Below are 57,671 nucleotides of genomic sequence, written 5' to 3' on the forward strand. Positions count from 1 at the left end.
AGGCGAGGTGTGGAAGCGCAGTAATGCGTGAAGCTAACTCGTACTAATTGGCTGATTGTCTTGACCATATAACCTGAATTGCTTTGAGGTTATAGGCAATAATGAAAGACGAATACGTTTGTGTTACCTCACATTCTTTACCGGCCTGCTGGCTATCGCAGTTAACCCTGCTTTAACCAGAACAGGCAAACCAGTTTTCCTGGCGACCATAGCGGTTTGGAACCACCTGACTCCATCTCGAACTCAGAAGTGAAACAAACCCGCGCCGATGATAGTGTGGAGTTTCTCCATGCGAAAGTAGGTCATCGCCAGGGCTTTTTTACTAAGCGGCTTAATAGCCGCTTTTTTTTTGCCAGATTACAAAATTCTGTGTTAATTTTGACATAGCCATCCAAATTAAATTTTTTTTAGTAGTTAGTTATTTAATTTGTACATTTCATCGACAATAAATAATGATTTCTCAGTAGAGTTCATGTTAATCTATCTGCGCTCGAGATAATGTTTCAGCATTTTATGAACTGAGAGTTAGCTAGATATAAATGTTGTAGTATTAATTACCATTTTACGGGGAAGTAGAGTAGCATGTTAGTCGGCCGCGTTCAGGAATTTATTAATGCTCTAGAAAGTATTAAAGATAAACTAAGTGAGGATGATAAGGCTCTTCTTAAAGATTTCCAAGAAAAATATTCTGGACGGATTGACCCTAAAGCCGAAGAAGGCACCAGTGATCCACTGTTTCCCCTGGAGCCAGATAGCCTTTTAAGTGAGGATGATCTTGCCTGGATTAGGGGTTGTTTTGCCAGACGTTGGAAAAATATAGCTGATAAGGAAGATGATTATACGTTTTACCCTGGAGGGGTGAACACAGCCTGGATCTCGCTTGCTAAAGATTTAGCGGCTGAATTGAAGATACCTTATTTGTTATTATTAATTCCAACGCTTAAAAATCAAGTAGATCCCGATAAACTGTCGCGCCTAGAGCAAGCTCCTGATACTCGTGCAATTTTTCTTAGTGATGATGGTGTTTGGCATAGAGTTTTGGGGCTCTTAGAGCATTTGCAACACGGCAAAGGGCAATTGGCTACCTACGACATGGCCAAACAGTTTAGACCCCGAGCGTTGACTCTCAATGAATTGTATCGAATTCGTTCTAAGAGAGGCGAAGATTTAGCTTTTCAACTTAAAAACGAACATTATACCAGCTTTTGGAATTACGTACTCCGTCTGATAGCCCCTAATTGGCAACGCCGTGGCGATTGCCCTACTCATCTACTACCCAGTCTCCTTGATATTATTGAAAGTTATTATGACGCTGCTGGTAGGGAGCCGAAAGATTTTACAGAATTTCAAAAATGTCTAAAAAATTTTTCGATAGCCCTTAGTGCTTGTTCCTTAGAGGATATTAATCATTTTTATGGAATACCAATAGATTTGGGGGATAAAAAGCGGAGTTACTTAATTGAAATTCTGCTTGATTGCATGGAGAACACCGAGGATTTACATGATAAGCTGGCTGCCGTGGCGAAGTCGCTTTGTCAATTTGACCCCACACTGGTCGGCAAGCATGAGAAACTGCAACCGCTTTATCAGTCTTTGAAAATTGGAAACTACTTTGAGGTGGCTCAATTATGTGAATTAGTTCAAGCGTTAGAGCTAAATGACACTGATCCACTGAAACCGGAGATAGATCAGCTAGTTCAGCGACTTCGTGGTGAAGATGAGATTAAATCTGAGATAATTGAGCAGATAAAACAAATTTATGCTTTGCGCTGGAAAAGTATCATCGATACACCAAATGATTATACCCGTAGGCAAGATAGACCCAATCGCAGTTGGATATATTTAGCCCGCCATTTAGCAAGCGCAGGGTACATTCACCCTAACTACTATCGGTTGCTAATCCCAACGCTGCAGATGGATAAGGATCTGGTTACTCAAGAGCTATTTACAATTTATCCCTTATCTCATCTTATTCTTTCTGATAATGGAACGAAGTTAATTCTTGCTCAGCATCTTATTGAGCATCATAAAGCGAACGGAACTTTTTATCAGTGTAGTGAGCATCCTCCATGCCCATTAACCCAAAAGGAATTAGCGCGCTTAGGTTTTGCAGCCCCTCGCTACCCAGATTATTTTATTCGCGTGGTGGAGACAGAACCAGAGCCCGGTATCAGCGTTAAAACTGTCGAGGCAGTCAGAGAGTTAGTTAATGGTACTTTAAATCCAGTGGGATTATTGCTTGGTTATGATATTAGTGCAACTCAACTCGATACAGCTGATAAAGCGTATGCAAAATTTCTTGAGTTTATCGCAGGATTAGAACAGACCGAGTTAGATAGATTATTTAAGCAACGAATTTCCTTTCGTACAAAACGGCTTTCCGTTGCAACCATTCTGCAAAAAATTCAGCATAAATTCGATGATGATGATCGGGGCTGTATTGCAGTTTATGGACAATATTTCCTGCAATTGGTTTTAGATTATAATCCGCAAGCTGAGTTTCGCAAAGAGATAGAAAAAGACGATAGGATTGAAATCGATTCTTTACGCCGTGTTTCAGCAAAAAAAGTTTATCGGGAGTATGATGAGATAGATGAGCAAGAAGCGAATCGAAGAGCGTTAATTATTTTTGTGTCATTAATGACGCATGGCTTTAGCTATTTACCTTTTACAAGTACTTCTCTACGTATCTGGGATAAATCTAACAATGTCCCTGATTCTAATTGCATCGATTTATTTAATACCCTTTCTTCTTTCGTTGAAAAGGGAGATGTAAAACAGAGTCGTTTTACGTATGCCTCGGTCATGGAGAATATTGTCAAGAAAGCGGCTGCGGCAAATGATTTTCTTACCTCATGGACGCGATATAATGACACATTGGAATGGTGGAAGAGCATAGAGAATCAATCAATCTTTGCCAAAGAGAATAACACCTGCTTTGAGCCAGAGCAGTTGTTTACGGTACTCTGGTCGTTATTATCAAAAAGACAATTTAAGTCAAGGATGTTAATTGAGAATTTCCTTGAGCAAATCGTGCAAACTTCCTTACAGCCCAAAAATCCTCAGTTAAAATGGGCTCGTATTAACATTGAATTCAATAAGCTATTAGGTAGTGTACCCGTTGAAGATAGGGCAAAGATGTTGGAAGAGTTAAGAAAGGAATCTGCCCCCGTTAGTTCTGAACAATTTTTAAAAGCAAATCGGGAGTTTTTGATACACCGTCTGGCTAGCTGTGGAGCGCGAGAAGGCTGTAAAAGGAGAATTGGATTATTTGGTGCTAATCCAGGGGCTTTTAAATTGTTCTACCAGGAGCTAACTGAAAAACTTAAAGAAGAAATGTTTATAGGTAGTATAAAAAGCCTGATGGGCACTTTACAGAAAAAAATTGAAAAGTTAGCTGTCAGTAAATTGCAATCCGATAGTATGTTGGAGTATTTGCAGAAATTAAGTACGACTATAACTGCTCAACCCTCTCCAGAGAAAGGAGTAACGATAGAAGATGAGCATGTGGCTATGGAGCTGGCTTTAGCTTAAGGGCCTAACATTTCTATCAAGGCTTACTCTCCCAGCTGGAGAAATAGAAACAGCACCTGATCGATTAGCCCATTGCCAGCCTAAGTTATTTGGCAAATTGAACAGTAATTTTAACAAAGCTGTCATAGCGTTTTTGTGTTATTTTTCCTGCATCAAGTGCAGCTTTGATTGCACAGCCGGGTGTATCTTTGTGATTACAATTGCGGAATTTGCATTGGGCAATAAGAGGCTGGAACTCGCGATAACCCTGAGTAATCTCACTAATGGGCATATGCCAAAGGCCAAACTCACGTACACCCGGAGAGTCAATTAAGGCGCCGCCGCTAGGTAAATGATAGAGACGTGAATTGCTTGTTGTGTGACAACCCAATTCTGAACTAGCTGAAATTTCCGCCGTTTGAATGTTATTTTCGTGTGGTAAAAGCCCGGCAATAAGCGAAGATTTACCTACACCCGACTGTCCAACAAAGACACTGGTATGATGTTGAAGAGTTTTCTTCAATAACTCATAACCCTGAGTATCAAATTGACTAGTAAATAAGAGGGGATAGCCAAGTGGTTTATAGCACGTTAATAGTTCTTGCTGAATCGTTTCGCAGGGGAGATCTGTTTTGTTTAAAACAATACAAACTTCTAAGGCTAAATGTTCAGCCATAACCAGGTAACTATCCAATAAAGGCCATGTGAGCTCGGGTTTTGCTGCGGTAACAACAATGACTTGACTGATGTTAGCAGCAACGGGTTTGAATAGTCCTCGCTTGTCCGGGCGACCCAGTGTGGATTGACGTGGATAACGACTTACAACCACACCTTGAGCATGGCCTTCGACTTGCCAGATGACACGATCACCGGCAACTAAAGAGTCTAAATTAGGACGAATAGAGCAATGAATACGATTTCCCTGACTATCTTCGATTTCAGCATGGCGGCCAAAACGGGACAGGACTAAACCTTCTTTGCCTGGCATATCAGTGTTTTGACGATACTCGGCTTGCATTTTTTCAATGCGCGCAGCTTGTTGTTTGTTAATTCGTCTTTTACTCATGCTTTAAACATAGTCTATAATTGTCAGGATCTTAAACTTGTACAGTATGAAGGCAAACAGATATTAATGAAAGTTTATTTAGTGGGAGGGGCTGTTCGTGACCAATTATTGGGATATCCCGTTAAAGAGCGTGATTGGGTTATTGTTGGAGCGACTCCAGAACAGTTGAAGCAACAAGGTTATCAGCAAGTAGGAAAAGATTTTCCAGTTTTTCTCCATCCTACAACCCGTGAAGAATATGCTTTGGCTCGAACAGAACGAAAATCGGCTCCTGGCTATTATGGTTTCGAGTGTAATTTTTCACAGACTGTTACTTTGGAAGAGGATTTGCAGCGACGAGATTTGACAATTAATGCTATGGCACAAGATAAAAGCGGCCAACTAATTGATCCTTATCATGGCCAAGCTGATTTACAAGAAAAGCTTTTAAGACATGTTTCACCCGCTTTCGCTGAAGATCCAGTTAGGGTTTTGAGAGTAGCTCGTTTTGCGGCTCGTTACTATCATTTAGGCTTTAAAGTGGCGAATGATACGCGTGTTCTGATGTATGCAATGGTAAAGCGTGGTGAACTGGGTCATTTGGTTGCCGAGCGTGTTTGGCAAGAGTGGTCACGTAGTTTGACGGAAAAAAATCCAGAAATATTTATTACAACCTTAAGGGCATGTGCTGCATTAAAAATAGTATTACCCGAGATAGATGCTCTTTTTGGTGTACCTAACAGGAGGGATTACCATCCTGAGGTCGATAGCGGTGTACATACCTTGATGGTATTAAGTGCTGCGGTTGAACTATCGAGTGAGCCGATGGTGCGTTTTGCAGCTGTTATGCACGATTTAGGGAAAGCCATTACTCCAATGGCCGAATGGCCAAAACACCATCGACATGAGGAGCGGGGGATTCCAATTATTGAAGCCTTATGCGAACGTTTGCGAATTCCTGCGGATTACCGTAAATTTGCGGTCATGGTATCGCGCTTTCATTTAACGATTCATCGTCTTTTTGAGTTGAACGCGAAAACAATCGTTAAAGTTTTTGAGCAGACGGATGCTTTTCGCCGCCCACAACTTTTTGAAAAATTATTGCTTGTCTGTCAAGCTGATGCTCAGGGTTGTGGCCGAAAAATTGATTATAAGCAAGGGAAAAACTGGCGTTACTTATTACAAGAGTGTAGTAAAATTTCTGCTCAAAATTTAATTGAGAAGGGATATCAGGGCGAGGCCATTAAAGAGGCGTTACATCAACGGCGAGTTGCCTGCGCCGATTTAATTTTGAATTCTTGGAAACCACATGAAAAACAATAATAATCTGATTTGGATAGACTTGGAAATGACTGGCCTTGACCCAGAGAAGGATCGCATCATTGAAATAGCTACTATTGTCACTGATGCAAATCTTACTATTCTGGCTGAAGGCCCTGTTCTCGCTGTTCATCAGGCTCCTTCCTTAATTGCAGGGATGGACGAATGGAATACTAAACAACATAACCAATCAGGATTGGTTAAACGGGTACAGGAGACTACAACGACAGAAGCTGAGGCAGAAGCACAAACAATCGCTTTCCTTAAACAATACTTGGATAAAGGTAAGTCCCCTATGTGCGGCAACAGCATTTGCCAAGATAGACGGTTTTTATATAAATACATGCCTGCGCTGGCGGCTTTTTTTCATTACCGCAATCTTGATGTGAGTACATTAAAAGAGTTGGTTAAGCGTTGGCGGCCGCAATTATTAAGTGGTGTTGTGAAAGAATCAAAGCATTTGGCGCTTGATGACATTAAGGATTCAATTGCTGAGCTTGTCTATTATCGCGAGCATTTTATTAATTTATCGAGTAGTAATCATGATCAATCGTGAACAATTAGTTCTTCCTAATGGTGCTGACAAATTATTATTGCACTCCTGCTGTGCGCCCTGTTCGGGTGAAGTGATGGAAGCTTTGTTATTTTCAAAAATTAATTTTTCTATTTTTTTCTATAATCCCAATATTCATCCTGTGCAGGAATATGAAATTAGAAAAGAAGAGAATATTCAGTTTGCAAAGAAACATAATATTCCTTTTATTGATGCGGATTATGATAAGGACAATTGGTTTGCAAGGATTAAGGGGCTGGAATGGGAGCCTGAGCGTGGGAAACGCTGTACCGCTTGTTTTGATATGCGTTTCGAACGGACTGCACTTTATGCTCATGAACATGGGTTTCCGGTGATCAGCAGTTCGCTTGGTATTTCTCGTTGGAAGGATATGGAGCAAATTAATGGCTCAGGAACTCGCGCTGCTAGCCGTTATCCTCATCTCGAATACTGGACTTATAATTGGCGAAAAAATGGCGGCTCGGAAAGAATGTATGAAATAGCCAAGCGCGAAAATTTTTATAAACAAGAATATTGTGGCTGCGTATACTCGTTACGAGATACAAATGCCTGGCGTAAGCAAAATAGCCGTGAGCGCATTAAAATTGGAATAAGTTATTATAGTAATCAAGACGATAATTCCTCAGCAGAACCGGCAGAAAATTAAAGGAGCAGCTATGATTTTTCATCAGCATGACGATGAGGAAGAGGGGCATTCGCATGAGCACTCGCATGGCCATCATCATGGTGTTCCCCATTTTAATCGCGCTTTTTTGATTGCTATTATTGCCAATGGATTATTTGTTATTTTCCAGATTATTTTTTCTTATATCGCTAATTCGACTAGCTTATTGGCTGATGCCATTCACAATCTTGGTGATGTGCTAAGTTTAATTTTAGCTTGGATAGCCCACGGATTATTGAAGCGTATGCCGACGGCCTATACAACATATGGTATGAAGAAAACATCAATATTAGCCGCACTGGCCAATGGCGTACTATTAGTTTTTACCTGTGGAATCATTGCTACGGAAGCGATGTATAAGTTGTTTTCACCCACTGAAATACAGGCACTCTCAGTAATGATTGTGGCTGGCATAGGTATCGTCGTTAACGGAGCAACGGCGTTACTATTTTTACGTGGGGCTGATGATTTAAACATTCGTGCGGCTTTCTTGCATTTATTCTACGATGCTTTAATTTCTGTGGGCGTAGTGGTGTCAGCAGCCCTTCTTTATTGGACCAATTGGTTATGGATAGATCCGATTGTAGGCCTGTTGATTGCTCTATTTATTATCAAGGGTACATGGTCCCTTTTCAGCGATAGTTTTCGTCTGATTATTGATGGGGTTCCGCGAGGGATCTCTTGGTCGAGTGTTCGCGAATCCTTGCAGGCGGAGGCCGGCGTCGTTGAGGTACATGATCTACATATCTGGGCAATAAGCACACAAGAAAATGCCTTGTCTGTGCATCTTTTTATGCCTGAATTACCATTAAGTGATGAAGCACGGCAAAAATTAGTGAACATGCTGAAAGAAAAACACAACATTCACCATGCAACTATTCAGGTTGAACGTAGCTTGCGTTTTTGTGAAGATGCCTGTACTCCAATGTTGCGTTAATGGTTTTATGGCCATTTAAGGAAAGCATTGTTATGGACAGTACTTATGTTAAGACAACGGAAGTAGGTCTTGTTTTCACCAAACAGTTTTTTCAATTTTGTTTGCGGAAACAGCTCAATGATCCGACTTTAATGATTCATGAAGCAGAATATGCACCTTCTGCCAGTGAAAAAATGGCGCTTGCACTAAAACATCCTAAAAGTGGATCTCATCCCATTGGCGTACAACGCTATAATCTCTTATTCGAAAGCCAGGGTAAGCAGCAGCAAATTGTTGTTATCGTAAAATCGAAGATCAGCGAAGAAGATTATTTAAAAGCAATAAGCACTGCTTTTTTCCAATGTGGGATTCGTACTACTCATCCGGTCTATGATTATTTGTCCCAATTGGAATTTGCCTATGTTAATCGTAAAGAGGCAGCTATCTATGCGATGCAACAGGCTTATCCCGCTTTTCAACAGTACTTACCGTTCTCTTACGGAAGCTATGTCAGTGGAAGTGGTGATGCCTGCGTGCTTGTTTTGCAGTATCTTGACGAGGAATGGTTATCGTTAGATCCCTTTAATGTTGCCAAGTGGAATCAGCGGGCTATTGAAAACCTCTGTGCAGCACTCGCCAAGATGCATGCAGTTTGGTATCAAAAAGAAGCAGAATTGATGAAAATCCCTGGTTTTGGAAATAGGCTTGATGCGGTAAAGATGCAGCAGCTTATGCCTTATTGGTTAGCTTTGGCCGATGCTGTAAAACTAGCTCAATTACCCTTTTTACAGGTTGAGGATTATGCTTTTCACTCTCGGCTAATACAAGATATTCCGATTTGGCGCGCGCAAATTGATACTATGAAAAAAACCTTGGTACAAAATGACTGCGTTCCTAAAAATGTAGCCTTTAGTGAAAATGAGAGACAAATTTATGTCTATGATTGGGAAATTGCAACGATTCATTTACCACAGAGAGATGCCGTAGAGTTTTTATCTTATGTTTTACCTACCGATTTTGATGCTAAATTATTGCTACATTATCTTGACCAACATCGCTTGCAATTAGCTGAAGCAACTAAGACCAGGATTGCTGAAGAAGAATGGCAACTTGGTTTTAAATATTGCCTGTACGATTTTTTAATTCAACGTGTATTACCTCAATTGGTTTTTGAAAAATTAGAGGCACGTAATATAGCAAACGTTTACGCGAATGTTAGGAAAATGATAACGCTATTATCTTAATCACAGGGAGAGAATAATGACGCAGGTACATGTGATTCTACCCGGTTATAATACGCAAGTATTAAGCGAGGAGGTGTTGAAGCCTTATCAGAGTAGTGAATTGCAATTGAGTATTCGCTATGTCGACATTGAGGTCGATGCTATACGCCATGAATTTGATATGGCGCTGATCGCTCCTGGGTTGATTGCTGAGGTTCTTGCAGCAGAAAAAGAGAAAGCCGATGCAATTGTTATCGATCTTATGGCTGATATTGCCTTGCGCGCCCTACGCGAAGCGGTTTCTATTCCTGTCGTTAGTCTTCCTCAAACAACCATGCATGTTGCTGCAATGATGGGCAATAAATTTGCCATCATAAACACTACAGAGGAGTTAACACCTATCCAAGAAAATTTAGCCAGAGTCTATGGGCTGTATGATAGGCTAGCCTGTGTACAAGGTATACAGCTCGATCCGACTGCTGATTATCGCTCAGAGGCTACCATGAGTGCGTTAGTAGAGCAGTGTTATGATGCGGTCACTAGCAAGCAAGCCGATGTACTGATTTTGGGCTCTGGACGGCTTATTGCTTATCGTGATGCGATTAATGAACGTTTAGAGCGCGAAGGGATTAACATCCCTATTATTGAGCCTTTACCTACAGGGATATATTTCGCTAAATTTCTTGCTGATGCCAGAATAGCTCAAAGTAAGCGTGTTTATAACTCGCCTGCTGAAAATAGTTTAAAAAGATATGGCAACGTTTTAGCTGCCTACACCAAAGGTTGCTAAATTTTTTGATAGTGTGCTATCTACGAGATTCCAATCGACGATGCCAAAAAGCAGGAGTAGGCAGTGAGTCAAAATCGTTAATTTCTAGCGAGCTCTTGCGGTACTTTCACCATCCTAAAACGAGTGCTTAGGACGTTGATGCAAAGCCCGGTAATCACTACTAATCCTGCAGTTAGTTTCCAGAGTTGGAAGGGTTCCCCTAAAATTAAGACAGAACTTAATATGCCTACGACTGGCACTAACAAAGTGAATGGGACAATAGCGCCAATAGCATAACGACTTAATAACCAGTTCCATACACCATAACCGACCCAGGTTGAGATATAGACAATGTAGAACAATGAGCTAAGGCCCAACCCGGTTAAATGTTGATAGCTATAAACAAGTTTGTCCTGTCCTTCAACAACGAGAGCGAGGATTAGCATAGGGACAAAGGCAACAAAACTTCCCCAAATAACAAGAGCCATCATATTAATATCTTTGATTTTTTTGGTAATGAGATTGCCTAATCCCCAAGTTGCAGCTGCAGCAAGAATAAACATAAAGCCTAAGAGGGAGATATTTTTATCGACATGCATTGCAACTAAACCGATACCGATAAACGAAACTAAAGCGCCTCCAACTTGCCACAGACTGGGTTGCTCACCCAATAAAACTGCTGCAAAGAACATGCTAAAAAATACTTGTACTTGAATAATTAACGAAGCCATACCAGGTGTCATACCCGCATTCATCCCTATAAAAAGTAAGGCAAATTGTAAAGCAAACATAATTAAGCCGTATAAAGCAACTAGTCTGAAAGGTATGGCAGGTGGTTTTATCAAGAAAATGGCTGGAACACTGGCTAATAGGAATCGCAGTGCGCAAAGAAAAAGTGGTGAAATTTCGTCAAGAGCTAATTTCACGAAAAGAAAATTAACGCCCCAAATTATAGCAACTAAAAGGGCCAGTAGCAGATGGGCAATAGGCATTTAAATTCACATCAATTTTTAATAATACGTTAGTTTAGTTGAAAAATTTTTAATTGGGTCGAGAAGAAACCTCTTATTTCTTAAAAGTGATACGGTATTTTTCTGAAAATAGAGTAAGAAAAAACTTTTCTGCATAAAAGTTTACAGTTAGTTTTTATTTTGTCAAAAAATTTCAAAAATAGCTTATAAAAGCCATTCACCCAATTAACTGGTTCTTGCTGTTAACTCCCCATCCGCTTTTCTGTTGATTGCCAGTGCTAATCCTTGTCGATACGATGAGCAAGCGCCACTCTGGTCATTCAATTTTTCCAATAGTTTACCCAATTCAGCGTAAGCTTCCGCTGTTGGACTAAGTTCGAGACTTTTTTCAAAATAATTCTTTGCTTTTCCCCATAAATGATTGTTGAGACTTAGACGCCCAAGACAAAGATAGAGCGCTGCAGAATGGGGTGCTTTTTTGAGTAAAGATTCAGCAAAAGCTAATTGTTGATCATCCCCTTTCACCTGCCCATAAAGAGAAATAAGTCCTTCATGATATTCTTTCCGCAAACTGCGGCGTAAAATTGACTCTGCTTGCATCTGGTCATTCTGCATTAATAAAAACTTGCAATATTCGGCCATTAATAAAGGGTCATTGGCTAGTGCTTTGGGCAGTGATGCTATCATTTTTGTCAGAGCTTCAACTTGCGAATACTTGGCAAGTTCAGAGATAGACTGCAAATAAGTTTGTTTTCTTAGGATTTCAAAGGCTTGGCCTGTAATAACCTGATTTTTCTTTAATTCAGGTAAAAGTGCAATTAATTGCGGCCAGTCCTTAACTTCTTGATAGAGATGCATTAACAATTTAAGCACATAGGGGTGGTGTGGCGCCATATCTTGTAAATGGCGTAGTGTCGCCAAGGCTTGTTCCCATTGTTTGTTCGCAAGCTGTAATTGAGCTTGGGTCAATTCGACTGCTATTTTAGCCTCAGGCATCGATTGTTGGGCTTCCCGAAGATAATCATCGCGCAATTGATTATCTCCCATCTCCTGTGCGGCACGAGCTGCGGTGAGATAATTAAGCAATGGGGAGTCAGTATCCGGTAAGGCTTTGATTAAGTGATTTTTGGCTTGCGCCCAATAGCCCTCGCTGAACTCGATTAATCCTTGTCTTGTTTTAGCCTGTGCTTTTTGTACACGACGTTTTGTTTGCCAATGACGGAAAGCTGCAGGACCTTTACCCAGTTTAGCCATTACCAACAGGATGGTATGAAATAAAACAAAGCTAACAATCAAAGCGAAAATGGCAACTAAAAGGGTCGTTTCAACTGTCCAATGATTAATGGCAATAAGCAGGTAGCCAGGATCGCGACTAAGCTGAATACCGAGGTATACGGACGCGAGTAAGAGCAGGAAAATCATTAACACGCGAATCATTGTATGGTTTCTCCTTCCGATACAGCAGCCTTGGTGGTTTGAGAATTGGATTCAATCAGCTGATTTAGCAAAGGCAGCGATTCTTTAATGACGGGTTTAGCTGGGGCAAGGTTTTCTTGGGATAAGTCTTGCAATTTTTTGATTAAGGCTTGTGTACTCTCAGCACTTTCATCAAAGGTACGTTTCACATCTTTTATGGCTTGAGTTAACGCCAATTGATATACTTGGGGATTGTTTTGCAATATCGCCCATTGCGCTTCTTGTAAATTGAGGCGAATACTTTCGCGTAATACTGCCTGATGTACAGGTGAGAGCAAAGAATTAATCTCTTCATCGTGATGACGAACAACCACCAGCTTTTCAAGTAAACTCATACTGTCATGAACTCTGTCTCGCCAGGTAGTGGGGGACGGGGTGTCGATATTTTTTGTAGGCACCGTAGCAACTTGATTAAATGCTTGTTTGATTGGCAAATCGGAAATGATGCTCTGTGCGGCGTCGAGTTGACTTAAGAGGCCTGCTGTATCAATTTTGGGAAGAGCTTGTAACTGGGTAATTTCTCGTGCAATCGCTTGCCGGACGGTAAATAGTTGGTGATTGGATACAGTTGCTAACAGGGTATCTGCCTGTTGCAGTAGTGCAATAGTAGCCTGTTGGTCATCGCTCCAGTGACCATTAATCTGTGCAAGCTCTAAATAATAACGCGCCTTCAATAAAACCCAATCCTGTTTTTGGTAAAGGCGTTGCTGCATGGCAATATGCAAATTTTTGCTTAATTCTTGCACCTGTGTTTCTATTTTTTCTTGTGTTTGACTACTTGTTTGTGCTGCTTCAGCAAAATGAGTTTTTGCCTCTAATTGACTTCGTTTTAACTCATTGATTTCACTATTCAGCATTTGAGTTTGTTGACTGGCCGTTTGATGTAGTTGTTGGCTGGTATAAGCAGCATATAAACCACTAACGAGAGCAATGCTTGCCATGATCAAACTCAAAACTGGGACAAAGGAAGTGGTTGTTTTAGCCGGTTTCTCTTCGATTTTATTACTTGGCGGCTGAATGGGGTGGTTTATATCATGATTGGTGGTGGTTGTTTTAGGCGCTGTTTTTGAGGCTTTGTTCTGCGCTTCATTGCTGTTGGCCATGAATTAATCCTTGATTGTATTGGTGCAATGTTTTTAAGATTGTTTCCGGGCTGCTTATCAGAATAGTTTTTATTCCTAATAATGATGCTGATTTTGCCAAGCGTTCACTGATAACCAGGCAAGGTTTGCTGCAAAGCCAAGCATGGGCGCCCTCACCAAACAAAGCAAAAATATTATGCATCGCTTGCTGGCTTGTAAACAGTATAATATCGACAACGTCATTGTGCCACAATGAATATAAATGTTGCTGATTAATCTCGGGTTTTACTCGTTTATAAACATCAAAACTATAGACATCTGCCCCGCGGCTCTTTAGGGTTTCGGCAATTAATGGCCTGCCTCCTTCTCCTTTGAATAACAGAATCTTTTTTTTACTGACCGTTTGTAGTTCAGCAAGTGCCAATAGATGTTCGCTGTCTGCATGAGAAGGGATTAGATGAATAGGAAAACCATATTTCTTTAAAGCAGAAGCAGTTCCTTGTCCGACAGCGATTAACTTCACTGTAGCAGGCCAGGCAATTTTTTGTTGTTCCAGAGTGGTGAAGCAATGTTCGACAGCATTAGCACTAATGAAGATGGCATACTCAGTTGCCGCTAAATTGGGCAAAGAGGATAGCCACTGCTGGTTATTTGCTTCAATTTTTAAAGCGGGGCATTCAATGGCTATCCCTCCCGCATCAATAATAGCGCGACTCAATTCTTTTGCTTGCCCAAGAGGCCGCGTATTGAGAACATGTAAATTATGCAGAGAATAAGTCATGATGAGAGAGAAAGAAGTTTATCTGCTCCCTTCGCCAATAAGGTTTTTGCACAGGCATCAGCTATCGCTGTTGCTTTTGATTGTGGGCCTGATTGACTGTCTTGAATGACTGTTTGGCCATCTAGAGTGAAGACTTTGGCACGTAAAAGCAGTTGTTGATTAGGTTGCACAGTACAAAAAACAGCCAAAGGTACGTGGCAATTACCACCTAGTAAGGCATTGACGTGGCGTTCGCTGTGTACGCAAAGTGCTGAAAGTGGATCATTAAGCGGCGTCAAAAGCTTTTTTATGTCGCTATCTTCAGCACGGCATTCTATTCCCAGAGCGCCTTGCCCACAGGCTGGCAACATAAGCTCATCACTTAAAATCTCGGTAATTATCGTTTGCATCTCCATGCGCTCAAGACCTGCTACTGCCAGGATGATGGCGTCATATTCTCCCTCTTCCAATTTATTTAAACGGGTATTGATATTGCCTCGTAATACCTTTATTTCCAAATCAGAACGGAGCGCTAAGAGCTGTGACTGGCGACGTAGACTGGATGTACCAATGACGCTGCCTGCGGGTAATTCTTGTAGTCTCTTATGTCGTTTTGCAATAAAAGCATCTAGAGGGTTATGCCGTTTACAAATGGTTGCAAGAGCGAGCCCTTCAGGGAATGTTGCCGGCACATCCTTCATCGAGTGGACGGCAATATCAGCTTCCCCAGCTAAGAGTGCTTCTTCAAGCTCTTTCACAAAGAGGCCCTTACCGCCGGTAACCAGTAATTTGTCTTTCAAAAATTTATCACCCGACGTTACCATTGGGACGAGCTCTATCTCAAGTAGCGGCCAATACTGCTTAAGTAGACCAGCAATATGATTGGCCTGCCATAAGGCCAAGGGACTCTTTCTTGTCGCAATACGTAAAGTTTCAATAGCCATACTGAGTTACAAATTAAGAATAATGAAGAAAGCATAATATCATTCTTCCCAAAAGATTAATGTAGGTGTTATTTACATTTGATGGTGATGGCTTGATTTTCGAGCCATAATCACTCAAGTTAGCGATAGGTAAACAGCTCCTGGTATCTTGACATTGGTCCACTCGTGTTCAATTCTGAATTTATTTGAAGAGCAATGCATGCAGTGATGAAAAATTTGAAAAAAATAGTGAACTATCTTGATCAATCGATGCAGCGCAGTTTATTTAATGCTGCACACCAGTTGATCGCCGTCGGAGCAATTGCTTTTTTTGGGTTCCCATTGTTTTACTGGATTTGGACAGTATGGTTTCCACAGCCCTATGAAACCTTGGGATTACGTCTAGTAGGCAGTTTACTAGGCTTGGGTTTAATGTTAACTCCCTATTGGCCTGCAGCAAGCAAACCTTATATGCCTTGGTATTGGTTTTTGACAATTCTTTATACGCTATCCTTTTTCTTTGCTTATTCATTTTTAATGAATCATGCGAATGCCATCTCGGCGATGTCTTTATTATGCAGCGTATTTTTGCTGGTCTTGCTAGTGGATTTATTCAGTCTTTCAGTGCTGTTGGTTTTGGGATGGGGGCTTGCCTTGGTTTGTTATTATTTTATGTCGCCGGAGCTCTATTTTGGTGAAGAACATATTGAAATGACCTTGGTATTATTCTTTGTAATTATTGCTGGTTCAACCGTAAATTATAAAACCGCTATGTTACAACAGCAGCGATTGGCTGGTATGGCGGCGGCTGCTGGTATGATAGCTCATGAATTACGAACGCCTTTGTTAGGCATTAAAAGTGGTGCAAAAGCCCTGACCTATTATATGCCTCAATTATTTCAAGCGTATCATGTTGCCAAAGAACAAGAGTTGTTGACTTCTACGATCCGGGAAATGAGATTACAACAATTAGAGGATGTGGGTGAGCGTATAATTAACGAGATTGATTATGCCAATACAATTATAGATATGTTGCTGGTTAAAGCCGGCCGAGAAAACTCATTACAGAATTGTACATTAGAGCCTTGCTCAATGGCTGATTGCCTAACCGAAGCGATGGCAAGATATCCTTTTAAATCAAATCATGAGCGTTCACTAATAACTTGGCGGGGGGACTTTGTTTTTACCGGTTCAAAGTTATTGATGCAACATGTACTTTTTAATCTCCTCAAAAATGCCCTGTATGCCATTGCAACTACGCAAAAAGGAGATATTTTTATATGGACTGAGACTGGCGATAAAGTGAACACCCTTTTTTTTAAGGACTCTGCCAAGGGGATGTCTTCACAACAACTGGCTCGTTTGTTTAACCATTTTTATACAACGACTTTTATGGGTACAGGAATAGGGTTATCTTTTTGCAAGTTGGTTATGAATCGTTTTGGTGGTGATATTCGCTGTGAGGCACAAGAAGGGAAATATACACAATTTGCTTTAACTTTCCCTACACTGCCATAAGGGGATGGTGTGGCTAAGATTGACCATAATGGATAATTTAATATCTAATTTTTGTTTTGGGAAAACAAGACAATTGTGTTAGCTTATATGCAAGTTGTAATTCTCATTCTTGTTCCACCAGAATGGTTAAGGGTTTTGCCGGCACTGAAAAACAGGATGATTTAAGACTTACAGTGTACTAAGAGCGTTTGCTCAGGAGGAGCTATGCCACCGTTCTCGATCCCCACCTGCTATTTTCCAAGCACCGCATTATTTATTGATGATAGTCGCGATTTTTTACTGAATTTTGTGTTGCAGTTGGATGAAGGCCTAGCCTATCGAGTGTTTGATTCTCCCTTTGACGCTCTGGACTGTATTTACAAAAAAAGGTGTGAACTGGATTTGTTAAGTCAGCGTTGTTTGAGTGAATATACAGAGGCTAAAAATTGCCCTCTGACAAATCATACCGTGAATTTGGATTTAGCAGCTATTCATGCCGAAATATACAATTCTCGTCGTTTCTCGGAAATTTCAGTAGTAGTCGTTGATTATGCGATGCCCGAAATGGACGGAGTGGAATTCTGTCGCCGTATTGAGAATACTAATATTAAGAAAATTCTTTTAACGGGACAGGCTGATGAGAAGCTTGCGATAGAGGCCTTCAATGAAGGTTTAATCGATCGTTATATTCAAAAAAGTGATCCAAATGTTGCAGAGTTAATCACTAAAAGTATTTATGATTTACAGTTGCACTATTTTCAAGCCATGTCGGATATAGTCGTGAGGATGCTATCAGTTACTTCACCCAGTTGTTTACATGATAAAAAATTTGCCGAATTTTTTCGCCAGCTTCGTCAGGAAAAAGGCGCTATTGAATATTATCTAGCTGATAATTCAGGCAGTTTTTTGTTGCTTGATGATGATGCGAATATAAGCTTTCTCATTGTTAAAAATGAATCAGACATGCGGTTACACTATGATTTAGCATTGGATAATGGGGCCAGTGAGGAAGTCTTGGATCAACTGGCAGCAGGTGAAAAGATCCCTTGTTTTTGGCAAGCAAATACTCAAGCACCTCAATGGGATGATTGGTCGACTTGTTTGGTGCCAGCCCAGCGCTTTGTTTCAAATGAAGTTTATTTTTATGCTTATGTACAAGGTCCGGTATTGTTTGATGTACGACAGGAGAAAATTTTATCTTATCACGCTCATTTAGAAGAACTTGATGCTGAAGAGTTACTATCCGTATAGAAATTTTAAATTAAATCCTGGAAGCCTGTAAAAAGTGGTAAGTCTCGCTCTTCTCTATTTAGTTGCAGTAAGCAATCGACCACTTTAGCTAGCTGTTCTGGTGGATGATTAGTGCTGACTGATAAGCGAATTAATGCCTTATTTTTTGGGGTTGCTGGAGCACAAAAGACTGCTCCGTGAATATCCGCTTCTTCAAGTTTATTACGCAGCCAAATGGTATTTGCTTCGCTGCCAGTAATCAGTGGAATAATTTGTGAATTACTGCCACCTAAATCAAATCCATGTTGTAGCAAGGCGTTACGTAAAAATGCTGCGTTATCATGCAGCTTCGTTCTCCGCCACTCTTCTTTAGCGATAATGGCAAGTGAGGCGTTAAAACCTGCCAAATCGTGTGGGGCCAGTGCGGAACTAAAAATAGTGGGTAAGGCAGTGTAGCGGACTAGTTCGATCAAATTCCGATTTGCAACGATAACACCTCCACGTCCTGATATTGCTTTGGCAAGACTTGCAGTAATTACATCAACCTGGTTAGAAAGACCCAGTTCTGCAACCAGGCCACTGCCATTGAGACCATTTACCCCTAAAGAGTGAGACTCATCAACAACTAATAAGCAATCAAATTCTTTAGCGAGTTTTACATAGTCACCTAAGGGACTGAGCGTACCTAAGGTGCTATAAATAGAGTCTACAGCAATGATTCCTGATCCATAACGTTCCAGGCGTTTACGCAGTGATTGTACTGAATTATGCTTAAAAGGGATTGGCCTTGCGTTTGCTGCCTTGGCGCCCTCCCAAAAGGACATATGGGTATAAAAATCGAGATAAACCGGGAGATTACGAGAGGCCAGTGCTTGAATCAAACCCATATTAGCGCACCAACCTGATTGAGAGAGCAGGGCGGCGGGATAATTAGTTAAGGTCGCAAATTGTTGCTCGGAAGCAGTAAGCAAGCTGTCATCGCTTAAAAAAACGGGTGATTGCATGGAACCATTACCATGTTGTTGCATAGCTTGGATTTGAGCATTAATGAGTTGGGGATGATGACTAATACTTAAATAATCATTACTGGCAAGGCGCAAGGCGTTCGCTGTGGGTATTTTGCCTTTTAGAATGTGAGTGCCTTTCCAGGATTGCTGCACCCGTATTTTAAAATAGCGCTGCAGGACCGTATTGATAAACCCAGGGAATCTATCCTGTGTTTTTGATAAAGCCGCTTTTTCGATCTTAGCTGATGCGTCTTGAGTATCGTATTTAGCCATCGACTATCGATCCCAATTATGTATTTGATTCTTAGCGCAACATAACCGGATAAAGATTATGAGTATCCCCAGTAAGTTATAACAAGGTGTTAGGGTACCGTCAATTTTGCCGGAGCTCGTTTGCTGTGACGATAGCATCTTATCAGTTTTGCCACTCGGCAATTTTTCTAATAACCAGTCCAGAGCCATATAGAACTACTCCTGTAAGCATAAGGCATAAAATACGAATAATTGTTGGTGTTGCCGAGGCATCGTAAATAAGCGCTTTTCCGGCGGCAAACCCTAAAACAAAGAGAGCTGATTTAGCCATGATTTTATCTTTCCGAAAATAAGCGATACTCATCACACAAATAGCATAGAAAAGCCAGGAAGCGGACACCGCAAGTGAATTATAATCAGTGGTTAATTGATAAAGCCCTGAGATCGCGAGCAAATGGGCCAAGCCTAACAACAGATAGCCATATTCTTCTTTGCGAGTAATACTGGCGTGGTGTTTTATCAGCAATACCCAAATGCTACAAAAGGATGCTGTAGCAACAATGAACCAGGCAAGATTAAAATCAGCCATCAAATGAGCAAGCATTCTAAGGTACTCCATGGCTAAAATAATCAGCACTGCAATGGTAGGTATCAGAGAATAATGTGGTTTTTTCGTTGTTAAATAGCTCACAGGGAGCAAGGCGCTGCCAAGTATTATTACTACAAAGAGCCAAGGACGCAGTTCTAGAGGTAAGAGTTCAAGATAGATTGAGTGAAAACAAACGAGCGTAGTAAAAGCAACAATGACTGACTCGCTGTTAAGGCTGGAAACCCATTTTTTGGCATAAAGGTACAACCCTATAAGCAGACCGGCAAAACCTAATGAGATCCAAGGTGCAAGCCCGGGTTCAATTCGATCAATAAAATAATATTCCATGGCGTAGAATATAATCAGCACGGGAAAGAAACTCCAGGCTTCTTTTTCTGAGAGTTGCTGACTAGTTAGACGAGTGTAAAAATAAGTTCCTACTGAGAAAATAATGAAATGCAGAGCAAGTATAAACGCAATCAATAGATCGTTATTGAGATGGAATCCAACTAGTGCGGTAACAAGAATGGATAAATAGGCTGCAATCATCGTTAGAAGGCGTGATTGTACCCAGATTGAAATGGTTGCAAAGGTTAGTGAGCAGACGATGAAATAGTAAAGAGAAAAAACAGTTGTTACATGCAGGCCTAGAATACCTGGTGTTGTATAAGCACCAATGGCTGCGATAATTGCATAAATATCATGCTTAACCTTTATGTAAAGCCAAATACAGATTGATGAAATAAGAATTGTCATTGCCAGAGCTGTTTGAAAGGAGGCTAGTGAATAAAGTCCGTAGGCAGCAAAAACAGTGCAATAAAGAATAATAATACCTGCAGCGGGTAGCAAACTGGCATATTTACGATCGGATTCCAAGAGTTGATAACCTGCACCAATCAAAGCAAAACCAAATAAGGCGGCAAGGCCAATCTGTTTTTCTGCAGTTAACCAACCCGATTCAAGGGAGAGTTTCAAAATAAACCCTGCTGCCAATACGAAACACACTACGGCAATAAGGCCAAGCCAATTTCCTGGTTTAGCTGCCGGCAGCGATTCTTTGGGCTGTATAGGCAGTAGTATTGGTGTTATAGATGTTGCCTCGACCCAAGGAGATTCTGTGGTGTTACTTAAATGATTCTCAATAAGGCTCAGGCGCATTTCGATAGCGCATAATCGTTCTTCAAGTTTACTTAAATCGATCATCACGTCTTCCCTGGACTGGCATTAATAAACAGAGCATATTATTTCCTGCTTCTTTTTGCTAACCCCCTAATCTATTTATTTTTATTTAATCGGTTCAAGCAACGAAAGGGAGACTATTTTTAATATGAAAAATCTATCTTTGGCCGTCTTTAAAATCGCGTTTACAATTGCGCAAGCGTCAGGGTGATAAACCTTATTAGTGGGTTTTTCTGCCTGGTGAAGGTTCAAATTTAACAGTCAATGACAGGAGAGTTTTTCTCCAAATGGTCAGCTGCACTTGTCGAAGCAATAACTGCATTAGATAAGGTCATCTTAGTCGCACATTCAATAGGCGGAATGTATGCATTGGCTACCGAAAAATTGGAGAGTTTACAGATTGGATTAATATTGATGGATGGTTCAGTGAGACGTAAGTATTCCAACGTCCTAACATTTTGCTCAGAACCATTAAAAATGCCGGTCATTACCCGTGGATAGAAAATTCGGAAGAGGTTATTGCTGATATAAAGAGTATTATTAAAAACAAGATTAAGATACTGCTAAACAAATACCTTGTATCAAAGAGAGTAATTCAACCCAGGAAATGAATTGATTTCCTGGGTTGACCTCAGGTAATGGCAACTGCTTAACCAGTTATTATCTAATTTCAGAATCTTCCAGTATTTTTTTTGCCTGGTTGGCGCGATATTGTTGTATGAGAGTTCGGTATTGAGGGTATTTGTTACCGAGGATTGTGGTAGCCAACACAGCAGAATTAATGGCACCAGCTTTTCCGACAGCAAGCGTGCCAACAGGAATTCCAGCAGGCATTTGGACAATAGATAAAAGAGCATCCAGACCATTGGTAAATGTTGATGAAGGCATGGGAACGCCCAAGACTGGTAATAGGGTTTTGGCTGCAATAACCCCTGGTAAATGCGCAGCTCCACCAGCAGCGGCAATAATCACTTCGATCCCATTTTGTTCAGCGGATTGAATGTAAGTAAATAAAGCATCAGGAGTACGATGTGCTGAAAGTACTCGCACTTCGTGAGGAACATCAAATTTTTCAAGCATGAGACTGGCTTCTTCCATAATGGACCAATCTGATTTTGATCCCATTAAAATAGATACTAGTGTTTTTGACATAATCATTCCTGGCTAGTTGTTATTCAATACGCGCAATACTAATACTATAACGTCAATCCATTAAACATCTCATGCTTCTCGCGAGAAGGGGGGATGTTTGCAAAAGAGTTTATAGTAGAATGAACTAGAGTCAATCGATAACTTCGAACGGTGGTTATGAAAAATCTATGAGAACAACCGGGCTGCGGGTTAGATTTTCAGAGTAATGATTCTAAAAGGAGTCGATGTTCGCTTTATTTTTTGCAAGTCGACGAGTACTATTATAGCCAAATATCACAAGATCAGAGATATACGATTTGATGATGGACTTCAATAACCACCTAATACCCGAGCCAACCCCAACTGGTCAATTAGGAAAAGAAAAAGTTGTTATAATAATTCCGACCTATAATGAAATGTTCGTTATTAAGAACACCATTATGCAAGTATTTGCTGCTGTGGAAGCGATTGAGGATTTTGATGTTCATATCTTAATTTTTGATAGCAACTCAACAGATAAGACTCAAGATATTGTAAGCTCTCTACAAGATGATTATCCAAAATTGCATCTAAAAAGGGAGCAGGAAAAATCTGGTCTGGGATCCGCTTATTTACAAGCAATGAGATATGCTTTAACTGTGATGAATGCTGATATTGTCTTTGAGTTCGATGCAGATCTTTCTCATCAACCTAAATACATCAAGCCAATGCTGGAAAAAATAAAGGATTTTGATGTGGTGGTTGGTAGTCGTTATGTGCCTGGGGGGAGTATTCCAAAAAACTGGGAATGGCATCGTAAGGTATTTTCTGTACTGGGTAACTATGTTGCAAGAACAGTACTAACACCCAAATATAAAGACTTCACGAGCGGCTTTCGGGCAACGCGCCGACGAAGTTTGATTAACGTACTTCCTCAACGTTTTCTTTCTAATCATTATGCTTATAAACTACAACTACTTTGGTTGTTGCACAAAAGTAAAGCCAAAATTTGTGAATATCCTATAGAATTTATTGATAGAGAAGATGGAGAAAGTAAATTACCTAAGAACAGCATTATTGATGCTTTACAGGTTGTTTTTACTTTACGTTATTATGAGCTCAAACGTTATTTAAAAATGTGTTTAGTTGGTTTGATGGGTATGACAGTTCAATTTGTCGCGTATAATTTATTTCGCAAATACCTGCCGGCTTTTAATGCCTCACAACTCGCTGTATTAGCGGCGATTATTCATAATTTTATTTTAAATCGTAACTTTACTTTTAAGAGCAGTTTGAAGCTTAGCAAATTTTTTGAAATGAAGCGCCTGCTTTGGTTTGGTCTTTATTCGGTGGTTATGATTTATCTGCAGAGCTATTGGCTTAAATTTGGAATCACTTATTTAGGCAGTGGCTTTCTGCAAGAGAATCTGATTATTGGGGTTGGTATTGGTTTGGCTTCTCTTCTAAATTATTTTGCCTATTCTCGTCATGTATGGCCTGAGCCTAAAGTACTTAATCGTGACGTGCCAGATGATAGTAAGACAACGGCAACTTGATTAGGTGATAATTCTCAGGAACAGGTTCAGTCTTCAAGGTAAGATACAATGCTTTGCCAGCTTGTGGGGTTACACTAATCATTGAGTTACGTGCAAGGTAGGCGCCGGTATACCATTTATAATACAGGGCAGGGCTTACTGATATGATTTCATCATTTTTGCAGTAGTTGATTAGATAATTGAGATCTTCCAGCATGGCTTTATGACGGTTAAAGCCTGAAGCAAGATTTAAAACTATAGCAATACAAGCGACAAAAATCAGGCAACTCAAGCTTGTAAGTGTCTTAAAAAACCAAGGTTTACTCTTACAATAATCAGCAATTGTTTTAACAGATTCAAAACAAAAATACATCATTGCCAAGGTAAAAAAGGGTGCTGATTGCATAATATAGTTCAGTGCTTGTCGATGGCTGATGCCAACTGGCAAGGATGAAACCAATGCCAAGGCGAAAAAGAACCACGCTCTTTTTTCCTGTAAACTGGATTTAAATTTTTTAACAAGACTTTGCCCTTCAATTTTTGCGGAAATAGCCAAAGATAAAAGAGCAAAAACAGTCACCAAGCGGTAAGGTTTGTAAAAAAGGACAACGATATGTAAGTGGTTTAAGCCAACATAATTTAATTCACGTGTACCAGTAATTGAGGCCAGGAGTTGTTGGGAAAAATATTTTTGTGTATTAACCAGTGCTGCAGGCACCAATAAATAAAAACCACTCAGTAACAGGACCACAAGAGCGATTAAAAACAGGGTTTCTTTAATACCTTTAACAAGGGCTTGTTGTTCCAGGATAAGTTTGTTAAGTAGAGGCACTGCAAGAGGGAAAAATGCAGTAGGTCCATTACAAAAAAAAGCGACTAAAATGGCTATAGCACTAATCAGGTATTGGAGAAAGAAAGCTGATTTTGATTTTGTGTTAGCCAATAAGACTAAACTTGCGAAGGTGGTAAATAAGGTTAGGGTGCTTTCCAGCATATTACTGGTATAGATATGGTTTAAAGGAGTCAACAACCACAAAAACAATAATAATCCCAATGTCAGGAAACTCGTATTTTTATTTTTTAACCAATACCAGGAAATTAAAGCAAACTGCCCTAGTGCCATTAAAAATGAATAAAATTGCTCAACACCGAAGCCTTGGCCAAAAAGTCTAAAAAATAAAGACTGGAAATAAAAAACCAGAGGAGGGTGCTCATAAAATAAAGGAAAATCAGTTTGAGAGTAGTAAGGTTGCCACAAACTCCCGTAGCCGAGGCTTAAATTTTTAGCGATGGCCGCATAAATAACACCATCCATGAACATTCCCTGGCGCGTGAGAGGCAAAATGATGAATATCAACAACAGACTTAAAGAAAAAAAGCAGAGTGGGTACCAGGAACGACTCGAATGCATGGGTTATTTCCTAAATAAACGTCATCCAGTGCCAAAGTATAAAAACGAGGATTCGTAGCTGGCCATTGCAGCAGGCTCACATTCTCCACAAGCTAGTTAAGTGGCGTGAGTTAGCTGCAGACCTTAGCATGTGTGTAGTTTTTTTGCAAGGCAATTGCTTCAACGAGAGCCTGGCCTTCGAGCTGCTGTACGCGGGCTTTTAAACATTCCGGAGTGTCATTTGGTAAAACAGGGCAGGTTTTCTGCAAAATAATTGGTCCTGCATCGACTTGCTGAGTGACAAAATGAACTGTGCAGCCTGTTAAGTGGTCAGCGGATTCTAAAACAGCCTGATGTACTGCCAGATCCATAAGTCCTGCGTGAGCAGGCAACAGGGAAGGGTGGACATTAATGATTCGATTGTGCCAGGTTAAAACAAATGAGGCAGATAAGATGCGCATATAGCCCATTAAAACAACCAGATCGATATGATGTTGATGAAGTAGTGACGATAAATGATGGTCAAAATTTTCGCGACTTAAACCTTCTGGATTGACAAATATCGATTTAAGACCGAAATTTTTAGCTCGGGCTAGAATTCCTGCCTCAATTTTATTACTGAGCACCAAAGTGATGGTGGCACTCAGTTGCCCCTTAGCGATTGCAGTCACAAGTGCATCGAGATTGCTGCCACGTGTTGAACCCAGGATGGCTAAACGGATCATAAATTTCGGCGCCTTGCCATATCGTCAATACGATACTGGATTAATGGTTGAGTACCAATATCCTGACGGTGAAATAAAGGGCCATCAATACGAGAAATTTCATTTTCAGCATGCATTTCTGCAGTAAAAATAGTATCTGCAATGCCAACATAGGCTGCAGTCCTTGCACCCGCAGCAAAAATTTGGTTATCAATTTGGTTAACGGAGGCAAGGTACAAATTTCCCTGTTGTTGTATTTTACTGAAATCAACAACAAAATTTTTAATAGGATTATCTGGATAACCTTGAGGCACAGCGTATTTACAAACGGTAGCCTGCGGTGAAAATTTGATTTCTGCTTCGTTGAGTTTCCCGCTTATCATTGCCTGGCAAATTGCCAAAAAATCTGTTTCTAAAATGGATAGTACATTTAAAGCTTCCGGATCACCAAAGCGGGCATTAAATTCAATAACGAATATACCTTCTTTAGTTGCAATAAAACTGCCGTATAAAATACCGATGTATTTTTCGTCGAATTCGCGTGATAAAGCTTGAAAAACTGCCTGGTTAATAGCAAAAGCCTGGTTAATTTCATGTTCTGTTAAAAAAGGTAAGCGATGATTAGAATCGGAATAACTTCCCATTCCTCCTGTATTAGGGCCTTTATCCCCATCATAAGCGCGTTTATGATCTTGGACTAAAGGCATTGGAACCAGTTTTTCACCATCGGCAAAGCACATGAAGGAAAATTCTTGGCCGAGGAGTTTTTCTTCGACAAGGAAGGTTTGATTTTTAGCTATAATATCCTGGCAAAAAACGTTAGCTTCGGCAAACGAGTGTAACTGTTCTCCTGCCACTTTGACGCCTTTACCACTCATTAACCCATTTGCCTTAATAACATAGTTGCCTTCGCCCAGTTCATGAAGAAAGCTATCAAGATTGGCGAGACTGGAGAACTTTTGGTAACGAGGTAAGCCTGGAATATGGTATTGCTGCATGAGATCGCGAGCAAATTCCTTACTTGTTTCAATTTGTGCGAGCGCTTTTTTAGGGCCAATAGTTGGAATACCTGCTTGCCATAGAATATCAGCCATCCCTTTTTCCAGTGGCGCTTCGGGGCCAACAATAGCTAGCTCTATTTTCCATTGTTTTGCCTGGGCTAAGACAGCGGCGCAAGCGGTGATATCACCTGTACAATAATCAGCGGTGAGTGGTTTGATGGCTGGATTAACAAAGCTGGCATAGCAATACAATTGCGTCTTTTGTGGTGAGCGATAGAGAGCGTTGATTATCGCGTGTTCACGTGCGCCTGAACCAATAACAAGGATCTTCATTGTCTTAAGTCTCCGTTTCTTCTAGCTCCAGGCGATTCATTTTTCGCTGCTGCTCAAGCTGGATCATTTTTTGAGTATTTATCGTATTGCAGAAATAATTACCATCCATACATGACATACAAGGTTGTTTGATTTGATGGCGACCACGCCGGGTTACGGCCTCGATCAGATCAGGGTGAGACTGATACATTAACGCATCAACGCCCAGGTATTTGGCTATTTCTTCGTCTGTTAGGTGGGCCGCTATTAGTTCCTGACGGGAAGGTATATCAATACCGTTAAAACAGGGGTTTTTTATGGCGGGTGAGGTTGAGGCAAAATAAATTTTTTTAGCGCCAAATTCTCTTACCATTTTTACAATTTCACGTGATGTGGTACCTCGGACAATACTGTCATCCACAATCAATACATTTTTATTGGCGATTTCAGTTCGTTGAGGCGTTAGCTTATAGCGGATATTGCGTTTGCGAGTACTTTGATTAGGCATAATAAAAGTACGGCCTATAAATGGATTTTTATATAAGCCTTCCGAATACCGCACACCTAATTCATGAGCAAAAGACAAGGCTGCAGTATTGGCAGTGAAGGGTGCCGGAATAACAACATCTGGCAGGATATTGGGGTATTTTTTTTTCCATTGGAGAGCCAGGTTTTGTCCCATTCGCAAGCGCGCGCGATAGACACTAACGTTATTCAGAGTTGAATCCGGACGAGCAAAATAAACATATTCAAAAACACAGGGCCGAAATTCAGCAGTTTTTATTACTCGACGATATAATTTGCCCGCTCGATTAACATACGCTACTTCGCCTGGTTGAATATCTCCTTCCGGTTTAAAGCCAAGCGCATAAAACGGAGTCGTTTCCGAGGCAAAAATGATGTCTTTGCTATTATCAGATCTTGTGCGTGTCCCCCATACAAGTGGTCGAACGCCATGGGGATCGCGAAATGCAACCAATCCTTTTCCAATGACCGTACTGACGATAGAGTAGGCGCCCTCAACATGATTAAAAATATAGTCAACCGCTTTGCAGAGAAGCTCAAAGAAATCATCGTCATCCTCTTTTTTCTTGGTAGCCTCATTAACTAGTTGGTCAGCAAACATGAGCAATAGCGCTTCGGAATCTAATGAGGAATTAAGGTGACGATATTGTTTTAAGCGAATTTCATCGGCCAATTCCTGATAATTAGACAGGTTGCCATTATGGGCAAGCGCAATGCCGCGCGGACTTCCAATCCACAGGGGTTGAATGTCTGAGGCAGTATAGCCGCCTGCTGTAGGATAACGTGTGTGGCCGATGCCTATGTTTCCTTTCAGTGCAAGAACATTTTCAGAAGTAAAAACTTCTTGTACTAGCCCCAAACCACTTTGACTATAAAAACGTTGCTCACAAGTCAGAATACCTGCAGCGTCTTGTCCTCGATGCTGTAGATGAATAAGACTGTCATAGAGTTCGGAAGCCACTGGTTCATGACTGTAAATGCCGACTATGCCGCACATGATCTTACCTTAAATAATGGGAAATATTTCGTTTTATGCGTTGCTCCGCAGGTTCATCAAATTCACTAAAATCAAACTCTTGACTGGTAATCATTTCATAGAGCTGAATATAGCGTGCCGATAGCTCAGCAATTAATTCGCGCGGCGCTTGTGGTAAAACTTTATCGTTGTAGGGGTCACAGTGTTTGGCAAACCATAGGCGCACAAATTCCTTGTCGATGTTTTCTGGTTCTAAGCCTGCTGCGATACGAGCCTGATAATTAGTTGCTAACCAATAACGACTTGAATCAGGGGTATGAATTTCGTCAACTACCATGATATTGCCTTCCTTATCACGGCCGAATTCATATTTGGTATCGACTAGAATCAAACCATGCTTTTCAGCCCTTTCAACACCAGCTTGGTATAGCTTTAGTGCTAATGTGGAGGCGGCGGCCCAATCTTCTTCACTCATCCATCCTTCTGCGACAATCTCAGCAGGGGATATTGGTCGATCATGATGAGCTTCTTTTGTTGTTGGAGTTAGGACAGGTTCTTGTAATCGCTGATTTTTTTGTAGGCCTTCAGGAAAGTAAAGACCACAATAGTCACGAACACCCCGTTGGTATTGGGTCCATAATGACGTTTCTGTGGTGCCGGTAATATAGCCTCGGACGACAAATTCAATTGGAAAAACAGTACATTTTTTGGCGACAACTACATTGGGATCAGGTACCGCAATAATATGATTTGGAATAAGATGTCTGGTTTGCTCAAACCACCAGGCGGAAGTTAGGTTTAATACGGCTCCTTTATAAGGAATCAGAGCAAGATGTCTATCAAAGGCAGTTAATCTATCGGTGGTAATTAAGAGAATATGTCCGCCAAGATCATAAAAATCTCGTACTTTACCTTGATTTTTTTTACCGAAAGGTAGGTTTGTTTTACTGAGGCAAAAGGGTAATGCTGCCTGAATTTCATCACAATAATTGGTAGTCATATTGATAGCATTCATGTGCGTATTGATTCCTAATTATGTTTGTTAACAAAATAGAGTTGATTAATTCATTGATATCGGCTGTATCGCTCTTGAACTGCCATACCACACCGTAGCTAATTTTTTTTACTCCTTTTACGGAGTAATGGCTTGTCAGGGTTTGTAAGGCCTGCTGCCCTATCAGATCGTCTTTTGCACGTACAAGGAAGGTTGGACTCTGTGTTTGCTCAAGCTCACCGACTGTGGCTAATTGTTCTTTACGAGGACAATATAAAACCTCACTCTTTTTTATTTGCTCAATCATGTCTTGCGAGTCACAATCAATTTCCCAATGCACAAAGCGCTGAACAAGGACAGGAAAACCTAATTGCCTTAATGTTTGTTGTACAGTTAAAGCTTGATTGTCAGTAATAATTAATTTAACCAGACACTGATAACTGCCAGGAATTTTGTTAAAAGGCTGTAATTCGACGGAGGTCTGGGCGGAGACCTTTCTGCTGACTGGTGTTTGTTCCTTTTTAGTTTCGATATAAGCACGCATAGAAGTAAAAATGGGATCGCCGTGGATTGTGCGTTCAGGATGAGGCATGATTGCCATAACATTTCCTGTTGTGTTGCAAATGGCAGCAATATTTTTTACAGAACCATTGGGGTTAATAGGGAAATTGTCAATTAACTCTCCCTGTTCATCACAGTACTGAAAGAGAATTAACCCCTGTTTTTCTAATTTTTCTAATAAGGCTTCCGGCATAATAAAACGTCCTTCACCATTGGCAGTAGGTAAATGGATTAGATCGCTGGCGGAGAGATGAGAAGTGAAAGCATTATCCCGATAATGAGTAGCAAGCCGCAGGTTAATCCAGGCATTGTAAAAACCTGTTCCTATTATTTTACCATCTACAATTCGTTTATTATCTGTTAGTGCCACAGTATCGTCGGTATCCAAGCCTGGTACCAGGCCTGATTCAACTAGTATTTGTGCTCCATTGCAGATACCCAATACAGGTTTACCCTGTTCACTTTGATGTTTTATTTCCTGCATGAGGGGCGCTAAAGCGGCAATAATTCCAGCACGCGAGCGATCTTCGTAAGAAAAACCACCAACGAGGACGTAACCATCCATACTATGCAATTTTGACAGAGACTCATTCCATAAAAAGTCGATTGGTTCCATACCGGCGCGTTTTATCGCTAAAGCTGTTTCCCGTTCACAATTGGAGCCTGGAAATTGGATTAACCCTATGCGAATCATAATAGTTGCACCTGTCTGTCCCCTTTTACTACACGGCCTATCTCGTAAAGAGGGAACGATGGAAAGTTGAGTAAGACTTCCTGAACAGAACTAAGGACTTCAGGGGCTAAAAATAAAACCAAGCCTGCACCCATATTAAAGGTACGGTACATCTGGTTATCATCCAGGTTGCCGAGTTTGCGCAAAAGATTAAATAGAGGTTGCTCTGGAATTTGTTTCTTGGTGATTTCTACACTGCAATCGGACGGTAGAATACGAGGAATATTTTCTAATAAACCGCCGCCTGTAATATGCGCCATCCCCTTTATGGGTAGGTTCTTCTCTAGAATTTTCAAAATGGGTTGCGTGTAATTCAGATGAGGGATTAATAATTCTTCACCGATGGTATGATTAAAATCCTGGAACCGGGATTCAACGTTATAACCAGCAATATCAAAAAGCAATTTTCTCGCAAGAGAATAACCATTGGTATGTAAACCACTGGAAGGAAATGCCAGAACAAGATCACCTGCACAGATGTTTTTTCCCAATATAGCCTTGTCTTTTTCAACTACACCCGTGACGACACCAACCAGGTCAAACTCTCCAGGAAGATAGGTGCCAGGCATTTCTGCTGTTTCACCGCCGACAAGAGAAATACCTTCGTTGCGGCAAGCAGAAGCAATGCCTTTGACAATTTGCTCTACAACGAATGGTTTTAATTTAGCATTGGCAATGTAGTCAAGCAAAGTGAGGGGTTTGGCTCCCATCACCAGAATGTCATTGGTTGTCGCACTGACAAGATCAATACCGATAGTGTCAAATTTCTGCATCATTTTGGCGACCATCATTTTTGTACCAACTCCATCAATGCTTTGGACAAGTACAGGGTGCTCATAATGATGCATGAGGTATTTCAAATCATACAAGGCTCCGAAACTGCCTATCCCCGTTAATACTTGTGGAGAGAAGGTACTTTCTACTGCTTGTTTAATGCGCCGAACCGCTTCGTTACCCGCTTCCACATCAACTCCAGCCATTTTATAATTAATGCTAGACATTTAGATTAACCTCTCTCTTAAGCCATTTTCCCAGGCATTACTGGCGATGCTAATGGGCAAATTAATCACGGAATTGAAAGTCAAAACAGGAACGGCGATGGTTTCTCCAATCGCTGTATATGAAATAGGATAAGAACCGAATAATTGTTCCAATTCACTTAAATTTTCTGGTGATACCTCAAGGATAAATCCACCGCTTTCAGAGAATAATTTTTTGTTAGTTGGTAAATCACCAGGAATAAAGACATTCACACCAATTTTATTTTTAAAACTCATTTCTGCCAGTGCGACGGCTATCCCCCCTTCGGAAATATCATGGGCGGATAAAATCAAACCACGCTGGATAGCTGAATAGACTGCTGTAATTTCATTGGCAAAGGAAGTTAGATCGGGTTTAGGAAGTTGGCTACCAAGCTGCTGGTGAAGTTGATAATAAATACTGCCACCACATTCATCTTTGCGTTCACCTAATAATAGCAGAACTGAACCTGGGCGTTTTAAGGCATAAGTCAGTGCTTTGGAGAAATCAGGCATGGATCCAATACAACTAATAATAGGGCTGGGTGGAATAGAGCCTTGTGCAGACTCATTATATAAAGAAACATTGCCGGAAATAATAGGCAGGCTGACATCAGGAGCTTCTATCATGGTGACTGCCTTGCAGGCAGCGACAATTCCTCGTACTGAGTCCACAAACTCACCCATTTGGACTTGGTTTTCTGGATTGCCAAAACATAAGCAATCAGTCAGTGCAAGTGGCCAAGCTCCTATAGCAACAATGTTACGCACTGATTCCAGGACGGCATTAATTGCTCCCCAGTAAGCGTCAATTTTGTTATAACGAGGATTGTGATCGATGGATAAGGCAATACCGGTAAGACGAATTTCCTCCGGGTATTTATCTTCGTTAAAAGGTGCTATCAGGCCGGCATCAGCCCAGCCTGGTTCTATAATTGTGCGACCTTGTACCTGTTTATCATAAGTTTCAAACACAGCTGCGCGAGAAGCAATATTTTCATGTGCCAAAAGACGTAGAAGAATCTCATTCGAGTCATCGTTTGCGAAGGGCTCTGGTTCAGTGCAGATTTTATTTTTTGTACAATAGGGGCGATCGTAGAGAATGCCTTGCGTGATATCTTTGGCCTGAGCAGAAACAATGGTTTTATTTTTGTATTTAACAACATATAAACCATCATTTCTTAATTTACCAATGACTGTTGCCTGTGCGCCATTACAGATTTCGGGAAGAGCAAAATGTTCGTTATAATGGGTTAGCAATGGGGTAACTAACTCTTTGGGGACTACCCACATGAAACGCTCCTGGGTCTCAGAGCACAGGATCACTGCAGGTAATAAGTTCTCCATGCTGGTTGGTACTGAGTCGAGCTCAATGTCTGCTCCATAGCCGCCAGCCTCCGCTAGTTCCACACTGGCACAAGCTATTCCACCAGCGCCAAGATCCTTAAAGCCCACACGGCTAAGCAGGTTTTGTTCTCGTAGCAAGTTAAAAAAAGCATAATTGGCTTTAAGAAGGTGACGTTGTAAAAAAGCATTGGGTTCTTGCACCGCCCCTTTATTTTGCTCTTCCTGTTCAGTACTGAGTGTCGCAGAGGCAAAAGCAGCGCCGCCAAAACCGCTGTTATCGGTGGGCTTGCCAATCAGGACAAAATAATAATCTTCTGCATTGGCAGGGGCATAAGAGTGGATTATTTGATCTTCTCGGACGACACCTAAAGTAACAAGAGTTACCAGGCAATTTTCATTGTAGGCCTCATCGAAATACAAATCGCCAGCAAGGTTAGGAATACCAAGGGGATTGGCATAACCTGCAATACCCTGGACAACGCCTTTTTGGATCCATTTCGTTTTAGCACGATTGATATCACCAAAGCGCAAGCTGTCTGCAACGGCGATCACTTCAGCACCCATACAGCAGACATCCCGAACATTGCCTCCTACGCCTGTTGCTGCCCCTTCAAAAGGAACTAGTTGTGAAGGATGATTATGTGATTCATGACTCACGACAATTCCGTAACGTAAGCCCTGACGATCGGTCGCTACAGCAACAATTCCAGCATCTTCTTTGGGTCCGAGAATGACATGAGGGGCAGTTGTAACAAACTGATTCAGATACTTGCGACTGCTTTTGTATGAGCAATGTTCAGAACCCTGTATCGACCATAACACGCACTCGGCGTAAGTAGGGGGGCGTTTTAACAAGCGGTTCTGGATAGTGAGCGCTTCTTCAACGGTCAAGCGTAGATTAAATTGCTGCAGCAAACGGGCGATTTCCTCAGAGGATAATCGAGAGAAATCAAAGCAATCAGGCGTTTCTTGCATTTGCAGGCGCTAACCATCAAGCTAGAAAGTGCCCCATACCATAGCGAGATTTTAGAGGAAAAGCAAACGTTTAATTTTGGGTTTTTTTAAAGCAATTTCAGTTAATTATGCAAAAATAGTGCATCCTTGTTGTGCTAATTTAGGTAGCCAATCAGGCAAAAGCAGGGATTTATTCAATCGCAAATCAAGTTTTTCAAGCTTGCTCAATGTCTGGAGTGTGGCTGGAAGTTCGGATAGTTGATTGGCTCGCAAATCAAGGAACCGTAGTGCTTTAAGTTGACCAATTGATTCCGGGAGATGAGTTAGTTGATTATTGCGCAGATCTAGGTCAGTGAGTTTTTTAAGATCACCAATGCTTGCAGGGAGGGTATTTAATCGATTATTTTCCAACATCAATTTTCGTAAATTGGTTAGTTTGCCGATCGATAAAGGTAATTGGGTTAGTTGATTTTCCATGACATATAATTCTTTCAATTTTGCTAACTTGCTTAAGGCTTCAGGTAAGTTTTGAAGTTGATTCCTGTATAGGCGTAATTCAATAAGATTACTTAATTTTCCCAGGGAATCGGGAAGCGAAGTAAATTGATTATAAGTTAAATTTAGATAGAGGAGATTTTTTAAATTTCCAAAAGTTTTGGGCAGTGTTTGAAGTTGATTGCCACCTAAATAAAGAAAACGTAGTTTGCTCAAATTACCGAGTGATTCGGGGATTTCAGTTAATTGATTGTGCTGAATATCGCAAATTTGCAAATTTTTTAGTTGGGAAATATTTTCTGAAAAAGAGGCAATTTTATTTGCACTTAGATTGACCGCCTCTAAGGTTTCTATCGCAAAAAAAGAAGAGGGTAAATCGGTTAAATAGTTATTATAGAGACTTATTTTTTTAAGCTTGTTTAGCTGAGAAATATTTTCAGGTAATTGCCTTATACAATTTTGATCGAGATAAAGTGTTTCTAACTGGTTATATTCTATAATTTCCTTAGGAAAAGAAACGAGATCACTATTGGTTAAATTCAATAACTTCATTGGTTAATTCTCTTATTAAGTCAGCAGCCGATTTCTCTTGGCATAAATGAGCTGCTTGTCCAGCCCATAAGGCCATAAAATCCGTGCAATTTTGTTTTGCTGCCTCAACACGCATACTCCTTGTTAAGGCATTTTGTATTGGATAGGCAAGAATAGAGTTCTCTTGGTTTGTTAAGCGTTCGGTAAATTTGTTTCTTATGCCGCGAGCAAATTTCCCTGAAAATGCCGTGGTAAGTACGGTATTGTCTTTCCGACTAGTTAATAAAACTTCTTTATATTTTGGATGAATTCCTGATTCCACGCAGGTTAAAAAAGCGGTTCCCATTTGTATGCCCATAGCTCCAAGAGCGAGAGTCTCAGTTATATGGTTACTATTCATGATACCGCCTGCGGCAATAACCGGTATTTTTACCTGAGTTTTTAATAAAGGTAATAGTTCTCTAAGCTCAAGCAGAGCATCTTCGGCTTTACCAAGGAAAGTACCGCGATGACCACCTGCCTCTTTACCTTGTACAACCAGGATATCAATACCAGATTTTTCGAGAAGCAAGGCTTCTTCAACCGTAGTGGCAGTCCCAATCAAGATAGTACTATTTCTTTTTAATTGGGTTACCCACTGTGGTGCAAGTACGCCGAAAGTAAAGCTGAAAATAGGTATTCTTTCTTCCACAATAACCTTCATTTGCTCCTCGAAAGAAGGGGTATAAGGAGGATTGATGGGTTTAACTTCGTGCTTAAGTTCTACGCAAGCATTAGTAATCACTTTACAAGTTTGTTGAATTTGTTGTTGGCTGGCTACGGCTATTTCAGGAATGAACAGATTTACTGCAAATGGTTTATCAGTCAAAGCACGAGTTTTAAGAATATTCTCTCTAAGTTCGTTGGCGGTTAAATAGCCTGCACCAAGAGAACCAATCGCTCCGGCATTACAGACAGCCGCAACTAAGGATGGTGTTGTCGCGCCTCCCGCCATGGGTGCTTGAATGAGAGGAAAGTGGCTACCTAGTTGTTTGCTAAGTCTTGTCTGCGGCATCAATGTTCTCGTTACGGAGGAAAGACTAATTGGCTATTCAGGTGAAAAACTATAACAGATAGTCGAACAATGTGAAGACAGGCTGGAAATACTATCTTCTTGTCGGTATGATTTTTATATTCAGGTATGAAAAGGTAATCCCCATGCGTCTTAGTTTTGCTATCTCACTCATTGCTATAGCGTTGAGTGCATACGCTAGTGATGATTTTGACCGCCAACAAATTGAACAAAGAATTAAACCGATTGGTCAGGTACGTGTGGAAGGACAAGAGCCCGCACCGACTGCTACTGCCAAACCAGTTAAAGCTGAAGCCAGCGCTGCTAAAGAAGCTCCTGGACAGGCTACTTATGAAAAATATTGTTCGGTTTGTCACCGTGATGGTGTGGCGGGGGCACCTAAATTTCGAGTCGCGGCTGATTGGAAACCACGAATTGAACAAAAGAAATTGGATGGGCTTGTTGCTTCATCTCTTAAAGGACTGAACGCCATGCCCCCGAAGGGAACCTGCCAAGAATGCAGCGAAGACGATCTTAAGCAAGCTATTCAATATATGACATCAGAACATGAATAAAGTTATTTATCGACAGGGACAAATTTTATTGGCAGGGTTAAGTTTTTTTATCCTTATAAGTTCTTTTTATTTTCAATATGTAAAGAATTTGCAGCCTTGCCCTTTGTGCCTCATGCAACGCCTGTGTGTTTTTTTATTGTTTATATTAGGCTTGATAGGGATTTATGCAGAGCGGATTAAGCCGCGTAAAATCATCGCCGTGTTGCAAATTATTTTTGCTTTGGGCGGTGTATTTTTTGCTGGCCGCCAACTGTGGCTGCAAGCCTTACCTGCCGGCCAAGCTCCGGCTTGTATGCCTGATTTAGGAGTCTTAGTGCGGTATTTTCCCTGGAGCGATGTTTTACATGCTCTTTTTTGGGGCGCAGGGGATTGTGCTGAGGTTAATTGGACTTGGCTTGGCCTTTCCATGCCTGCCTGGTCAGCTTTTTATTTTTTATTTATGCTGGTAGCTGCTATTTTTATCATCCGCCGAGTAGAAACTTAAATTATATGTTTTACTGACCTGGTATTGACAGCTTGACGTCATGGGCTGCTCATACTAAGGACCTATGCTTAACTGCAATGCGTTGAAACAAACCATGAAACAAACCATGTCAATCAAACTGGTAAAATAGGAAACTCGGAATAGTCATTTATGGGGGCAATAAAGTATTTTTACCAGTGATGATGCCGAGAGGACGAGTAAATACTGGTAAATATGAGGCCACTTGGCTATCATCGCACACCATTACAATCGATAAAACAAGTTATGACGAACAAGTTCCATTGCGAGGTTCTTAAGAATTATCCTTTCAACAAAGCACGGGTTACACGTGTTAATACTCCCCACGGTGATTTTGTAACACCAGTATTTATGCCTGTTGGCACTCGAGCTGGTGTGAATAATATGACCCCGCGCGAATTACAAGAGGCGGGAAGTCAGATAATCCTGGGTGGCAATACTTACCATATGCTTTGTGCCCCTGGCATGCAGATCATTGAGCAAGCGGGAGGGATGCATCGTTTTATGGGTTGGCAAGGCCCCATGCTAACAGATAGCGGGGGCTTTCAAGTATTTTCTTTGTCCAAGAATAAAGAGATTTGTACTATCGATGAAGAGGGGGCGCATTTCAAATTGCCAGGTACACAGCGTTTGATTCATATGACCCCTGAAATGTCTTTGGAAACACAAAAAATTATCGGTGCTGATATCATTATGGCTTTTGATCAATGCACCCCCGACAGTTGTTCTCGTGAAGAAGTACAGAAGATAATGGTGCGTACACACCGTTGGCTTAAACAGTCGATAGCCTATCATGAGCGATATCCGAATTCTCGTTATGGTGCAAGCCAGGCTTTATTTGGTATTGTCCAAGGGGGTATTTACGAAGAGCTGCGACGAGAAAGTGCTGATTTTGTCTCTTCCATGCATACAGATGGCATTGCGATTGGTGGAGAAACAGTAGGTTTTGATATGCCAACTACTGTGGAAATAATTCGTTGGGTCAGGGAGTACCTGCCCGAGAATAAGCCGCGCTATACCATGGGAGTAGGTATGTCGCCGCAAGATTTATTGGATGTTGTTGCTGAAGGGATTGATATGTTTGATTGTGTTGCCCCAACGCGTAATGCTCGTCACGGTGCTCTGTATTGTGGTGAACTTCTTCCCGAAGGTCAGTGGTTACGATTTGTCAGTAGTTATGAGAATCAGCGTATTCAGATTAAGAAAGCCTGTTTTGCGGATGATACATCACCGGTGATGGCTAGCTGTTTGTGTTATACTTGCAGGAATCACTCGCGTGCTTTTTTACATCATCTTTCTAAACAAAAGGCTAATTTGTTCACCGCATTGGCAAGTATACATAATATCCATGTAATGCATGATGTTTGTGCTAAAATGCGCGACCTAATACTTGCGTCATAATCTTTAAGAGATAACAGGAGACATAATGATTTTAATTTCTACTTCAAAAGGCGATATTCGTATACAGTTGGATGAAGAAAATACCCCAAAAACCGCCGAAAATTTTCGCAACTATGTTCGTAAGGGTTTTTACAATGATACGATCTTTCATCGTGTAATTGATGGTTTTATGATTCAAGGCGGTGGATTGACTGCTGAGATGACGCAGAAGCCAACAGAGGCATCGATTTCTAACGAAGCTAAATCAGCCAAAGCGAATAAACGAGGCACCATCGCTATGGCTAGAACGATGGATCCTCATTCAGCAACAGCGCAATTTTTTATTAATGTCGCCGATAATGCCTTCTTGAATTTTAGTGGGGAGCATCCACAAGGGTATGGTTATTGTGTCTTTGGTGAGGTGACTGACGGGATGGATGTTGTTGATGCCATTGTGAAAGTTAAGACAGGACAACGCATGGGGCATGCAGATGTGCCCTTGGAAGATGTTGTTATTCATGAAATTAGTGAAATTTGATGACAAACTGCTTAATCGGCGGTGAATTATTTTCGCCGCCGTTTGCGCAGACTTTCTGAGTAGTCAAATTTGGGCATTTCAATGTGAAAGAAAATAGCAAGTAGACGAGCGGAGAAAATAGCAATTAATGTAATGATTACATTGAGTTCATTGGCAACATGGAAATGTGCCAGAATAATAAATAGTAAGGCTCCGGCCAAAGCAATAACGGCATACAGTTCTTTACGCAGCACAAGCGGGATATCATTGCACAATATGTCGCGTAACATACCACCACAAATACCTGTAATCAGGCCACTAATAATGGCGATGCTAGGAGAAAGGCCGCTGGCAAGAATTTTTTGGGTGCCGATGATCACAAAAGCTGATAAACCCAATGCATCGAGTATAAGGAAAACCTTCATAATCCGAACCAGTGAATGGGCAATAAAAATAGTTAAAAAAGCACAGGCTGAAGTGTATAATAGGTATTCAGGATGAGCGACCCAAGTCAGCGGATGCGTATTAAAAAGAGCGTCGCGTACGGTTCCGCCGCCGAGAGCAGTAATACAGGCAATCAACATGACTCCAAAAAAATCCATTTTTTTTCGACCTGCAGCGATGGCACCAGTGATTGCTTCCACACAAATGCCCATAATAAATAGGTAATGTAATAACATAGTTTTGCATTGCGTCAAAAAGATGCAATCATAACACTGTTTATCTGACTGGCGAAATAGAACGTATACGCTAGGCTTATAATAAATAACCCCTTAGAGTTTTGGAGAGAGGATAATGATTGACGAACAACCTACACCATCCAAATTTATTAATGCAGTCGACAAGGAAATGCATGACAGTATTTTACGGTTAGATCAAAAGCTTAAAGGTTTATTGGCAGAGATCCAGGTAAAAAAAGAATCGATGGCTTTGGAAAAAACTGACGAGGTAATTGAGAATCGTAAAAAACATTTATTAATCTTGGAGGATGAAGTAAGTCAAGCAATAGAAAGCATCAGAACACTGGTTAATATGACTGTTTCTGAGGAATTAAGTGATGAAGAATTTAATGCCATAAATCAGGAAAATTTGGAATCATTACGCCAAGTTTTTGATGATAATATTGACAAAATTACTAAATTGCAAAAGGCCTTTTAATGCTAAAAAACGGCTTATTCTAATAGACTGTCCAGTAATAAAGCTGTGCAGAGTTATGGCAAATGAACCAGATATCGTATTGACAGGATGATTTGCCGTTTTTCTATCTTTAGAACAGAGGGATGTGTGACCTATTTATGGCAAAAATCACGGATAATAAGACATTAAGGGTGATTGCTATTGTTTTGGTTTTATTTTCCTTCTCGCCATTTTTTTCGAATGCCGCTCTGCCAAACTCAGTCCTATTGGAGCAAAACGTTGACCAGCTAGTAGCGGCTGATATGCAACAGTACCATATTCCTGGTTTGGCCCTTGCTGTCTTATACAAAGGTGAGCCTGTCTTGATCAAGGGCTATGGTTATGCTGATTTGCAAGGGCGGCCAGTCAAAACAGAGACACTATTTGGTATCGGCTCGGTATCTAAATCCATCACTGCCTTTGCAGTGATGATCTTGGTACAGCAAGGTAAAATTAACCTTGATGATTCCTTATTAAAATACCTCCCAGATGCGCCGAAACAATGGCAGTCTGTAACAATTCGGCAATTGCTTTCACATACCAGTGGTATTCCACAACATCAAGGGCCTCATTTACCTTGGTTGCGTATTTGGCAAAAACTGGCTAACAAACCGATGCAATTTTCGCCTGGTACTCATTTTAAATACAACAATTTTGGTTATATTGTGTTGAGTCGTGTCATTGAGAAAGTTAGTCAGCGAAGTCTGAGCGATTTTTTAGCGGAAAACCTATTTACTCCCCTAAACATGCAGCAAACAGGATTTCCTGATACCTTACGTCCCCCAGGTTTGGCGGCTGGCTACCGAGTAATCAATAACAAGGTGGTTCCCAATCCAAATCGAACGCCTTGGTCGCAAATGTGGGGCTCTGGCGGTATTGTGTCATGCATTAGCGACATGGCGAAATGGGATGCAGCCATGACGAAGGGAAAACTATTACAATCAGCCAGTTATCGGGAAATGTGGGGTCCAGTTTTTTTACAGGATGGTCAGCCTTCTGGTCGTAAAGGATGGTCATGGGCTTTAGGTTGGCAGGTATCCTATTTTGGAAATAAGCTTGTCGCTCAAAAAAATGGTGCGATACGGGGTTATGGTAGTTGGATGGTTCGCCATATTGATGAGCAAATTTCTATCATTATATTAGTCAATACAAATCATGTCCCTTTAAGACGTATCGCGAATAAAATTTATAGGCAGTTTATTTTGGTGCAGAAAGAGAATAATTAAGAGCCATTGCTAAATTTATACTTTATAGCCATAAGACTGCTTGAGATTGAAATTAATTACAGGAACGCCATGTTATATTTAACTGAAGCACAAATGGATATGGTTTTTGCCATATTAGAAAAAAATAATCGGCTCGAACGCACTCTGGTATTGCAGTTTTCCATAATAAGTTCGAGAAATGAGCTTTCTGAAAATAGGCTGTTTAGTCCAAATCCATTTCAACATAGTTTGGCTAGTATTGAGGTCCTTATTCTGGCTGTAGTATTGGCTCACTATCCTGGTAAGACTATCGATGAGTTACTTGAAGAAATAAAACGGGAATATATAAATTGTGAATTTTTCACCCATAAAGCAAGCCAAATGATTTCCTTTGTGGGCCTCTTAATGAATCTCATTGATAAAGAGTTCTTGGTTAGTAAAGAAGATACTTGTTTTTTAAATGAAACCCACCTTGATTTGCCTTTAATTCCTATGATCCTGCCTGAGGTAGTCAAAACGGAAACTGTGGAAATGAATATGGATGGTACGCAAGAGCGTATTACTCCTGGTTAGGGGCCTTTGACATTTCTATTATCTTGGCCCAAAAAGGATGATTTCCTTCCTGGACTACCTTGTAAACAGTGCTGCGACGCTCGTAACTCAATACTTTTCGACTCAAGCAAGCAAAATGTCAGCAGACCCTGGTATATTTTGTTGGTAAATTGAAAAACATGTAAATAAATTGCCAGATTTTTATCGCTAATGATTTTATTTTATTGCTTGCCCGGTTATGCTCAGTCTCTGTCTTTGGAATTGAAAATCGGCTGTTTAGCGATTTGTAAAAGCGAAAATTATGATGACTATTGGTTCTTGGTATTACCCCTCGCTTATTGCCCTTTGTCTTTATGGTGCTTGGGGGTATTGGGGCGCCCGGGCGGCAAATTTTATTAATCCACTTTCTATTACTTTTTATTCCAGTCTGGGGGTTTTGGTATCTGGTGTCCTTGCTCTTGTATTGCTGAATTTCAAACCAGAACTATCTGTGAAAGGAGGTCTTTATGGTCTTCTTAATGGGGTTGCCAATGGTGTTGCTTGCATTTTTTTTATTATTGCCTTACGTAGGGGGCCAGCAATGCCTGTTGTTTTGATTACTTCCATGTATCCTGTTATCACATTACTGTTATCGATACTTTTTTTAAAGCAAGGCTTGTCCCTAAAACAAACCCTGGGAATGGTGTTTGCCATGATTGCTTTAATTTTGTTCTCCATGGAGTGAGTCATTTTTCATCTAGGGAATCATTTTGCCATTAGGATCTAAGGATAGCGGAGGGGCCGAATCAAAAGCACTCATGACTATCAATACCAGGAAAATGAGTAGAAATAGGAAAAATAAAATTTTTGTTATGTAGGTAGCGGTAGAGGGTGTTCCTTTATAACTGAATAATGCGGTTAGCAGTGTCATTACTAAAAAAAAAAGGGCCCATGGAAACATCATCTATCCTTAGAGATGAGTCTATAAGTTATCTATAGTAGGGACATTTTGTTTTTTTGTAAAATCAGGGGGCTTATCCACCTTGCTCAACCAGAGTCGCTCTTATAAATTTCAACCTGATTACACGTTGTTTTACATCTTAACTATTAAAGAGGGCCAAGCGCTCATCTATAGAAAGACTAAACGCTTGATGTTTAAACCCATTGAGAGGAAATTACATATAATAGTTAAGCGCAACTGCTCCCGTAACGAATTTAGCCGCATGCGGACCAGTGATAGAAAACCAGACCCCGCCGATAACACCGAGAGTTGAGGTAAAGTTATACTCCATTGCTGGGGCCAGGGAAACCTGATCGCCCGCTCTCCCGCCAACGCCTGCAACAGTACCGCCGGGAGTGAATCCAGGATTGCCATCAAAATTGGTTGCTGGACTATGGACATACAATACTTCAAAAACAGGAACCCAGTTTTGGGTCAGTGTATATTCAGCAGCTAAATCAACCGCATAACTGTTGTCCAGGTTAACTCGCCCCTCCGTTGAGGGGGTGCCTCCAAAAACACTGACTCCATGAACTTTGACATCGCTGAATCTTGCTGCAACTAAACCCAAGCGCGTACGCAAATAATGTTCGTTTGTGAATTGAGTCAATCGTTGGAAATTCACGCCAATAAAAGTTTGATAAGCACCGAGACCAGTCTGATCAGTGCCCAATTTTCGTGGGTTTAAGTTATCAAAGCGCCCCGTAGGAAATACCTCCTGTAAGACAAGTCGTAAATCGGGCAGCCAGGAATTTTCTTTTTGCCGCAAAACCTGGATACCCAAACCTAAACTGTAATCACCAATATCATTTCCATGCTGTCCATGATCCCAACTGTAGTCGTAAGGTAAGGATGTTTGCAAATCTAAAAAATCATTGATTCCTGCCGTAATAATAGGGATGACTTCAATGTTTCGAAATCCGTTCGGATAACCACTATAAAAAGCATAGGGTTCAAAATTGAAATGGCCTGCGGGAATTGTTTTTCCTGCAGGGGCAAGCAACGGGCCTGTGAACCATGGTCCCGCTATTGCCGCTTGAGTAAAGAATAATAAAAATAGAAGTCGCGTATACATAAGAGTCGCATCCAGTGCAAAAAAATAAAATTTTAAACTTTTTTTATATTAATGGAATGATTTTTCTTTTTAATTTTTTGATTTTTCTTTTATCACCCCTCATTCCAGAGATGCAGGGTAATCAAGGTTTTTGTTATTAATTTAATCAAATAATTCTTTTAATAAACAGAAAAGATTTGAGAAAAGGATGTTTCTTGTGTTACAATGCGCGTCGTCAATAGAAAGAATGATTGGTTGCAATGAGAAGTTTTTATCAGACTCTCAAGGATTTTTGTAACAGATTTATGGGCAATCTTTTGTTTCTAAAGACAAAAATGGAAAAGCTAATAGAGACATTTGAAGAAGCCTAAAATAAAAATTTAAATTTTATAGATTTTAGTGCACACTAGTCTTGTGTTGAAATGGGGTAGTGCTCTCTTTAAGTGTTTTAAGTCTAACTTAACCAATTAAAAGGGTCTTTAATGAAAAAATTAGCAGCAGTAGCAATAAGTTGTTTAATTCCTTTTTTCTCATTTGCTGGTAGTGCAGATAACGGGGTTCTCGATACTTTTCAGGAACGTTGTGCAAAAGAAACAGATCCCATTAAACGTCAAAATTATTGCCATATACTTGATCAACATAGTCAGGCAGACGCTAACATGACTGATACGCTACAAGAGACAGTGGTCGTTTAAAAAAGCGTAGAGAGTTTTATCTACCTTTCTGCTAGCCCTCTAAATCCAGTTTTGAGGGCTGAGTGATAACAGTTTTCTTCCTCATTCCTGTTTTTTTTCTATGCAATCAAAGGATTAATCGTTCCTCATTGTCTATTAGTCAATCAACTTTGTTTAACCTGTTAGATTTCATGCCCCAAGAGTATGAAGCCTCTTTGTGAGGCCGGCATGGATAGAAAGACTAGGAAGATTAAACCAGCGAGTCCATGGGTATTAGCTGTTTAAATTCTTTGGGCTTGGACAGGCTTGCCAAGTTATCACAAGTTATAAAAAGATCCTGCAGCTGATTCGTGCAGTATAAACCAATTTTACGAAAGTCATCGGATTGGTTGGTAAAAATTTCTTGTGTTTGGGGGCAAGACTGTTTACTGGCCAATGAGTAAATGTAAGAGACATTGTCCTGGCGGATTGCGAGAGAAGAGCCGATTGGATAATGATGTTTGATCTGTTTCAGGTAATAAAGTTCATCATAACGCGCCGCGCTATATAATGATTGCCAGCTAGTTTGTACACCTGAGCGAAACCAGGCGGGATGATAGGTTCGATCATAATGCCAGAGCTCGCTATTAAATAGGTTAAATTCAAGTGCTGGCGTGGAAGAGAAAATGACTATCTCTTGTTCAATACCAACACGAGTAATGGCAATATGATTAATTTCATGGATGCCAAGTATATCTTTGAATACAGCCCCTACTTTATTTTTAAAGGCAAACAATAATTTTAGTAGTTGCGAATGTGGTCTTATCTCGTTGTGAATATCCATAACTAATACTTAATTGCTCCATGCTAGTGACTAAATCGTTTAACAGAGGAAAGAGCCAAATCAATAATTTTTTTTGATTGCTCTTCAGTCGCATTGATTTGACCAAGGTCATTGATCAATTCCAGCAAGAAATCAGGAAGCTCATCTCCAAGTAGGGAATTTGTATATAGTTCACCTGCTTGCGTGAAAACATAGTGTAATAAATTTCTATTAATAGTAATTCTATCGTCTGGCTGTGGGGAGCCGTGGTGATGATCACCAAAGAGTAACCAACCGGGCGAAACATTAAGTTTCGAAGAAATCTCAACAAGTTTGGTCGGTTCTGGAATTGCTTCACCGCGTAAATATTTACGGCAGATCTGTAGTGAATACCCGGTAATCTCCGCTAGTTTATGAATACATACTCCTGATGTAGAGCGTTGTGAATTAAACCCAGCAGCAATCATGGCATCACGTAGGCGATAGGCAAATTGTTTAGTTAAATCGACTTTTTCCATGAACGCGCTTTTCTAGGTAACTGAATTAGCGCAGTGTAGCAAAGGGTAAGATTTCCTGCAAATTTGCAACGAAACGAAACTTATTATTTCTATTGGAAATTAATAGTTGCAATTTTATATTGTTCTGTAATAATAGAATGGGAAACAAGGAGTTGTTTCAATTAGTGTCCAAACAGGGAGTTTTGCACTACGTGATGGAACAAAGTAGAGCAATGTTTTATAACAGTGGTCTAGTCATGGCTGCTAACCTCGCATCCTAAATATGGCTTGAATAATCAGCAGTTCCATTCAGGCCTTCCTTCTCTAAACAAGGCAGACTTACGAAAAGCACCGGGATCGAGGCGAAATTTGATTTAATGAGAAATGAATACAAAATGATTAAATTAAATTCAAATTTTAACGAAAGTCGTTGAATTTCAGGTAAATCCTGTAAGCATTAAAATTATTTGCTTTGTAATCATAGCTTTTATATAATCAACGCCATTCTAGGTATAGAACGAATAATAGGCACGTAGCTCAGTGGTAGAGCACCACCTTGACATGGTGGTGGTCGGTGGTTCGATCCCACTCGTGCCTACCAACTTAACCCTGCCCCGCAGGGTTTTTTTTTGCCGTATGTTGATCGTTGAAATTATTCTCTAGCTACCAGTTGTTATTGCAATTATGATTGAAACTTTACCTGCCTGATGGATGGAAGGATAACAAAATGCCAAACGTTAAATTGCCTGATGGAAGTGTCAAACATTTCGAACAGCCTGTAACGGTTTATGATGTCGCTCAAAGTATTAGTCCTGGATTGGCAAAAGCTGCACTTGCGGGACGAGTTGATGGTCGGCTGGTCGATACTAGTTACCTTATGCGTGATGATTGCGCCTTAGTCATTATTACCGAAAAACAGCAGGAAGAGAGCCTTGAAGTGATTCGTCATTCAACAGCTCATTTATTGGCACAGGCAGTTAAACTCTTATTTCCCGGCGCGCAAGTTACTATTGGACCTGTTATTGAGGATGGGTTTTATTACGATTTTGCTTTTCAAAGACCATTTACTCCAGAAGATTTGGAACGTATAGAAGCGAAAATGGAGGAGTTGGCCAAAGCGGATTACCCAATTACTCGTCGAGTATTGCCACGAGATGAGGCAATCGCTTATTTCCGCAATATTGGTGAGGAGTATAAAGCTAAAATTATTGCCGATATTCCTGAGGGGGAAGCGCTTTCCTTATACAAACAAGGGGATTTCGAAGATCTCTGCCGTGGTCCTCATGTACCCTCTACTTCGTATTTGAAAGCATTTAAGTTAACTAAAGTAGCAGGAGCTTATTGGCGAGGAGATGCACGTAATGAAATGTTACAACGTATTTATGGTACGGCTTGGATAGACAAAAAAGCGTTAGCGGATTATTTGCATCGTTTAGAAGAAGCTGAAAAACGTGATCATCGAAAATTAGGCAAGGCTTTGGATTTATTCCATTTTCAGGAAATTGCCCCTGGTATGGTTTTTTGGCACCCTAAAGGATGGATTGTTTATCAACTACTTGAACAATATATGCGTAGTCGTTTGTATGATTTTGGTTATCAAGAAATTAAAACACCGCAGTTAGTTGATAAGGTTTTGTGGGAAAAATCAGGGCATTGGGATAATTTTCGCGATGAGATGTTTGTTACAGAAACAGAAAATCGTCAATATGCTGTAAAACCAATGAACTGCCCTTGCCATGTACAGGTTTATAATCAAGGACTTAGGTCTTACCGTGATTTGCCATTGCGTTTTTCTGAATTTGGTAATTGTCACCGCTGTGAACCTTCGGGCTCTTTGCATGGCTTAATGCGTGTGCGCAACATGGTACAGGACGATGCACATATTTTTTGTACAGAAGAGCAAATTCAGTCTGAAGTAGCAATGATGCTTGAGTTAGTCCAATCAGTCTATACCGACTTTGGTTTTAAAGAGATAAAATACCGCTTAGCCTTGCGTCCAGAAAAGCGGGTAGGCAGTGATGCCGTTTGGGATAAGGCAGAGGAAGCATTAAAGCTTGCTATGCAGAGTAGAGGGATTGAATGGATTGATGCTCCGGGGGAAGGCGCCTTCTATGGGCCGAAGATTGAATGCTCGCTAGCTGATTGTTTAGGGCGTATTTGGCAGTGCGGTACAATACAGGTCGATTTTTCTATGCCAGACAGACTTGATGCCCAATATGTCGCAGAAGATGGTAGTCGACAAACACCGGTCATGTTACATCGTGCTATCCTGGGTTCATTTGAGCGCTTTATGGGAATTTTAATCGAGCATTATGCGGGTCGGTTCCCCTTATGGTTGGCTCCTACGCAAGTTGCTGTATTGACAATTAGTGAAAAGCAGCATGATTTTGCCGCTAAAGTGACAACTATTTTACAAAAGCAGGGCTTTCGTGCAAATTTTGACTTGAGAAATGAGAAGATTGGCTTTAAAATCCGCGAGCATACTTTACAAAAAGTACCTTACTTGCTGATTATTGGCGATAAAGAAGTTGAAAATAATTCTGTCGCGGTACGAACAAGAGAAGGTGTGGATTTGGGTGTGATGAATATTGATACAATTTGTGATACCATGCGTCAGGAAGTTGACGCAAAAGGTCGCGTATAAACCACTTGGAGGATTAAACCATTAGCGTATCGAATAAGCGTGATAGTGATCGCGCGCGAATTAACGAAAAAATTAATGTACCTGAGGTACGCTTAATTGATGTCGATGGCAACCAGGTGGGCGTTGTATCAACGCGAGAAGCATTGCGGGCGGCGGAAGAAGGTGGCTATGATTTAGTGGAGATTTCACCCACAGCTAACCCCCCCGTTTGCCGCATTATGGATTATGGCAAATTTCTTTTTGAATTGAATAAAAAGCAAACGGAAGCGAAGAAAAAGCAGAAGCAATTTCAAGTCAAAGAGTTAAAATTCCGTCCGACGACGGAAGAGGGAGATTACCAGGTCAAGCTACGCAACCTGGTCCGTTTCCTCAATCATGGTGATAAGGTCAAGATCACACTACGATTTCGTGGTAGAGAAATGGCTCATCAGGAAATAGGTATGAAACTCATGGAGCGTTTGCAACAGGATACCGCTGAATATGCGGTAATCGAGCAGCATGCGAAACGAGAAGGCCGCCAATTACTGATGGTTTTAGCACCAAAGAAAAAATAAGGTAGTTGTAAAAATATTGGCTCAATTATCCATACTAAAGTGAGATAAAGAGCTAATCGATTACACTGCATCGTTATTAATAGCAGAACAAATGCGGAGTAGAATGCTATGCCAAAATTAAAGTCGCATCGTGGAGCGCACAAACGCTTCCGTAAGACAGCTAGTGGTATTATCAAGCGTCGTGGCGCTTATAGAAACCATATCCTTACTAAAAAGACCAGCAAGCAGAAACGTCAGTTGCGTGTTGCTTCGGGTACATTGAAGCAATGTGATGCGCGTCTGGCTGAGCGTATGTTGCACGGTAGTTAAGGGGAGGAATGAATAATGCCAAGAGTTAAACGTGGTGTGACGGCGAAAGCACGTCATAAGAAGATTTTAGATCAAGCGAAAGGTTATTACGGTGCCCGTAGCCGCACCTACCGTGTTGCCAAACAAGCGGTTATCAAAGCTGGACAATATGCTTACCGTGATCGTCGCCAGAAAAAACGCCAGTTCCGCGCTTTGTGGATCACTCGGATTAATGCACAGGCTCGTGAGTGTGGTTTATCATACAGTCGGTTAATTGCCGGGTTGAAAAAAGCCAGTATCGAGTTGGATCGTAAAGTGCTTGCTGACATGGCTGTATACGATAAACATGCCTTTGCTGCTGTAGCTGAAAAAGCGAAAGCTGCGCTTGCCTAATCAGTTTTTGTCGTGATAATTAACAAGGAGGCTTTGGCCTCCTTTTTTACGTGTGGGTTCTAATCATGCAAGATATCATTGCGTTGCAGCAACAGGCCGCTGATGCCATCGCTCAGGCAGAAGACGTTACCGCCCTTGAATCGATTCGTGTCGACTATTTGGGCAAAAAAGGACAGCTCACCGAAATCCTCAAAGGGTTAGCTAATTTATCCGCAGAAGAAAAACCCAAAGTGGGCCAGTTAGTTAATTTGGCTAAACGAGAGATAAGTCTTCTCATTGAAGAAAAGATGTTGCATTTAAAAGAAGCGCAATTACAGAGTAAATTGGCTGCTGAGCGAATTGATGTAACGTTGCCAGGCCGTACCAATCAACATGGTTCTTTACATCCAGTAACGCAGGTAAAACAACGTATTAATGATTATTTTAGTCGGTTAGGCTTTGATATTGTCACTGGCCCGGAAATTGAAACTGAATTTTATAATTTTGAAGCACTTAATATTCCAGGGCACCATCCGGCCCGTGCCATGCACGATACCTTTTATTTTGGGGATGGGCATTTGTTGCGCACTCATACTTCGCCAGTACAGATTCGGACAATGGAAGAGCGTACACCACCTTTACGGTTAATTGCTCCAGGACGAGTTTACCGTTGTGATTCAGATGTCACCCATACACCGATGTTTCATCAGGTAGAAGGCTTGCTTATTGATAAACAGGCTACGCTAAATGGCTTAAAAGGGTTATTACAGGATTTTTTTGCTGATTTCTTTGGACGAGAGTTGGCTTTACGCTTTAGACCCTCTTATTTTCCTTTCACGGAGCCCTCTGCTGAGGTGGATATAGAGTGTACACAATGTTTTGGTAAAGGTTGCCGTTCATGCAAGTTCACTGGTTGGCTAGAGGTTTTGGGTTGCGGCATGGTGCATCCGAATGTGCTGACCGCGGTTAATATTTCTCCAGATGAATATCAGGGCTGGGCTTTTGGTATGGGAATGGATAGATTGGCTATGCTGTATTTTGGAATTGATGATTTACGCATGATGTTTGAAAATGACTTAACTTTTTTAAAACAGTTCTAGCAGCCACAGATAATAATGTTGGTCTACTGGATAATCTCCGGATATTAGGCGGGTATTTACAATGAAAGTGAGTGAATTGTGGTTACGTGAATGGGTAAACCCTTCTTTGAATGGACAGCAATTAGCGTCTCTTCTGACCATGGCAGGTTTGGAGGTTGATGCAGTGACTCCAGTTGCGGGTGCTTTTACGGGTGTCATTGTCGCAGAAGTTTTAAATACGACTCCTCATCCCCAGGCAGATAAACTGACCTTGTGCGAAATTAATACGGGTGCGGGAAAACCATTAAAAGTAGTTTGTGGTGCGGCAAATGTGCGCCAAGGTTTGAAAGTAGCACTCGCCCAAATGGGGGCTAATTTACCTGGTGGCTTAGTAATTAAAGAATCAATGCTCCGCGGAGAATTATCGCAGGGTATGCTATGTTCTGTTGCGGAGTTGGGGCTTGCCGAGAATTCTGACGGTATTATGGAGTTGGATGAAGATGCTCCGTTAGGGACGGATTTACGTACTTATCTTGCACTAGACGATCAAGTACTCGATATTGATTTAACGCCTAATCGCGCCGATTGTTTTAGCGTTTTGGGTGTTGCACGGGAGGTGGCTGTTTTAACTTCATTACCTCTCCAACAGCTACCCGAAAAGACTCGTTTACCGACTACCGATGAGCAATTGGCGATTAAATTACGAAACCCGGATGCCTGCCCACAATATTACGGGCGTGTAATTCGTGGTATTAATCCTCAGGCACATACACCTATTTGGATAGCAGAGCGTTTGCGTCGAGCAGGTTTACGTCCTATCCACCCAGTCGTCGATATTACTAATTATGTGATGCTAGAGCTCGGCCAACCCATGCATGCCTTTGATTTGCAATCCATTAATGGGAATATTAATGTTCGTTTTGCTAACGCAAACGAAACATTGCAATTACTGGATGGGCAACAGATTAATTTGCATGACAGGGTATTGGTGATTGCTGACGATAAAAAAGCCTTGGCAATGGCTGGAATTATGGGGGGAGAGGATAGTGCAGTACAGGAGCATACTACGGATATTTTTCTTGAAAGTGCCTTTTTCAGTCCGATAATAATTGCTGGTATAGCACGTAGTTATGGGTTGTGTACTGATTCATCTCAACGCTTTGAACGTGGAGTTGATCCAGCATTGCAGTTGTTGGCTCTTGAGCGTGCTACGGATCTATTGCTGGATATTGTTGGTGGACATGCTGGCCCTGTATCGTCTGCCTCTGAGTTAGCCGCCTTACCCTTAAAAAATAAGATACTGTTCAATCCAGCTAAGGTGCAGCAACTAACCGGTTTAGCCGTTGATGAAGATGAAATGGTTAGAATGCTACAAGGTTTGGGCATGGATGTTGATAGAAAAACAGCTGAAGCATGGCAGATTAAAATCCCCTCTCATCGTTTTGATATTAGTTTAGATGTTGATTTGATTGAAGAAATAATTCGTCTACATGGTTATGACAAATTACCTGGCGCTAAGATGAATACCACGATCCAGGCTGGAAATATCAATCCTTTAGAATCGCTAGCTGCACGTTGCGGCCAGTTTTTTATTGCGCGTGGCTACAATGAAACAATTAGCTACAGCTTTGTTGATCCCGCGTTGCAACAAGAATTGTATCCCCAAAACCTGACCATGCAATTATTAAATCCTATTTCTTCTGAATTATCGCAAATGCGGGTAGGCATGTGGCCAGGATTGATTGCTGCGATGGTCTACAATACCCATCGCCAGCAAACAGCACTTAAGTTATTTGAGAATGGAGTAATTTTTGATTTACAGCAAGGTTCTTTGCAGGAACATGCCTGCATAGCAGGATTACTGACTGGCGAGCAAGGAGCAATGAATTGGAGCGAAAAAACCGCCAAGTTTGATTTTTATGATGCAAAAGGTGATTTGCAAGCACTGTTTGCTGCGTTGCAATCACTAGAGGTCCATTTTATTGCTGGTGTACATCCTGCACTTCACCCAGGCAAGTCAGCCCGGATTATGGTTGGTAATCAGGAGGCGGGATGGTGTGGTGTTTTGCATCCACGCATAGCAGATGCTCTGGATAGCCAGGATGAGGTAGTGCTTTTTGAGCTTCGATTGGCTGCACTGATTAACACAGAGGCAGTACGCTATCAGCAAATTTCAAAATTCCCCCAGATCCGTCGTGACTTGTCGTTGCTGGTTAATAATGAAGTGAGTGCAGCACAGATAGAGCAATTAGTTCGGCAAACAGTTGATGAGGCTTTACTAAAATCGTTTGATGTCTTTGATGTGTATACTGGAGAGACAATTCCAGCAGGTAAAAAAAGTCTGGCAATTGCACTCACTTTGCAGGATGATAAACGAACAATGGTCGATAATGAGATCAATGAGATAATCAGTGCTATAATCAAGAAGCTGGAAGAAAAATTTGCCATTATATTGAGGGACTAATCGTGAATGCACTAAGTAAGGCAGTGATTGCAGAAACTTTATGTGATGAGTTAAAATTGACCAGACCTGATGCAAAAGAAATGGTTGAAGAGTTTTATGAAACACTAAGGCATGCTCTTGAAAATGGCCAGCATGTTAAATTATCAGGATTTGGTAATTTTACCTTACGTGATAAGCCACAGAGACCAGGTAGGAACCCTAAGACAGGGGAAGAAATTCCGGTAGTAGCACGACGTGTTGTTACCTTTAAACCTGGGCTCAAATTAAAAACCAAAATTGAGGAACGAGGTAAGTAGTCTTTTGACCCATTATACAAAGCATGTTTTTCTATGCACTAATCAAAAAGCTGCTGGTAAGCAATGTTGCGCAAACACAGGCGGAGAGTTGTTTTTTGATTACATGAAAACAAAATTATTAGAGCTGGGCTTGCATGGTCCTGGTAAAATAAGAGTAAGTAAATCTGCGTGTCTTGGTCGGTGTAGTGCCGGACCCTGTATCGTGATTTATCCAGAAGGGGTTTGGTATAACTATGCAACAACGGCGGATATTGATGAAATTATAGACAACCATTTGGTTGCTGGTCATTCAGTTGAACGTTTGCTAATCCCCAATTAAACGTATATCTTTCAGCCAAATTGTAAAACCTTGCAAGAATTTATTTCATTTTACTTGTAGGTTAGCACGGTTTTGGTTAAAATCGCCCGTCCAAGATTGAAAGATTACCAATAAGGCGGTACGGAGTTATTTAATGAAGACATTTAGCGCCAAGACACACGAAGTCAAACGTGACTGGTATGTAGTCGATGCTAGCGACAAAGTTTTAGGTCGTCTTGCTACTGAGATTGCTCGTCGTTTAAGAGGCAAGCACAAGGCTGAGTATACCCCTCATGTTGATACAGGGGACTATATCGTTGTAACCAATGCGGAGAAAGTGACTGTTACTGGTCGCAAATTCAAAGAAAAGATTTATTACCACCACTCAGAATTTCCTGGTGGTATCAAATCAATTTCTTTCGATAAATTACAGGCAAAGAACCCTGTGCGTATTATCGAGCTGGCAGTGAAGGGGATGCTTCCAAAGAATCCTTTAGGTAGAGAAATGTACCGTAAACTGAAAGTGTATGCCGGTAATGAGCATCCGCATACAGCACAGCAACCCAAGCAACTTGAGATTGAGGAATAAGTATTATGGCTGAAAGACAGCAATATTACGGTACCGGCCGTAGAAAAAGCTCAACGGCCAGAGTGTTTTTACGCCCTGGTAAAGGTCAAATCGTGATCAATAATCGTGCTTTAGAAGATTATTTCGGTCGCGAGACTTCTTGCATGGTTGTATGCCAACCACTGGAAACAGTGGAAGTTATGGGCAAATTCGACGTTTATGCAACAGTCGCTGGCGGAGGTATCTCTGGTCAGGCAGGCGCTGTTCGTTTGGGTATCGCGCGTGCGCTAGTGGCCTATGACGAGTCTGATCTGGTTGAGGGTGCGGAACCCAATCCTAACTCTTACCGTCGAAAACTGCGTGCTCGTGGCTTGATGACAACAGATTCGCGACGCGTGGAAAGAAAGAAAGTTGGTTTGCACAAAGCACGTCGTGCAACACAGTACTCCAAGCGTTAATTGTTCTAAGAAAACCCTGCAGAAGCAGGGTTTTTTTATCCTCTGGTTCTTTCCTGGAATTACACTAACCCTTGTACCGTTTATGGTATCCTGTCTGTTTTTTTACTCAGGCTTGCTCCTACTGTGGTCGTATTCTCATATAGCTTATTCGGAAACTCTACAATAGAAGAGAATTGTTTCGTCGCTGCGTGGCTCGAATCCTGATGTATTTCATGTGTAAACCCCGATTCTGCGCCCTGTGTCTCCTCGCATCTCTCGCTGTAGCGAGTTTCCAAAGAAAGTCTACTATCTCCTGTTTTAATACCCGGTTTAACTTTAGCTAAAATACCAGGACGATTGCTCAGGTAATTTACAAGGGCGTTTCCAAATACTTAATTCTTTGTTATAACTGGATTTATATTTTTTCCTGTCGGAAGAGTGTGTCTGCCAGGAGGACGGACTCAGGGACAGAAACCAGGACGAAATGACCGTGATTGATAATGTTGATCCCAACCCTAGTAGTGATGATATTCCCAGTGAGGAAGAAATTGATGAACAACGACGTCATTTTTTAGTGACGACGACTAGCCTATTAGGAGGCGTCGGTGTTGCCTGTGCATTAACCCCTTTTGTTGCTTCATGGTTCCCTAGTGCAAAAGCACAAGCGGCTGGTGCGCCTGTGCAGGTTGATCTTTCCAAGATAGAGCCGGGGCAACAGGTGACGGTTGAATGGCGGGGAAGACCCGTCTGGATTATTCGACGTACCAAGGAAATGTTACAGCAGCTTAGCGGTCATGATGAGCAATTACGGGATCCGGATTCATTGGTTGATCAGCAACCAACTTATGCAAAAAATCAATATCGTTCGATAAAACCGGAATATTTAATACTGGTAGGGGTGTGTACGCATCTAGGTTGCTCGCCAAAATATACCCCCGTCGACAATGAACTTGGTCCTAATTGGCCAGGTGGTTTTTATTGTCCTTGTCATGGTTCAACGTTTGATCTGGCTGGCAGAGTATTTAAAGGGGTTCCAGCACCCATTAATCTGGAGGTTCCTCCATACCAGTTTATCAGCGAGCATGTCATTGTAATTGGGCAGGACAAAGAAGAAGGATAATAGCATGAAGGCTTTGATCAATTGGGTGGATGCCCGTTTTCCACTGCTTAGTACATGGAAAAGCCATGTCAGTGAATACTATGCTCCCAAAAATCTGAATTTCTTCTATTATTTTGGTTCCCTGGCTATGGTGGTATTGGTCAATCAATTAGTCACTGGCTTATGGCTGACTATGTTCTATACACCAACCTCTGAACAGGCTTTTTCTTCTGTTGAGTACATCATGCGTGATGTCAATTATGGTTGGTTACTGCGTTATATGCACTCAACGGGTGCTTCCGCATTTTTTATAGTTGTTTATTTACACATGTTTAGGGGATTATTGTATGGCTCCTACCAAAAGCCAAGAGAACTGATCTGGCTTTTGGGTATGGCCCTCTTTATTCTACTCATGGCGGAGGCTTTTTTTGGTTATCTACTTCCCTGGGGACAGATGTCTTATTGGGGGGCACAAGTCATTACTTCCCTGTTTGGGGCAATTCCATATATAGGTGATGGTTTGGCAACTTGGTTACGCGGTGATTTCAATGTTGCTAATGCGACCTTACAGCGTTTTTTTGCTTTACATGTTGTTGGTATTCCTATTTTACTGCTCGTACTGGTTTTCTTGCATATTATTGCTCTCCACAAAGTTGGGTCTAATAATCCACAAGGAATCGAAATCAAGAAGCATCTGAATGAAGAAGGTAAGCCACTTGATGGCATTCCTTTTCATCCTTATTTTACCGTGAAGGATTTAGTCGGTGTCATTGTCTTTTTGATTGGTTTTTTTGCAGTAGTGTTTTTTATCCCTGAAATGGGCGGGTATTTTCTAGAGTATGCTAATTTTGCTCCGGCAAATCCAATGGTAACGCCGGAACATATTGCTCCTGTATGGTATATGACACCCTTTTATGCCATTTTGCGCGCTATCCCACATAAGCTAACAGGTGTGATTGCTATGGGAGCAGCAATATTAATTTTATTATTCATACCCTGGTTGGATAGAAGCCCTGTCCGGGCCATGCGTTACAAGGGAAATTATTCGAAATATGCCTTAATTACTTTTGTAATTAGTTTTTGCATTCTAGGTTATTTGGGGACGGTGCAAGTGACCCCGCTGAAGCAGTATTTAGCTAGAATTTGCACAGTTATTTATTTTGCTTATTTTCTATTGATGCCTTTTTACAGTCGTTATGAGCAGCATAAAACAGTACCTGAGAGGATAGATGGATGAGCAAGGGTCGGATAGTTACTTACTTACTCAGTTTGTTAATGAGTTCTTTGCTACAGGCGGCTACTGTTAGCAAGATTGAGATGTCGTCAATTGATATAGACATCGATGATCAGGCTAAAATACAGCGAGGCGCAAAATTATTTATGAATTATTGTTCTGGCTGCCATTCGCTGCGGTATATGCGTTATAGCCGT

Annotated in this window: 56 protein-coding genes, 1 tRNA gene and 1 rRNA gene (1 of these 58 running past the window's edge); 34 read left to right on the top strand and 24 right to left on the bottom strand. The window is 41.1% G+C overall.

The window, feature by feature from the left end:
- Nucleotides 1-198 precede the first annotated feature (198 nt).
- Both rrf and ACN4Z1_RS13055 read left to right on the top strand, forming a co-directional pair.
- Nucleotides 199-314: ribosomal RNA gene (gene rrf, locus ACN4Z1_RS13050) — 5S ribosomal RNA — on the top strand.
- A gap of 268 nt (nt 315-582) precedes the next feature.
- On the top strand, nt 583-3,534 hold the full coding sequence (locus tag ACN4Z1_RS13055; protein ID WP_419388227.1) for a hypothetical protein: 2,952 nt from the start codon (nt 583-585) through the stop codon (nt 3,532-3,534).
- Between the two features lie 85 nt (nt 3,535-3,619).
- Here the strand turns inward: ACN4Z1_RS13055 and rsgA are convergent, their stop codons facing one another.
- A complete protein-coding gene (gene rsgA, locus ACN4Z1_RS13060) occupies nt 3,620-4,579 on the bottom strand; it encodes a small ribosomal subunit biogenesis GTPase RsgA (RefSeq protein ID WP_228362820.1) in 960 nt (319 codons plus the stop codon).
- A 66-nt stretch (nt 4,580-4,645) separates the two neighbouring features.
- Between rsgA and ACN4Z1_RS13065 the strand changes: the two genes are divergently transcribed.
- The 6 genes from ACN4Z1_RS13065 to ACN4Z1_RS13090 are packed head-to-tail and all read left to right on the top strand — an operon-like array spanning nt 4,646 to nt 10,045.
- Nucleotides 4,646-5,881, top strand: coding sequence for a multifunctional CCA addition/repair protein (locus tag ACN4Z1_RS13065; protein WP_228362819.1), 1,236 nt, complete (start codon nt 4,646-4,648; stop codon nt 5,879-5,881).
- Nucleotides 5,868-6,434 carry an oligoribonuclease gene (orn, locus tag ACN4Z1_RS13070; RefSeq protein WP_115220380.1) on the top strand — a complete coding sequence of 189 codons (567 nt, stop codon included), beginning with the start codon at nt 5,868-5,870 and terminating at the stop codon, nt 6,432-6,434. Before ACN4Z1_RS13065 ends, orn begins: the two co-directional genes overlap by 14 nt.
- Complete coding sequence (locus ACN4Z1_RS13075; RefSeq protein WP_115220381.1) at nt 6,421-7,098, top strand: epoxyqueuosine reductase QueH; 678 nt, start codon at nt 6,421-6,423, stop codon at nt 7,096-7,098. Before orn ends, ACN4Z1_RS13075 begins: the two co-directional genes overlap by 14 nt.
- Before the next feature lie 10 nt (nt 7,099-7,108).
- Nucleotides 7,109-8,053 carry a cation diffusion facilitator family transporter gene (locus ACN4Z1_RS13080; protein ID WP_228362818.1) on the top strand — a complete coding sequence of 315 codons (945 nt, stop codon included), beginning with the start codon at nt 7,109-7,111 and terminating at the stop codon, nt 8,051-8,053.
- A 32-nt stretch (nt 8,054-8,085) separates the two neighbouring features.
- On the top strand, nt 8,086-9,276 hold the full coding sequence (locus ACN4Z1_RS13085) for a phosphotransferase (protein WP_228362817.1): 1,191 nt from the start codon (nt 8,086-8,088) through the stop codon (nt 9,274-9,276).
- Nucleotides 9,277-9,292: 16 nt separating this feature from the next.
- Nucleotides 9,293-10,045: an aspartate/glutamate racemase family protein gene (locus ACN4Z1_RS13090; protein ID WP_228362816.1), complete on the top strand. Its 753-nt coding sequence runs from the start codon at nt 9,293-9,295 to the stop codon at nt 10,043-10,045.
- Between the two features lie 77 nt (nt 10,046-10,122).
- On the opposite strand, the gene ACN4Z1_RS13095 is transcribed toward ACN4Z1_RS13090, so the two are convergent.
- From ACN4Z1_RS13095 to hemC, 5 genes are all read right to left on the bottom strand, one after another.
- Complete coding sequence (locus ACN4Z1_RS13095; RefSeq protein ID WP_228362815.1) at nt 10,123-11,016, bottom strand: EamA family transporter; 894 nt, start codon at nt 11,014-11,016, stop codon at nt 10,123-10,125.
- 204 nt (nt 11,017-11,220) lie between these two features.
- Complete coding sequence (locus tag ACN4Z1_RS13100; protein ID WP_228362814.1) at nt 11,221-12,432, bottom strand: heme biosynthesis HemY N-terminal domain-containing protein; 1,212 nt, start codon at nt 12,430-12,432, stop codon at nt 11,221-11,223.
- Complete coding sequence (locus ACN4Z1_RS13105; RefSeq protein WP_419388228.1) at nt 12,429-13,574, bottom strand: uroporphyrinogen-III C-methyltransferase; 1,146 nt, start codon at nt 13,572-13,574, stop codon at nt 12,429-12,431. The genes ACN4Z1_RS13100 and ACN4Z1_RS13105 overlap by 4 nt, the downstream gene beginning before the upstream one ends.
- The gene (locus tag ACN4Z1_RS13110; protein WP_419388229.1) at nt 13,558-14,334 is read right to left on the bottom strand and encodes a uroporphyrinogen-III synthase; all 777 of its coding nucleotides are present in this window, start codon (nt 14,332-14,334) and stop codon (nt 13,558-13,560) included. The genes ACN4Z1_RS13105 and ACN4Z1_RS13110 overlap by 17 nt, the downstream gene beginning before the upstream one ends.
- Nucleotides 14,331-15,257 (bottom strand): hydroxymethylbilane synthase, encoded by a 927-nt coding sequence (gene hemC, locus ACN4Z1_RS13115; protein ID WP_419388230.1) that lies wholly within the window; start codon nt 15,255-15,257, stop codon nt 14,331-14,333. Before hemC ends, ACN4Z1_RS13110 begins: the two co-directional genes overlap by 4 nt.
- Before the next feature lie 207 nt (nt 15,258-15,464).
- Here hemC and ACN4Z1_RS13120 point away from each other — a divergent pair, with 207 nt between their 5' ends.
- Nucleotides 15,465-16,754, top strand: coding sequence for a sensor histidine kinase (locus ACN4Z1_RS13120; RefSeq protein ID WP_419388231.1), 1,290 nt, complete (start codon nt 15,465-15,467; stop codon nt 16,752-16,754).
- Between the two features lie 204 nt (nt 16,755-16,958).
- The gene (locus ACN4Z1_RS13125; RefSeq protein ID WP_115220390.1) at nt 16,959-17,984 is read left to right on the top strand and encodes a response regulator; all 1,026 of its coding nucleotides are present in this window, start codon (nt 16,959-16,961) and stop codon (nt 17,982-17,984) included.
- Nucleotides 17,985-17,989: 5 nt separating this feature from the next.
- On the opposite strand, the gene cqsA is transcribed toward ACN4Z1_RS13125, so the two are convergent.
- The 3 genes from cqsA to purE all read right to left on the bottom strand — a co-directional run bounded on the left by cqsA (nt 17,990) and on the right by purE (nt 22,142).
- Nucleotides 17,990-19,243, bottom strand: coding sequence for an alpha-hydroxyketone-type quorum-sensing autoinducer synthase (cqsA, locus tag ACN4Z1_RS13130; RefSeq protein WP_419388232.1), 1,254 nt, complete (start codon nt 19,241-19,243; stop codon nt 17,990-17,992).
- Nucleotides 19,244-19,385: 142 nt separating this feature from the next.
- A complete protein-coding gene (locus ACN4Z1_RS13135) occupies nt 19,386-21,014 on the bottom strand; it encodes a DUF2339 domain-containing protein (RefSeq protein ID WP_228362808.1) in 1,629 nt (542 codons plus the stop codon).
- A 636-nt stretch (nt 21,015-21,650) separates the two neighbouring features.
- Complete coding sequence (gene purE, locus ACN4Z1_RS13140; RefSeq protein WP_115220393.1) at nt 21,651-22,142, bottom strand: 5-(carboxyamino)imidazole ribonucleotide mutase; 492 nt, start codon at nt 22,140-22,142, stop codon at nt 21,651-21,653.
- A 302-nt stretch (nt 22,143-22,444) separates the two neighbouring features.
- Between purE and ACN4Z1_RS13145 the strand changes: the two genes are divergently transcribed.
- Nucleotides 22,445-23,656: a glycosyltransferase family 2 protein gene (locus ACN4Z1_RS13145; protein WP_370634525.1), complete on the top strand. Its 1,212-nt coding sequence runs from the start codon at nt 22,445-22,447 to the stop codon at nt 23,654-23,656.
- On the opposite strand, the gene ACN4Z1_RS13150 is transcribed toward ACN4Z1_RS13145, so the two are convergent.
- The 10 genes from ACN4Z1_RS13150 to ACN4Z1_RS13195 form a co-directional block, all read right to left on the bottom strand.
- Nucleotides 23,613-25,046: a hypothetical protein gene (locus tag ACN4Z1_RS13150; protein ID WP_419388233.1), complete on the bottom strand. Its 1,434-nt coding sequence runs from the start codon at nt 25,044-25,046 to the stop codon at nt 23,613-23,615. The two genes, ACN4Z1_RS13145 and ACN4Z1_RS13150, sit on opposite strands and share 44 nt — an antisense overlap.
- 110 nt (nt 25,047-25,156) lie before the next feature.
- Nucleotides 25,157-25,750, bottom strand: a complete 594-nt coding sequence (purN, locus tag ACN4Z1_RS13155; protein ID WP_115220396.1) for a phosphoribosylglycinamide formyltransferase — start codon at nt 25,748-25,750, stop codon at nt 25,157-25,159.
- A complete protein-coding gene (gene purD / locus ACN4Z1_RS13160; RefSeq protein WP_419388234.1) occupies nt 25,747-27,063 on the bottom strand; it encodes a phosphoribosylamine--glycine ligase in 1,317 nt (438 codons plus the stop codon). Before purD ends, purN begins: the two co-directional genes overlap by 4 nt.
- 4 nt (nt 27,064-27,067) lie before the next feature.
- Complete coding sequence (gene purF / locus ACN4Z1_RS13165; RefSeq protein WP_228362804.1) at nt 27,068-28,564, bottom strand: amidophosphoribosyltransferase; 1,497 nt, start codon at nt 28,562-28,564, stop codon at nt 27,068-27,070.
- A 4-nt stretch (nt 28,565-28,568) separates the two neighbouring features.
- Nucleotides 28,569-29,558 (bottom strand): phosphoribosylaminoimidazolesuccinocarboxamide synthase, encoded by a 990-nt coding sequence (locus ACN4Z1_RS13170; protein ID WP_228362803.1) that lies wholly within the window; start codon nt 29,556-29,558, stop codon nt 28,569-28,571.
- Nucleotides 29,524-30,792, bottom strand: a complete 1,269-nt coding sequence (gene purQ, locus ACN4Z1_RS13175; protein WP_228362802.1) for a phosphoribosylformylglycinamidine synthase I — start codon at nt 30,790-30,792, stop codon at nt 29,524-29,526. Before purQ ends, ACN4Z1_RS13170 begins: the two co-directional genes overlap by 35 nt.
- A complete protein-coding gene (purM, locus tag ACN4Z1_RS13180) occupies nt 30,789-31,832 on the bottom strand; it encodes a phosphoribosylformylglycinamidine cyclo-ligase (RefSeq protein WP_228362801.1) in 1,044 nt (347 codons plus the stop codon). The genes purQ and purM overlap by 4 nt, the downstream gene beginning before the upstream one ends.
- On the bottom strand, nt 31,833-34,172 hold the full coding sequence (gene purL, locus ACN4Z1_RS13185; protein ID WP_419388235.1) for a phosphoribosylformylglycinamidine synthase subunit PurL: 2,340 nt from the start codon (nt 34,170-34,172) through the stop codon (nt 31,833-31,835).
- Between the two features lie 105 nt (nt 34,173-34,277).
- A complete protein-coding gene (locus ACN4Z1_RS13190) occupies nt 34,278-35,198 on the bottom strand; it encodes a leucine-rich repeat domain-containing protein (protein ID WP_419388236.1) in 921 nt (306 codons plus the stop codon).
- Nucleotides 35,173-36,231 (bottom strand): NAD(P)H-dependent flavin oxidoreductase, encoded by a 1,059-nt coding sequence (locus tag ACN4Z1_RS13195; protein ID WP_419388237.1) that lies wholly within the window; start codon nt 36,229-36,231, stop codon nt 35,173-35,175. The genes ACN4Z1_RS13190 and ACN4Z1_RS13195 overlap by 26 nt, the downstream gene beginning before the upstream one ends.
- 143 nt (nt 36,232-36,374) lie before the next feature.
- Between ACN4Z1_RS13195 and ACN4Z1_RS13200 the strand changes: the two genes are divergently transcribed.
- From ACN4Z1_RS13200 to ACN4Z1_RS13215, 4 genes are all read left to right on the top strand, one after another.
- Nucleotides 36,375-36,803: a c-type cytochrome gene (locus ACN4Z1_RS13200; RefSeq protein WP_419386182.1), complete on the top strand. Its 429-nt coding sequence runs from the start codon at nt 36,375-36,377 to the stop codon at nt 36,801-36,803.
- Nucleotides 36,796-37,287, top strand: coding sequence for a disulfide bond formation protein B (locus ACN4Z1_RS13205; protein ID WP_228362796.1), 492 nt, complete (start codon nt 36,796-36,798; stop codon nt 37,285-37,287). The genes ACN4Z1_RS13200 and ACN4Z1_RS13205 overlap by 8 nt, the downstream gene beginning before the upstream one ends.
- Nucleotides 37,288-37,551: 264 nt before the next feature.
- Nucleotides 37,552-38,706 (top strand): tRNA guanosine(34) transglycosylase Tgt, encoded by a 1,155-nt coding sequence (tgt, locus tag ACN4Z1_RS13210; protein WP_419388238.1) that lies wholly within the window; start codon nt 37,552-37,554, stop codon nt 38,704-38,706.
- 25 nt (nt 38,707-38,731) lie between these two features.
- Nucleotides 38,732-39,223, top strand: coding sequence for a peptidylprolyl isomerase (locus ACN4Z1_RS13215; protein ID WP_115220407.1), 492 nt, complete (start codon nt 38,732-38,734; stop codon nt 39,221-39,223).
- Nucleotides 39,224-39,249: 26 nt separating this feature from the next.
- Here ACN4Z1_RS13215 and ACN4Z1_RS13220 read toward each other — a convergent pair whose 3' ends face one another.
- Complete coding sequence (locus ACN4Z1_RS13220) at nt 39,250-39,882, bottom strand: trimeric intracellular cation channel family protein (protein WP_115220408.1); 633 nt, start codon at nt 39,880-39,882, stop codon at nt 39,250-39,252.
- A gap of 115 nt (nt 39,883-39,997) precedes the next feature.
- On the opposite strand from ACN4Z1_RS13220, the gene ACN4Z1_RS13225 reads away from it, so the two are divergent.
- The 4 genes from ACN4Z1_RS13225 to ACN4Z1_RS13240 all read left to right on the top strand — a co-directional run bounded on the left by ACN4Z1_RS13225 (nt 39,998) and on the right by ACN4Z1_RS13240 (nt 42,859).
- Complete coding sequence (locus ACN4Z1_RS13225) at nt 39,998-40,360, top strand: hypothetical protein (protein ID WP_115220409.1); 363 nt, start codon at nt 39,998-40,000, stop codon at nt 40,358-40,360.
- A gap of 137 nt (nt 40,361-40,497) precedes the next feature.
- Complete coding sequence (locus ACN4Z1_RS13230) at nt 40,498-41,604, top strand: serine hydrolase domain-containing protein (RefSeq protein WP_228362794.1); 1,107 nt, start codon at nt 40,498-40,500, stop codon at nt 41,602-41,604.
- Nucleotides 41,605-41,673: 69 nt separating this feature from the next.
- Nucleotides 41,674-42,156: a hypothetical protein gene (locus ACN4Z1_RS13235; protein ID WP_419388239.1), complete on the top strand. Its 483-nt coding sequence runs from the start codon at nt 41,674-41,676 to the stop codon at nt 42,154-42,156.
- 283 nt (nt 42,157-42,439) lie between these two features.
- Complete coding sequence (locus tag ACN4Z1_RS13240; protein ID WP_115222633.1) at nt 42,440-42,859, top strand: EamA family transporter; 420 nt, start codon at nt 42,440-42,442, stop codon at nt 42,857-42,859.
- A 12-nt stretch (nt 42,860-42,871) separates the two neighbouring features.
- Here the strand turns inward: ACN4Z1_RS13240 and ACN4Z1_RS13245 are convergent, their stop codons facing one another.
- Nucleotides 42,872-43,078 carry a DUF1328 family protein gene (locus tag ACN4Z1_RS13245; protein ID WP_256593805.1) on the bottom strand — a complete coding sequence of 69 codons (207 nt, stop codon included), beginning with the start codon at nt 43,076-43,078 and terminating at the stop codon, nt 42,872-42,874.
- 211 nt (nt 43,079-43,289) lie between these two features.
- Nucleotides 43,290-44,189, bottom strand: a complete 900-nt coding sequence (locus ACN4Z1_RS13250; protein WP_115220411.1) for a hypothetical protein — start codon at nt 44,187-44,189, stop codon at nt 43,290-43,292.
- A 461-nt stretch (nt 44,190-44,650) separates the two neighbouring features.
- On the opposite strand from ACN4Z1_RS13250, the gene ACN4Z1_RS13255 reads away from it, so the two are divergent.
- Nucleotides 44,651-44,863: a hypothetical protein gene (locus tag ACN4Z1_RS13255; protein ID WP_115220412.1), complete on the top strand. Its 213-nt coding sequence runs from the start codon at nt 44,651-44,653 to the stop codon at nt 44,861-44,863.
- A gap of 229 nt (nt 44,864-45,092) precedes the next feature.
- Here the strand turns inward: ACN4Z1_RS13255 and ACN4Z1_RS13260 are convergent, their stop codons facing one another.
- Complete coding sequence (locus ACN4Z1_RS13260; RefSeq protein ID WP_228362791.1) at nt 45,093-45,665, bottom strand: hypothetical protein; 573 nt, start codon at nt 45,663-45,665, stop codon at nt 45,093-45,095.
- Between the two features lie 23 nt (nt 45,666-45,688).
- Complete coding sequence (locus tag ACN4Z1_RS13265; protein WP_228362790.1) at nt 45,689-46,162, bottom strand: helix-turn-helix domain-containing protein; 474 nt, start codon at nt 46,160-46,162, stop codon at nt 45,689-45,691.
- A gap of 505 nt (nt 46,163-46,667) precedes the next feature.
- Here ACN4Z1_RS13265 and ACN4Z1_RS13270 point away from each other — a divergent pair.
- The 14 genes from ACN4Z1_RS13270 to ACN4Z1_RS13335 form a co-directional block, all read left to right on the top strand.
- Nucleotides 46,668-46,742: transfer RNA gene (locus ACN4Z1_RS13270), tRNA-Val, on the top strand.
- Between the two features lie 126 nt (nt 46,743-46,868).
- Nucleotides 46,869-48,785, top strand: a complete 1,917-nt coding sequence (thrS, locus tag ACN4Z1_RS13275) for a threonine--tRNA ligase (RefSeq protein ID WP_228362789.1) — start codon at nt 46,869-46,871, stop codon at nt 48,783-48,785.
- Nucleotides 48,786-48,805: 20 nt separating this feature from the next.
- Nucleotides 48,806-49,339 carry a translation initiation factor IF-3 gene (gene infC / locus ACN4Z1_RS13280; protein ID WP_115220416.1) on the top strand — a complete coding sequence of 178 codons (534 nt, stop codon included), beginning with the start codon at nt 48,806-48,808 and terminating at the stop codon, nt 49,337-49,339.
- A gap of 108 nt (nt 49,340-49,447) precedes the next feature.
- Entirely contained in the window at nt 49,448-49,648 is a 201-nt protein-coding gene (rpmI, locus tag ACN4Z1_RS13285) for a 50S ribosomal protein L35 (RefSeq protein ID WP_019218047.1), read from the top strand.
- A 15-nt stretch (nt 49,649-49,663) separates the two neighbouring features.
- Nucleotides 49,664-50,020, top strand: coding sequence for a 50S ribosomal protein L20 (gene rplT / locus ACN4Z1_RS13290; RefSeq protein WP_058447551.1), 357 nt, complete (start codon nt 49,664-49,666; stop codon nt 50,018-50,020).
- Nucleotides 50,021-50,085: 65 nt separating this feature from the next.
- Nucleotides 50,086-51,099, top strand: a complete 1,014-nt coding sequence (pheS, locus tag ACN4Z1_RS13295) for a phenylalanine--tRNA ligase subunit alpha (RefSeq protein ID WP_115222634.1) — start codon at nt 50,086-50,088, stop codon at nt 51,097-51,099.
- 61 nt (nt 51,100-51,160) lie between these two features.
- A complete protein-coding gene (gene pheT, locus ACN4Z1_RS13300) occupies nt 51,161-53,542 on the top strand; it encodes a phenylalanine--tRNA ligase subunit beta (RefSeq protein WP_419388240.1) in 2,382 nt (793 codons plus the stop codon).
- A 2-nt stretch (nt 53,543-53,544) separates the two neighbouring features.
- Nucleotides 53,545-53,838: an integration host factor subunit alpha gene (locus ACN4Z1_RS13305; protein ID WP_058447549.1), complete on the top strand. Its 294-nt coding sequence runs from the start codon at nt 53,545-53,547 to the stop codon at nt 53,836-53,838.
- Nucleotides 53,839-53,842: 4 nt separating this feature from the next.
- The gene (locus ACN4Z1_RS13310) at nt 53,843-54,157 is read left to right on the top strand and encodes a (2Fe-2S) ferredoxin domain-containing protein (RefSeq protein ID WP_115220418.1); all 315 of its coding nucleotides are present in this window, start codon (nt 53,843-53,845) and stop codon (nt 54,155-54,157) included.
- 133 nt (nt 54,158-54,290) lie between these two features.
- Nucleotides 54,291-54,725, top strand: a complete 435-nt coding sequence (gene rplM / locus ACN4Z1_RS13315; protein ID WP_115220419.1) for a 50S ribosomal protein L13 — start codon at nt 54,291-54,293, stop codon at nt 54,723-54,725.
- A 5-nt stretch (nt 54,726-54,730) separates the two neighbouring features.
- Nucleotides 54,731-55,162 carry a 30S ribosomal protein S9 gene (gene rpsI, locus ACN4Z1_RS13320; RefSeq protein ID WP_115220420.1) on the top strand — a complete coding sequence of 144 codons (432 nt, stop codon included), beginning with the start codon at nt 54,731-54,733 and terminating at the stop codon, nt 55,160-55,162.
- A 463-nt stretch (nt 55,163-55,625) separates the two neighbouring features.
- Nucleotides 55,626-56,261, top strand: a complete 636-nt coding sequence (petA, locus tag ACN4Z1_RS13325; RefSeq protein WP_115220421.1) for a ubiquinol-cytochrome c reductase iron-sulfur subunit — start codon at nt 55,626-55,628, stop codon at nt 56,259-56,261.
- Nucleotides 56,262-56,265: 4 nt separating this feature from the next.
- Nucleotides 56,266-57,477, top strand: coding sequence for a cytochrome b (locus ACN4Z1_RS13330; RefSeq protein WP_228362786.1), 1,212 nt, complete (start codon nt 56,266-56,268; stop codon nt 57,475-57,477).
- Nucleotides 57,474-57,671: the start of a cytochrome c1 gene (locus ACN4Z1_RS13335; protein WP_370634512.1), read on the top strand. The gene runs 558 nt beyond the window's last position; 198 of the gene's 756 nt are visible here — the first part of the coding sequence; its start codon is at nt 57,474-57,476; its stop codon lies off the right edge, out of view. Before ACN4Z1_RS13330 ends, ACN4Z1_RS13335 begins: the two co-directional genes overlap by 4 nt.

Source organism: Legionella sp. ST3F1, assembly GCF_048553315.1.
Classification (GTDB): Bacteria; Pseudomonadota; Gammaproteobacteria; order Legionellales; family Legionellaceae; genus Tatlockia; species Tatlockia donaldsonii.

Bases quoted from the DNA above. Each gene is read 5' to 3' on its own strand.
- ACN4Z1_RS13055 (WP_419388227.1), top strand. From the start codon at position 583: ATGTTAGTCGGCCGCGTTCAGGAATTTATTAATGCTCTAGAAAGTATT.
- ACN4Z1_RS13120 (WP_419388231.1), top strand. From the start codon at position 15,465: ATGAAAAATTTGAAAAAAATAGTGAACTATCTTGATCAATCGATGCAG.
- ACN4Z1_RS13075 (WP_115220381.1), top strand. From the start codon at position 6,421: ATGATCAATCGTGAACAATTAGTTCTTCCTAATGGTGCTGACAAATTA.
- ACN4Z1_RS13225 (WP_115220409.1), top strand. From the start codon at position 39,998: ATGATTGACGAACAACCTACACCATCCAAATTTATTAATGCAGTCGAC.
- ACN4Z1_RS13125 (WP_115220390.1), top strand. From the start codon at position 16,959: ATGCCACCGTTCTCGATCCCCACCTGCTATTTTCCAAGCACCGCATTA.
- ACN4Z1_RS13170 (WP_228362803.1), bottom strand. From the start codon at position 29,558: ATGAATGCTATCAATATGACTACCAATTATTGTGATGAAATTCAGGCA.
- thrS (WP_228362789.1), top strand. From the start codon at position 46,869: ATGCCAAACGTTAAATTGCCTGATGGAAGTGTCAAACATTTCGAACAG.
- rpmI (WP_019218047.1), top strand. From the start codon at position 49,448: ATGCCAAAATTAAAGTCGCATCGTGGAGCGCACAAACGCTTCCGTAAG.
- rsgA (WP_228362820.1), bottom strand. From the start codon at position 4,579: ATGAGTAAAAGACGAATTAACAAACAACAAGCTGCGCGCATTGAAAAA.
- rplM (WP_115220419.1), top strand. From the start codon at position 54,291: ATGAAGACATTTAGCGCCAAGACACACGAAGTCAAACGTGACTGGTAT.
- hemC (WP_419388230.1), bottom strand. From the start codon at position 15,257: ATGGCTATTGAAACTTTACGTATTGCGACAAGAAAGAGTCCCTTGGCC.
- ACN4Z1_RS13190 (WP_419388236.1), bottom strand. From the start codon at position 35,198: ATGAAGTTATTGAATTTAACCAATAGTGATCTCGTTTCTTTTCCTAAG.
- ACN4Z1_RS13205 (WP_228362796.1), top strand. From the start codon at position 36,796: ATGAATAAAGTTATTTATCGACAGGGACAAATTTTATTGGCAGGGTTA.
- ACN4Z1_RS13215 (WP_115220407.1), top strand. From the start codon at position 38,732: ATGATTTTAATTTCTACTTCAAAAGGCGATATTCGTATACAGTTGGAT.
- rplT (WP_058447551.1), top strand. From the start codon at position 49,664: ATGCCAAGAGTTAAACGTGGTGTGACGGCGAAAGCACGTCATAAGAAG.
- purQ (WP_228362802.1), bottom strand. From the start codon at position 30,792: ATGATTCGCATAGGGTTAATCCAATTTCCAGGCTCCAATTGTGAACGG.
- rpsI (WP_115220420.1), top strand. From the start codon at position 54,731: ATGGCTGAAAGACAGCAATATTACGGTACCGGCCGTAGAAAAAGCTCA.
- tgt (WP_419388238.1), top strand. From the start codon at position 37,552: ATGACGAACAAGTTCCATTGCGAGGTTCTTAAGAATTATCCTTTCAAC.
- cqsA (WP_419388232.1), bottom strand. From the start codon at position 19,243: ATGGCTAAATACGATACTCAAGACGCATCAGCTAAGATCGAAAAAGCG.
- ACN4Z1_RS13200 (WP_419386182.1), top strand. From the start codon at position 36,375: ATGCGTCTTAGTTTTGCTATCTCACTCATTGCTATAGCGTTGAGTGCA.
- purM (WP_228362801.1), bottom strand. From the start codon at position 31,832: ATGTCTAGCATTAATTATAAAATGGCTGGAGTTGATGTGGAAGCGGGT.
- ACN4Z1_RS13080 (WP_228362818.1), top strand. From the start codon at position 7,109: ATGATTTTTCATCAGCATGACGATGAGGAAGAGGGGCATTCGCATGAG.
- ACN4Z1_RS13230 (WP_228362794.1), top strand. From the start codon at position 40,498: ATGGCAAAAATCACGGATAATAAGACATTAAGGGTGATTGCTATTGTT.
- ACN4Z1_RS13065 (WP_228362819.1), top strand. From the start codon at position 4,646: ATGAAAGTTTATTTAGTGGGAGGGGCTGTTCGTGACCAATTATTGGGA.
- orn (WP_115220380.1), top strand. From the start codon at position 5,868: ATGAAAAACAATAATAATCTGATTTGGATAGACTTGGAAATGACTGGC.
- ACN4Z1_RS13195 (WP_419388237.1), bottom strand. From the start codon at position 36,231: ATGCCGCAGACAAGACTTAGCAAACAACTAGGTAGCCACTTTCCTCTC.
- ACN4Z1_RS13245 (WP_256593805.1), bottom strand. From the start codon at position 43,078: ATGATGTTTCCATGGGCCCTTTTTTTTTTAGTAATGACACTGCTAACC.
- purN (WP_115220396.1), bottom strand. From the start codon at position 25,750: ATGATCCGTTTAGCCATCCTGGGTTCAACACGTGGCAGCAATCTCGAT.
- ACN4Z1_RS13220 (WP_115220408.1), bottom strand. From the start codon at position 39,882: ATGTTATTACATTACCTATTTATTATGGGCATTTGTGTGGAAGCAATC.
- ACN4Z1_RS13330 (WP_228362786.1), top strand. From the start codon at position 56,266: ATGAAGGCTTTGATCAATTGGGTGGATGCCCGTTTTCCACTGCTTAGT.
- pheS (WP_115222634.1), top strand. From the start codon at position 50,086: ATGCAAGATATCATTGCGTTGCAGCAACAGGCCGCTGATGCCATCGCT.
- ACN4Z1_RS13145 (WP_370634525.1), top strand. From the start codon at position 22,445: ATGGACTTCAATAACCACCTAATACCCGAGCCAACCCCAACTGGTCAA.
- ACN4Z1_RS13235 (WP_419388239.1), top strand. From the start codon at position 41,674: ATGTTATATTTAACTGAAGCACAAATGGATATGGTTTTTGCCATATTA.
- ACN4Z1_RS13260 (WP_228362791.1), bottom strand. From the start codon at position 45,665: ATGGATATTCACAACGAGATAAGACCACATTCGCAACTACTAAAATTA.
- petA (WP_115220421.1), top strand. From the start codon at position 55,626: ATGACCGTGATTGATAATGTTGATCCCAACCCTAGTAGTGATGATATT.
- ACN4Z1_RS13095 (WP_228362815.1), bottom strand. From the start codon at position 11,016: ATGCCTATTGCCCATCTGCTACTGGCCCTTTTAGTTGCTATAATTTGG.
- ACN4Z1_RS13110 (WP_419388229.1), bottom strand. From the start codon at position 14,334: ATGACTTATTCTCTGCATAATTTACATGTTCTCAATACGCGGCCTCTT.
- ACN4Z1_RS13255 (WP_115220412.1), top strand. From the start codon at position 44,651: ATGAAAAAATTAGCAGCAGTAGCAATAAGTTGTTTAATTCCTTTTTTC.
- purE (WP_115220393.1), bottom strand. From the start codon at position 22,142: ATGTCAAAAACACTAGTATCTATTTTAATGGGATCAAAATCAGATTGG.
- pheT (WP_419388240.1), top strand. From the start codon at position 51,161: ATGAAAGTGAGTGAATTGTGGTTACGTGAATGGGTAAACCCTTCTTTG.
- purL (WP_419388235.1), bottom strand. From the start codon at position 34,172: ATGCAAGAAACGCCTGATTGCTTTGATTTCTCTCGATTATCCTCTGAG.
- ACN4Z1_RS13090 (WP_228362816.1), top strand. From the start codon at position 9,293: ATGACGCAGGTACATGTGATTCTACCCGGTTATAATACGCAAGTATTA.
- ACN4Z1_RS13265 (WP_228362790.1), bottom strand. From the start codon at position 46,162: ATGGAAAAAGTCGATTTAACTAAACAATTTGCCTATCGCCTACGTGAT.
- ACN4Z1_RS13250 (WP_115220411.1), bottom strand. From the start codon at position 44,189: ATGTATACGCGACTTCTATTTTTATTATTCTTTACTCAAGCGGCAATA.
- ACN4Z1_RS13105 (WP_419388228.1), bottom strand. From the start codon at position 13,574: ATGGCCAACAGCAATGAAGCGCAGAACAAAGCCTCAAAAACAGCGCCT.
- purD (WP_419388234.1), bottom strand. From the start codon at position 27,063: ATGAAGATCCTTGTTATTGGTTCAGGCGCACGTGAACACGCGATAATC.
- ACN4Z1_RS13085 (WP_228362817.1), top strand. From the start codon at position 8,086: ATGGACAGTACTTATGTTAAGACAACGGAAGTAGGTCTTGTTTTCACC.
- ACN4Z1_RS13135 (WP_228362808.1), bottom strand. From the start codon at position 21,014: ATGATCGATTTAAGTAAACTTGAAGAACGATTATGCGCTATCGAAATG.
- purF (WP_228362804.1), bottom strand. From the start codon at position 28,564: ATGTGCGGCATAGTCGGCATTTACAGTCATGAACCAGTGGCTTCCGAA.
- ACN4Z1_RS13150 (WP_419388233.1), bottom strand. From the start codon at position 25,046: ATGCATTCGAGTCGTTCCTGGTACCCACTCTGCTTTTTTTCTTTAAGT.
- ACN4Z1_RS13100 (WP_228362814.1), bottom strand. From the start codon at position 12,432: ATGATTCGCGTGTTAATGATTTTCCTGCTCTTACTCGCGTCCGTATAC.
- ACN4Z1_RS13240 (WP_115222633.1), top strand. From the start codon at position 42,440: ATGACTATTGGTTCTTGGTATTACCCCTCGCTTATTGCCCTTTGTCTT.